This window comes from Bacillus sp. C-3-6 (genome assembly GCF_054509685.1).
In genome coordinates this window covers 4,336,765-4,394,435 of sequence record NZ_CM137247.1, presented here as the reverse complement: position 1 = coordinate 4,394,435, position 57,671 = coordinate 4,336,765, and the positions used below count along the sequence as shown (strand labels likewise).

Annotated in this window: 61 protein-coding genes, 2 pseudogenes and 1 other annotated feature (2 of these 64 only partly in view); of the genes and pseudogenes, 48 read left to right on the top strand and 15 right to left on the bottom strand. The window is 36.2% G+C overall.

Features of this window, described 5'->3' with window-relative positions:
* Positions 1-265: the 3' portion of an acetate kinase gene (gene ackA / locus ACW0JX_RS22575; RefSeq protein WP_459245074.1), read on the top strand. 929 nt of this gene lie to the left of the window's left edge; only the last 265 of its 1,194 coding nucleotides appear in the window; its start codon lies off the left edge, out of view; its stop codon occupies positions 263-265.
* Between the two features lie 23 nt (positions 266-288).
* Here ackA and ACW0JX_RS22570 read toward each other — a convergent pair whose 3' ends face one another.
* Positions 289-723, bottom strand: coding sequence for an NUDIX hydrolase (locus tag ACW0JX_RS22570; protein ID WP_078400669.1), 435 nt, complete (start codon positions 721-723; stop codon positions 289-291).
* Between the two features lie 70 nt (positions 724-793).
* Positions 794-1,429: a DUF1796 family putative cysteine peptidase gene (locus tag ACW0JX_RS22565; protein ID WP_001054296.1), complete on the bottom strand. Its 636-nt coding sequence runs from the start codon at positions 1,427-1,429 to the stop codon at positions 794-796.
* Positions 1,430-1,566: 137 nt separating this feature from the next.
* Between ACW0JX_RS22565 and ACW0JX_RS22560 the strand changes: the two genes are divergently transcribed.
* A complete protein-coding gene (locus ACW0JX_RS22560) occupies positions 1,567-2,400 on the top strand; it encodes an EcsC family protein (protein WP_001256853.1) in 834 nt (277 codons plus the stop codon).
* A gap of 31 nt (positions 2,401-2,431) precedes the next feature.
* On the opposite strand, the gene ACW0JX_RS22555 is transcribed toward ACW0JX_RS22560, so the two are convergent.
* The gene (locus ACW0JX_RS22555) at positions 2,432-3,094 is read right to left on the bottom strand and encodes a YitT family protein (protein WP_001244515.1); all 663 of its coding nucleotides are present in this window, start codon (positions 3,092-3,094) and stop codon (positions 2,432-2,434) included.
* 854 nt (positions 3,095-3,948) lie between these two features.
* Between ACW0JX_RS22555 and ACW0JX_RS22550 the strand changes: the two are divergent.
* Positions 3,949-4,142: pseudogene (locus ACW0JX_RS22550) on the top strand (hypothetical protein).
* A 28-nt stretch (positions 4,143-4,170) separates the two neighbouring features.
* Here ACW0JX_RS22550 and ACW0JX_RS22545 read toward each other — a convergent pair.
* On the bottom strand, positions 4,171-4,488 hold the full coding sequence (locus ACW0JX_RS22545) for a hypothetical protein (protein WP_000417218.1): 318 nt from the start codon (positions 4,486-4,488) through the stop codon (positions 4,171-4,173).
* Between the two features lie 166 nt (positions 4,489-4,654).
* Between ACW0JX_RS22545 and ACW0JX_RS22540 the strand changes: the two genes are divergently transcribed.
* The gene (locus ACW0JX_RS22540) at positions 4,655-5,860 is read left to right on the top strand and encodes an argininosuccinate synthase (RefSeq protein ID WP_423117026.1); all 1,206 of its coding nucleotides are present in this window, start codon (positions 4,655-4,657) and stop codon (positions 5,858-5,860) included.
* Positions 5,857-7,245 (top strand): argininosuccinate lyase, encoded by a 1,389-nt coding sequence (gene argH, locus ACW0JX_RS22535; RefSeq protein ID WP_097821763.1) that lies wholly within the window; start codon positions 5,857-5,859, stop codon positions 7,243-7,245. The genes ACW0JX_RS22540 and argH overlap by 4 nt, the downstream gene beginning before the upstream one ends.
* A gap of 72 nt (positions 7,246-7,317) precedes the next feature.
* Here argH and ACW0JX_RS22530 read toward each other — a convergent pair whose 3' ends face one another.
* Positions 7,318-7,497, bottom strand: a complete 180-nt coding sequence (locus ACW0JX_RS22530) for a hypothetical protein (protein ID WP_000342760.1) — start codon at positions 7,495-7,497, stop codon at positions 7,318-7,320.
* A 95-nt stretch (positions 7,498-7,592) separates the two neighbouring features.
* Here ACW0JX_RS22530 and ACW0JX_RS22525 point away from each other — a divergent pair, with 95 nt between their 5' ends.
* Complete coding sequence (locus ACW0JX_RS22525; RefSeq protein ID WP_089171834.1) at positions 7,593-8,288, top strand: hypothetical protein; 696 nt, start codon at positions 7,593-7,595, stop codon at positions 8,286-8,288.
* Between the two features lie 343 nt (positions 8,289-8,631).
* Positions 8,632-9,054, top strand: coding sequence for a VOC family protein (locus ACW0JX_RS22520; RefSeq protein ID WP_000250791.1), 423 nt, complete (start codon positions 8,632-8,634; stop codon positions 9,052-9,054).
* Between the two features lie 295 nt (positions 9,055-9,349).
* Here ACW0JX_RS22520 and ACW0JX_RS22515 read toward each other — a convergent pair whose 3' ends face one another.
* Positions 9,350-9,808 carry a universal stress protein gene (locus tag ACW0JX_RS22515; protein WP_001066672.1) on the bottom strand — a complete coding sequence of 153 codons (459 nt, stop codon included), beginning with the start codon at positions 9,806-9,808 and terminating at the stop codon, positions 9,350-9,352.
* A 147-nt stretch (positions 9,809-9,955) separates the two neighbouring features.
* Here ACW0JX_RS22515 and ACW0JX_RS22510 point away from each other — a divergent pair, with 147 nt between their 5' ends.
* The 8 genes and pseudogenes from ACW0JX_RS22510 (at position 9,956) to ACW0JX_RS22475 (ending at position 14,807) form a co-directional block, all read left to right on the top strand.
* On the top strand, positions 9,956-10,747 hold the full coding sequence (locus ACW0JX_RS22510; protein ID WP_002024902.1) for an SDR family oxidoreductase: 792 nt from the start codon (positions 9,956-9,958) through the stop codon (positions 10,745-10,747).
* Between the two features lie 214 nt (positions 10,748-10,961).
* The gene (gene ald / locus ACW0JX_RS22505; RefSeq protein WP_001219401.1) at positions 10,962-12,095 is read left to right on the top strand and encodes an alanine dehydrogenase; all 1,134 of its coding nucleotides are present in this window, start codon (positions 10,962-10,964) and stop codon (positions 12,093-12,095) included.
* A 189-nt stretch (positions 12,096-12,284) separates the two neighbouring features.
* A complete protein-coding gene (locus tag ACW0JX_RS22500) occupies positions 12,285-12,659 on the top strand; it encodes a hypothetical protein (RefSeq protein WP_459245793.1) in 375 nt (124 codons plus the stop codon).
* 44 nt (positions 12,660-12,703) lie between these two features.
* Entirely contained in the window at positions 12,704-13,036 is a 333-nt protein-coding gene (locus ACW0JX_RS22495; RefSeq protein WP_000450933.1) for a cupin domain-containing protein, read from the top strand.
* The gene (locus tag ACW0JX_RS22490) at positions 13,033-13,821 is read left to right on the top strand and encodes a GNAT family N-acetyltransferase (RefSeq protein WP_078400665.1); all 789 of its coding nucleotides are present in this window, start codon (positions 13,033-13,035) and stop codon (positions 13,819-13,821) included. The genes ACW0JX_RS22495 and ACW0JX_RS22490 overlap by 4 nt, the downstream gene beginning before the upstream one ends.
* A gap of 2 nt (positions 13,822-13,823) precedes the next feature.
* Entirely contained in the window at positions 13,824-14,168 is a 345-nt protein-coding gene (locus tag ACW0JX_RS22485; protein ID WP_001100204.1) for a DUF6176 family protein, read from the top strand.
* 228 nt (positions 14,169-14,396) lie between these two features.
* Positions 14,397-14,537, top strand: a pseudogene (locus ACW0JX_RS22480) (anti sigma factor C-terminal domain-containing protein); the annotation flags it as partial.
* 63 nt (positions 14,538-14,600) lie between these two features.
* The gene (locus ACW0JX_RS22475) at positions 14,601-14,807 is read left to right on the top strand and encodes a hypothetical protein (protein WP_001248905.1); all 207 of its coding nucleotides are present in this window, start codon (positions 14,601-14,603) and stop codon (positions 14,805-14,807) included.
* 13 nt (positions 14,808-14,820) lie between these two features.
* Here the strand turns inward: ACW0JX_RS22475 and ACW0JX_RS22470 are convergent, their stop codons facing one another.
* The gene (locus tag ACW0JX_RS22470; RefSeq protein ID WP_459245073.1) at positions 14,821-15,648 is read right to left on the bottom strand and encodes a DUF2785 domain-containing protein; all 828 of its coding nucleotides are present in this window, start codon (positions 15,646-15,648) and stop codon (positions 14,821-14,823) included.
* 191 nt (positions 15,649-15,839) lie between these two features.
* Here ACW0JX_RS22470 and ACW0JX_RS22465 point away from each other — a divergent pair, with 191 nt between their 5' ends.
* Both ACW0JX_RS22465 and ACW0JX_RS22460 read left to right on the top strand, forming a co-directional pair.
* Positions 15,840-16,214, top strand: coding sequence for a hypothetical protein (locus ACW0JX_RS22465; protein WP_459245072.1), 375 nt, complete (start codon positions 15,840-15,842; stop codon positions 16,212-16,214).
* A gap of 20 nt (positions 16,215-16,234) precedes the next feature.
* The gene (locus ACW0JX_RS22460; protein ID WP_459245071.1) at positions 16,235-16,600 is read left to right on the top strand and encodes a DUF3221 domain-containing protein; all 366 of its coding nucleotides are present in this window, start codon (positions 16,235-16,237) and stop codon (positions 16,598-16,600) included.
* Between the two features lie 29 nt (positions 16,601-16,629).
* Here the strand turns inward: ACW0JX_RS22460 and pepQ are convergent, their stop codons facing one another.
* On the bottom strand, positions 16,630-17,727 hold the full coding sequence (pepQ, locus tag ACW0JX_RS22455; RefSeq protein WP_459245070.1) for a Xaa-Pro dipeptidase: 1,098 nt from the start codon (positions 17,725-17,727) through the stop codon (positions 16,630-16,632).
* A 149-nt stretch (positions 17,728-17,876) separates the two neighbouring features.
* Here pepQ and ACW0JX_RS22450 point away from each other — a divergent pair, with 149 nt between their 5' ends.
* Positions 17,877-18,560 carry a metal-dependent hydrolase gene (locus tag ACW0JX_RS22450; protein WP_000868922.1) on the top strand — a complete coding sequence of 228 codons (684 nt, stop codon included), beginning with the start codon at positions 17,877-17,879 and terminating at the stop codon, positions 18,558-18,560.
* A 39-nt stretch (positions 18,561-18,599) separates the two neighbouring features.
* Here ACW0JX_RS22450 and ACW0JX_RS22445 read toward each other — a convergent pair whose 3' ends face one another.
* Entirely contained in the window at positions 18,600-18,761 is a 162-nt protein-coding gene (locus ACW0JX_RS22445; RefSeq protein WP_000976017.1) for a hypothetical protein, read from the bottom strand.
* A 244-nt stretch (positions 18,762-19,005) separates the two neighbouring features.
* On the opposite strand from ACW0JX_RS22445, the gene ACW0JX_RS22440 reads away from it, so the two are divergent.
* The gene (locus ACW0JX_RS22440) at positions 19,006-20,319 is read left to right on the top strand and encodes a DRTGG domain-containing protein (RefSeq protein WP_069356286.1); all 1,314 of its coding nucleotides are present in this window, start codon (positions 19,006-19,008) and stop codon (positions 20,317-20,319) included.
* Between the two features lie 209 nt (positions 20,320-20,528).
* Positions 20,529-20,792 (top strand): DUF3949 domain-containing protein, encoded by a 264-nt coding sequence (locus tag ACW0JX_RS22435; protein ID WP_000093046.1) that lies wholly within the window; start codon positions 20,529-20,531, stop codon positions 20,790-20,792.
* A 7-nt stretch (positions 20,793-20,799) separates the two neighbouring features.
* Here the strand turns inward: ACW0JX_RS22435 and ACW0JX_RS22430 are convergent, their stop codons facing one another.
* Entirely contained in the window at positions 20,800-21,105 is a 306-nt protein-coding gene (locus ACW0JX_RS22430) for a YtpI family protein (protein WP_459245069.1), read from the bottom strand.
* Between the two features lie 159 nt (positions 21,106-21,264).
* Here ACW0JX_RS22430 and ACW0JX_RS22425 point away from each other — a divergent pair, with 159 nt between their 5' ends.
* Positions 21,265-22,197 carry a DHH family phosphoesterase gene (locus ACW0JX_RS22425; RefSeq protein ID WP_053563565.1) on the top strand — a complete coding sequence of 311 codons (933 nt, stop codon included), beginning with the start codon at positions 21,265-21,267 and terminating at the stop codon, positions 22,195-22,197.
* A 51-nt stretch (positions 22,198-22,248) separates the two neighbouring features.
* Here ACW0JX_RS22425 and ytrI read toward each other — a convergent pair whose 3' ends face one another.
* Complete coding sequence (gene ytrI / locus ACW0JX_RS22420) at positions 22,249-22,752, bottom strand: sporulation membrane protein YtrI (protein WP_001265736.1); 504 nt, start codon at positions 22,750-22,752, stop codon at positions 22,249-22,251.
* A complete protein-coding gene (locus ACW0JX_RS22415; protein WP_002005839.1) occupies positions 22,749-23,162 on the bottom strand; it encodes a YtrH family sporulation protein in 414 nt (137 codons plus the stop codon). The genes ytrI and ACW0JX_RS22415 overlap by 4 nt, the downstream gene beginning before the upstream one ends.
* Positions 23,163-23,204: 42 nt before the next feature.
* Here ACW0JX_RS22415 and dnaE point away from each other — a divergent pair, with 42 nt between their 5' ends.
* From dnaE to ACW0JX_RS22375, 8 genes are all read left to right on the top strand, one after another.
* Positions 23,205-26,531 (top strand): DNA polymerase III subunit alpha, encoded by a 3,327-nt coding sequence (gene dnaE / locus ACW0JX_RS22410; RefSeq protein WP_088024382.1) that lies wholly within the window; start codon positions 23,205-23,207, stop codon positions 26,529-26,531.
* Between the two features lie 133 nt (positions 26,532-26,664).
* Positions 26,665-27,873: an NAD(P)-dependent malic enzyme gene (locus ACW0JX_RS22405; protein ID WP_459245792.1), complete on the top strand. Its 1,209-nt coding sequence runs from the start codon at positions 26,665-26,667 to the stop codon at positions 27,871-27,873.
* 14 nt (positions 27,874-27,887) lie between these two features.
* Positions 27,888-28,532, top strand: coding sequence for a FadR/GntR family transcriptional regulator (locus ACW0JX_RS22400; RefSeq protein WP_000204444.1), 645 nt, complete (start codon positions 27,888-27,890; stop codon positions 28,530-28,532).
* Between the two features lie 185 nt (positions 28,533-28,717).
* Positions 28,718-29,587: an acetyl-CoA carboxylase, carboxyltransferase subunit beta gene (gene accD / locus ACW0JX_RS22395; protein WP_089171827.1), complete on the top strand. Its 870-nt coding sequence runs from the start codon at positions 28,718-28,720 to the stop codon at positions 29,585-29,587.
* Positions 29,575-30,549 (top strand): acetyl-CoA carboxylase carboxyl transferase subunit alpha, encoded by a 975-nt coding sequence (accA, locus tag ACW0JX_RS22390; RefSeq protein WP_061660088.1) that lies wholly within the window; start codon positions 29,575-29,577, stop codon positions 30,547-30,549. The genes accD and accA overlap by 13 nt, the downstream gene beginning before the upstream one ends.
* 128 nt (positions 30,550-30,677) lie before the next feature.
* Positions 30,678-31,637 (top strand): 6-phosphofructokinase, encoded by a 960-nt coding sequence (gene pfkA / locus ACW0JX_RS22385; protein ID WP_000821157.1) that lies wholly within the window; start codon positions 30,678-30,680, stop codon positions 31,635-31,637.
* 53 nt (positions 31,638-31,690) lie between these two features.
* Entirely contained in the window at positions 31,691-33,448 is a 1,758-nt protein-coding gene (pyk, locus tag ACW0JX_RS22380) for a pyruvate kinase (protein WP_001232667.1), read from the top strand.
* Positions 33,449-33,643: 195 nt separating this feature from the next.
* Positions 33,644-34,033 carry an FxsA family protein gene (locus ACW0JX_RS22375; RefSeq protein WP_088024387.1) on the top strand — a complete coding sequence of 130 codons (390 nt, stop codon included), beginning with the start codon at positions 33,644-33,646 and terminating at the stop codon, positions 34,031-34,033.
* Positions 34,034-34,611: 578 nt separating this feature from the next.
* Here ACW0JX_RS22375 and ytvI read toward each other — a convergent pair.
* On the bottom strand, positions 34,612-35,730 hold the full coding sequence (ytvI, locus tag ACW0JX_RS22370) for a sporulation integral membrane protein YtvI (RefSeq protein WP_006926492.1): 1,119 nt from the start codon (positions 35,728-35,730) through the stop codon (positions 34,612-34,614).
* Between the two features lie 419 nt (positions 35,731-36,149).
* Between ytvI and ACW0JX_RS22365 the strand changes: the two genes are divergently transcribed.
* The 5 genes from ACW0JX_RS22365 (at position 36,150) to ACW0JX_RS22345 (ending at position 41,247) form a co-directional block, all read left to right on the top strand.
* Positions 36,150-36,611 carry a DUF441 domain-containing protein gene (locus ACW0JX_RS22365; RefSeq protein WP_000625507.1) on the top strand — a complete coding sequence of 154 codons (462 nt, stop codon included), beginning with the start codon at positions 36,150-36,152 and terminating at the stop codon, positions 36,609-36,611.
* A 387-nt stretch (positions 36,612-36,998) separates the two neighbouring features.
* The gene (gene citZ / locus ACW0JX_RS22360) at positions 36,999-38,147 is read left to right on the top strand and encodes a citrate synthase (RefSeq protein ID WP_000503651.1); all 1,149 of its coding nucleotides are present in this window, start codon (positions 36,999-37,001) and stop codon (positions 38,145-38,147) included.
* Between the two features lie 160 nt (positions 38,148-38,307).
* Positions 38,308-39,600: an NADP-dependent isocitrate dehydrogenase gene (icd, locus tag ACW0JX_RS22355; protein WP_071731427.1), complete on the top strand. Its 1,293-nt coding sequence runs from the start codon at positions 38,308-38,310 to the stop codon at positions 39,598-39,600.
* A gap of 19 nt (positions 39,601-39,619) precedes the next feature.
* Entirely contained in the window at positions 39,620-40,558 is a 939-nt protein-coding gene (gene mdh, locus ACW0JX_RS22350) for a malate dehydrogenase (protein ID WP_459245068.1), read from the top strand.
* A 215-nt stretch (positions 40,559-40,773) separates the two neighbouring features.
* On the top strand, positions 40,774-41,247 hold the full coding sequence (locus tag ACW0JX_RS22345; RefSeq protein WP_000914180.1) for a MaoC family dehydratase: 474 nt from the start codon (positions 40,774-40,776) through the stop codon (positions 41,245-41,247).
* A gap of 56 nt (positions 41,248-41,303) precedes the next feature.
* On the opposite strand, the gene ACW0JX_RS22340 is transcribed toward ACW0JX_RS22345, so the two are convergent.
* Positions 41,304-41,435, bottom strand: coding sequence for a hypothetical protein (locus ACW0JX_RS22340; protein ID WP_001238014.1), 132 nt, complete (start codon positions 41,433-41,435; stop codon positions 41,304-41,306).
* A gap of 95 nt (positions 41,436-41,530) precedes the next feature.
* Between ACW0JX_RS22340 and ACW0JX_RS22335 the strand changes: the two genes are divergently transcribed.
* The 12 genes from ACW0JX_RS22335 to dnaI all read left to right on the top strand — a co-directional run bounded on the left by ACW0JX_RS22335 (position 41,531) and on the right by dnaI (position 54,717).
* Positions 41,531-41,767, top strand: a complete 237-nt coding sequence (locus tag ACW0JX_RS22335; protein ID WP_053563568.1) for a hypothetical protein — start codon at positions 41,531-41,533, stop codon at positions 41,765-41,767.
* Between the two features lie 162 nt (positions 41,768-41,929).
* Entirely contained in the window at positions 41,930-42,649 is a 720-nt protein-coding gene (gene phoP, locus ACW0JX_RS22330; protein ID WP_001065220.1) for a two-component system response regulator PhoP, read from the top strand.
* Positions 42,642-44,405 (top strand): sensory box histidine kinase PhoR, encoded by a 1,764-nt coding sequence (gene phoR, locus ACW0JX_RS22325; RefSeq protein WP_001032099.1) that lies wholly within the window; start codon positions 42,642-42,644, stop codon positions 44,403-44,405. Before phoP ends, phoR begins: the two co-directional genes overlap by 8 nt.
* A gap of 285 nt (positions 44,406-44,690) precedes the next feature.
* Positions 44,691-47,324, top strand: a complete 2,634-nt coding sequence (polA, locus tag ACW0JX_RS22320; protein WP_459245067.1) for a DNA polymerase I — start codon at positions 44,691-44,693, stop codon at positions 47,322-47,324.
* A 12-nt stretch (positions 47,325-47,336) separates the two neighbouring features.
* Positions 47,337-48,167: a DNA-formamidopyrimidine glycosylase gene (gene mutM, locus ACW0JX_RS22315; protein WP_459245066.1), complete on the top strand. Its 831-nt coding sequence runs from the start codon at positions 47,337-47,339 to the stop codon at positions 48,165-48,167.
* A gap of 72 nt (positions 48,168-48,239) precedes the next feature.
* A complete protein-coding gene (ytaF, locus tag ACW0JX_RS22310; RefSeq protein WP_000281743.1) occupies positions 48,240-48,872 on the top strand; it encodes a sporulation membrane protein YtaF in 633 nt (210 codons plus the stop codon).
* A gap of 51 nt (positions 48,873-48,923) precedes the next feature.
* Positions 48,924-49,526: a dephospho-CoA kinase gene (gene coaE / locus ACW0JX_RS22305; RefSeq protein WP_000219286.1), complete on the top strand. Its 603-nt coding sequence runs from the start codon at positions 48,924-48,926 to the stop codon at positions 49,524-49,526.
* A gap of 109 nt (positions 49,527-49,635) precedes the next feature.
* The gene (locus ACW0JX_RS22300; RefSeq protein WP_000198974.1) at positions 49,636-50,664 is read left to right on the top strand and encodes a glyceraldehyde-3-phosphate dehydrogenase; all 1,029 of its coding nucleotides are present in this window, start codon (positions 49,636-49,638) and stop codon (positions 50,662-50,664) included.
* A 390-nt stretch (positions 50,665-51,054) separates the two neighbouring features.
* On the top strand, positions 51,055-51,438 hold the full coding sequence (gene speD / locus ACW0JX_RS22295; protein WP_002003660.1) for an adenosylmethionine decarboxylase: 384 nt from the start codon (positions 51,055-51,057) through the stop codon (positions 51,436-51,438).
* 283 nt (positions 51,439-51,721) lie between these two features.
* The gene (gene nrdR / locus ACW0JX_RS22290; RefSeq protein ID WP_001203687.1) at positions 51,722-52,183 is read left to right on the top strand and encodes a transcriptional regulator NrdR; all 462 of its coding nucleotides are present in this window, start codon (positions 51,722-51,724) and stop codon (positions 52,181-52,183) included.
* A gap of 152 nt (positions 52,184-52,335) precedes the next feature.
* Positions 52,336-53,745: a replication initiation and membrane attachment family protein gene (locus ACW0JX_RS22285; protein WP_000415025.1), complete on the top strand. Its 1,410-nt coding sequence runs from the start codon at positions 52,336-52,338 to the stop codon at positions 53,743-53,745.
* A 33-nt stretch (positions 53,746-53,778) separates the two neighbouring features.
* On the top strand, positions 53,779-54,717 hold the full coding sequence (dnaI, locus tag ACW0JX_RS22280) for a primosomal protein DnaI (RefSeq protein WP_000400120.1): 939 nt from the start codon (positions 53,779-53,781) through the stop codon (positions 54,715-54,717).
* Between the two features lie 31 nt (positions 54,718-54,748).
* Here the strand turns inward: dnaI and ACW0JX_RS22275 are convergent, their stop codons facing one another.
* A complete protein-coding gene (locus ACW0JX_RS22275; protein ID WP_000464454.1) occupies positions 54,749-54,946 on the bottom strand; it encodes a DUF4177 domain-containing protein in 198 nt (65 codons plus the stop codon).
* A gap of 235 nt (positions 54,947-55,181) precedes the next feature.
* Here ACW0JX_RS22275 and ytxC point away from each other — a divergent pair, with 235 nt between their 5' ends.
* Together ytxC and thrS are read left to right on the top strand one after the other, a co-directional pair.
* Entirely contained in the window at positions 55,182-56,063 is an 882-nt protein-coding gene (gene ytxC, locus ACW0JX_RS22270; RefSeq protein ID WP_000569629.1) for a putative sporulation protein YtxC, read from the top strand.
* A 31-nt stretch (positions 56,064-56,094) separates the two neighbouring features.
* Positions 56,095-56,323: a binding site (T-box leader), on the top strand.
* A gap of 47 nt (positions 56,324-56,370) precedes the next feature.
* On the top strand, positions 56,371-57,671 hold the 5' portion of the coding sequence (gene thrS, locus ACW0JX_RS22265) for a threonine--tRNA ligase (RefSeq protein ID WP_000786077.1). It continues 637 nt past the right edge of the window; the window shows 1,301 of its 1,938 coding nt (coding positions 1-1,301); the start codon lies at positions 56,371-56,373; its stop codon lies off the right edge, out of view.

The following is a 57,671-nucleotide window of genomic DNA, read 5'->3' as shown; positions in this document are numbered from 1 at the left end:
CATCGGTTCTTACACAGCTCGTATGAAAGGTGTAGACGCAATCATCTTTACAGCTGGTGTAGGTGAGAACAGTGCGATTATTCGTGAGCGCGTATTAGAAGGCCTTGAGTACATGGGCGTATACTTCGATGTAAAACGTAATAACGTATTCGGTGAAGAAGCATTCATCAGCTTCCCACACTCTCCAGTAAAAATTATCGTAATTCCAACTGACGAAGAAGTTATGATTGCTCGTGACGTACTACGTCTTGGAGATATTAGTTAATATATGAAAAGAAAGACGAGATCCTATAGGATTTCGTCTTTTTTCTTTTGGATGTATTTTAAAATTCCATCCGGATATAATATTTTTTCTTTCTGAATGAATGCCGTAATAGGAATCCATTTCGCATACGCTACTGTTTGCTCATCTTGTATATTTAATATTTTCATTTCATATAGTGATGTGTCTAATAAACGCAAAGAATATAGTTGAATGATTTCATGACCAATGCCCCCATCTAGATGAAAGACATTTTCTAAACAACCTAAATAATTGATGATTTCTATCTCCGTATGAAGCTCTTCTGTAAACTCCCGAATAACAGTATGTGCTGATTTTTCACCAAGTTCAATGGAACCGCCAAGAGGACGATAATATGTTTCGCCTTCTGTATGATATTCTTGTACGAGAAGGCGATCTTGATGTACAGCAAGACCGAAAGCTTTTGCACGTGGATACATATAGAATCACTCCTTATTTGTTTTGTATAAGGACGATTATAATGTATGGTGTGATAAAAGTATCGTGTATTTAAGTGTGTGGTCTAACTGTAATTCCATCAAATAAGTCTTTCCAAAATGCTTCATTGTATTGGTATACATCCATAATAGGACATTTCATAACGCAAGTACGTTGTAATCCCCAATCTTCTTGGGTGATAGTTGGTATATCGGCAGGAATTAGTAATAGGACAGAGAATGTATGTGTAACGATTTGAGATAAAATTTGTTCTAGGGAACATGCTTCTTCATATGTTCCTCCAGTTCGAATAAACAATATGGATTCTGCCGTTTCAATTGTAGTTAGAAAACGATTAATTCGATGTTCATAGTTTAACTTAATTTCTGTATAAGAAGGCCAATAATTTGGTGTGTTTACATCTGTTTTAAAGTCATGACAGGAGTCAATTTCATAAAGGTTGTCCCTTAATCTTAATTTGGCATCATCATCCCAAAATGAGATGAAGGATAGATTTTCGAAATTTAAAAAACGGTCAAATCGATTTTGTAATAATAAATTTACTTTCGTTAATGAAGGACTTAGCATAAAATCAATAACACCAAAAAATGGTGATAATTCTAATTGATATAATGCCCAAGCAGGCCAACAGTTTTGTCCTAAGCTAAATACTGCGTTATAGTTTTGTTTTAGATTGGATAGATTCATGTGAAGTATCTCATCCTTTTTGCTATTATTTTATGTCACTCATAAAGGGTATGTGAAAAGAGATATACAAGCATATTTGTAAAGAATAAGCAGAAATATGTTACAATAGAAAAAAATCGAACGAGGTGGTTGTTACGATGCGATCGAAGCGAGAACAAGCCATTTTAGACAATATAAAAGAATGGGAAGCGCAATTAGTTGAGCAAGAAGCGACCGATTTTCAAAAAGTGTTTGATAAATGGTTACATACTACAGTTGCGAAATTACCTGAGAAAAAGCGAAAAGAATTCTTCACGAAAGCAGATGGATGGCTCTTTCATTTGCATGCATTTATTCAAAGTTCACAAGCACAGTTAGACGCACGTAATCGGATTTTAGGAACATCGAGATTATTTGATGAATCGATTGAACAGCTTGAAGATTTGAAAGCATTATCTATTGATCAGTTAACATACATAGCAGAGCAGCAAACAGCACGTCATCGTCTATATTCATTTGTGCAAGGCGGGGCGACAGGTGCTGGAGGTTTATTATTATTAACGGCGGATTTTCCGGTTATGATCGCGTTAAATGTGAAGGCAGTCCAACTTATTGCAACATCATTTGGACATGATGTGAACAAGCCGTATGAAATGATGCTTGCGTTAAAGGTGTTTCATGCGTCATTACTACCAGGAAGACTTCAGCAATATGCATGGTACAATTTATTGCAAGAGCTGGAGCAAGAAGATTCGTTCTTTTACGAAGGAGACGAAGCAGTGCTACAAACAGCTTCTACTGAGGTTGTGTTAAAACAAATTTTGAAGACATTTTCGATTTATGCTCTTCGTCGTAAATTATTCCAAGGTATACCGGTAATTGGAATGGCAATTGGATCTACAGTGAATTATCGTTTAACAAGAAACGTTACTGAATTTGCAAATAGATTTTATCAAGTGCGCCATATAGTCGAGAAAGAAAAAAGAGCATAAAAAAAGCGAGAGGCCGAAGCCTTTCGCTTTTTTAATTTGTTGCATGTTTTTTGGACATTGGAACAGATACTGGCTGCTTTTCTGCTGTTTTTTCTGTTTTTGGATAATAAATTAAATCCAATGTTTTTGCCTGTACGGCAATCGAAAGAATAGTAAAAGCAATTTCTGTCCAATTTAAATAATATAATGAAAGCGCAAGAACAATCGCGTCAAAGACGAAGAAAATTTGCCCAATTGTAAAACGAGTTCGTTTACTTAATACAATTGTTAAAATATCGTCTCCACCGGTTGCACCGCCAAATCGCAATATAAAACCGAGTCCAATACCAGCTAACGCACCGCCAACTACTGCAGCTATAAATAAGTTATTTGATAAATCTACCGTAAATGGAGAATAATTTTCCATAAAGGAATAAAATACTCCGAATGAAATTGAACCTAAGAATGAGTAGCCAACCATTTTTCTACCTAAAAATGAAGCACACAGTAAAATAATTGGGATATCCATTAATACAGTTGAAATAGATGGTGAAATATCATAAAAGTTTTGAATGAATAGTGCAATTCCTACAAAGCCACCTTCTGTTAAGTGGTTTTGGAAGTGAATGTGATATAGCGCTGCTGCTAAAATAAATGAACCGATTAAAACCATAAAAATTTCTTTAATAATTTGCCGACTTTGGATGTTCCTCATCGTTATTCCTTCTTTCCGTAGTTAGTAGTCCTTTTTGTGTTGTAAACTAACTACGAGCTCACATGTAGCTTTCAGTTAGTTTACGAAAAAACTAACTACGCTATATGTCGCTGAAGAAATAACGAATAATCCTCTCGTCCATCAATTCTCCCTACCTTCGTTTTAGTTTAAGTCTTAAAACGACTAAACAAAACGTGGAGTAGGATTCGTCATTTAGCAATCCTGCTCTTCTTTGTTTTGTTTAGTTAGTAACAATTAAGTCCTAAACAAAACGCTATGTGTAAGAAGAGTCTTTTTTTTGCCAAATTATCCTTCGGGCAATCATAATTTCCCCACTCTCGTATTTTTTTCGCTAGACTAAAGTATCTGAGCTAAAAAATACGCTACGTGTATGATTCGTCAATACGATGCCACATGCTCCTTCGAGCGATCATGATATCAAAATCCCTTCCTTCAAGATTTATACTATTATATCATACTTTTAAAAAATGTATGCGGATGGAAACCGACAATAAACGGAGGGAATCTACAAAAAATGTTATGTTTAAATATTTTTGTAGAAAAGCCTAAGTTATTTCGGAGGATTGGACAGTTTATAACGGTTTGTCCAATAAGTAAGAAAAAAAGGGTTTTATTCCGTTGTGTTCTTTTCATCACTTTTATCTTTAAAAAACGCATCCCAACTAATCACACTTAAAAAAGTTAAAGCGATAATAACGAAAGCACGCATAAGCTTTAAACCTCCTTTTTTACATAGTATATGAATCATTCGATTCAGAATGTGTCATTTTTTTACAAGTCTTAACTATTATGAGAGTATATTAATATAGATAGATGAAGGGGAGAGTGAAGGTATGCTAAAAGACATGTTCAAAAGAAAAGAATTAATATGCATTTCATGTCAGAAAAAATTCAATATGAAGAAGAGCTTGTTGCTTTTGTAAAGTTGCCGGAAGAAAGAAGTATATTAGTTGGTCCATTCGATGTATGTTTGGCGAAAACAGCACAAGAAATATATTGTAAATCATGTTACGACAAAAAAGCATGACCCAAAGTAATTGAGGGGCATGCTTTTTTCATTGGTGTGCTTTCCCCTCAGATACATTTTGAGTGAGTCGATACCAAAGCCAAAGGTCATTAATGATGGAAGCAAGATCGGCAATTTCTGAATTTAGTTTACAAGAAACTTCGAAGTCTTCTTCGTTATTTAAATAATGTTGTTTTGTATTAATATAGTGCTCAAGTTCTTTTATACGATCAGGAATTTTCCCGCGAACTTGTTCCCATTTTAGTAAAATAGCATGTTGCATTTTTTCGGGGATTTCTTCCCAGTCTTCTTGTAAATGTGGAATTTCAATTCCTAGATGTTCATCGTATAAGAAATACTTTTCCATAAGTTCACCCCCGTTTTCCTGCTTATATTGTACATAAAAACAGAAAGAAGTTCGACGAAATTGTTTGAAAAAATTTGAAAATGACTATTGATACATTTTGTGAAAGGTGGTAAAGTGTGAATTATTATAAAATAAAATGAATATTTATTCTTTAGGGGGATGCAAAATGGAGAAGAAAAAAGTTGTATTAGCATATTCCGGAGGTCTTGATACTTCCGTTGCAATTAAATGGTTACAAGAGAAGAATTATGATATTATCGCGCTTTGTTTAGACTTAGGGGAAGGAAAAGACTTAGCATTTGTAAAAGAAAAGGCACTTTCAGTAGGTGCAATTAAATCATATATGGTGGATGTCCAAGAAGAATTTGCGAATGAATATGCATTGATGGCGATGCAAGCACACACATTATACGAAGGGAAATACCCTCTTGTCTCTGCATTATCTCGTCCGCTTATTGCGAAGAAATTAGTAGAAATCGCAGAACAAGAAGGTGCAACTGCAGTTGCACACGGATGTACAGGGAAAGGAAATGACCAAGTTCGTTTTGAAGTTTCTATCCAAGCATTAAATCCTTACTTAGAAGTGATTGCGCCTGTACGTGAATGGAAATGGTCACGTGAAGAAGAAATTGCATATGCAAAAGAAAACGATGTACCAATTCCGATTAATTTAGATAGCCCGTTTTCAATCGATCAAAACTTATGGGGACGCAGCAACGAATGTGGAATTTTAGAAGATCCATGGGCAGCGCCGCCAGAAGATGCATATGAGATGACATTGGCATTAGAAGATACACCGAATAAACCAGAGTTTGTAGAAATCGGATTTGAAGCAGGAGTACCGACTACTTTAAATGGCACTGCATATTCACTTGCAGAATTAATTAAAACGTTAAATGCGCTTGCTGGAAAACACGGCGTTGGACGTATTGATCACGTAGAAAATCGTCTTGTCGGTATTAAATCTCGTGAAGTATACGAATGCCCAGCAGCAATGACGTTAATCACTGCGCATAAAGAGTTGGAAGATTTAACACACGTAAAAGAAGTAGCACATTTTAAACCAGTGATTGAACAGAAAATAACAGAACTTATTTATAATGGTTTATGGTTCTCGCCTTTAAAACAAGCGCTTCATGCATTTTTACAAGAAACGCAAAAGAATGTAACAGGTACAGTGCGTGTGAAATTATTTAAAGGTCATGCGATTGTAGAAGGACGTAAATCTGAATACTCTTTATACGATGAAAAATTAGCAACATATACTGCTCAAGATGAATTTAATCATGATGCAGCAGTTGGATTCATTTCATTATTCGGTTTACCGACGAAAGTATACAGCCAAGTGAATCAAAAGAAGGTGGAAGCGTGAGCAAACTTTGGGGTGGACGTTTTACAGAAGAAGCGGAAGCGTGGGTTGAAGAGTTCGGAGCATCCATCTCTTTCGATCAACAATTAGTAAATCAAGATATAAAAGGAAGTATTGCACACGTAACGATGCTAGCAAAGCAAGGCATCGTTACGAAAGAAGAGGCAGAGAAAATAAAGATAGGTCTTCAATATTTATTAGAAGAAGCGAAACAAAATAAATTGCATTTTTCGGTTGAAGCTGAAGATATTCATTTAAATATTGAAAAGATGTTAATTGAAAAAATCGGTGAAGTAGGAGGGAAACTTCATACAGGCCGAAGTCGTAACGATCAAGTGGCGACAGATATGCATTTGTATTTAAAAGAAAAGGTAGAACATATTATAAAAGCTACAAAACAATTGCAAACTGTTCTTGTTCATCAAGCAGAAAATAACATTGAGACAATTATGCCTGGCTATACGCATTTACAGCGTGCCCAGCCGATTTCATTTGCTCATCATATTCTTGCTTACTTTTGGATGTTAGAGCGTGATGTGAATCGTTATGAAGATTCATTAAAGCGTATTAATATCTCCCCATTAGGAGCAGGAGCGCTAGCTGGGACGACATTCCCGATCGACCGAGAATATAGTGCGGAACTTCTTGGGTTTAATGGAATCTATGAAAATAGTTTAGATGCAGTAAGTGATCGTGATTTCATACTGGAGTTTTTAAGTAACTCATCTATGCTTATGATGCACTTATCACGCTTTTGTGAAGAACTTATTTTATGGAGTAGCCAAGAGTTTCAATTTATTGAAATGAGCGATCAATACGCGACAGGAAGCAGCATTATGCCGCAAAAGAAAAATCCGGATATGGCGGAACTAATCCGTGGTAAAACAGGCAGAGTATACGGTAATTTATTCAGTTTACTTACAGTAATGAAAGGATTACCACTCGCTTACAATAAAGACTTACAAGAAGATAAAGAAGGAATGTTTGATACAGTCAAAACAGTAGAAGGATGCCTTCATATTATGGCGGGCATGCTTGAAACGATGACTGTAAACAAAGAAAAAATGGGGCAAGCTGTGACGCAAGATTTCTCCAACGCAACAGAAATTGCCGACTACTTAGCAAACAAAGGACTACCATTCCGTCAAGCTCATGAAATTGTTGGGAAGTTAGTGCTACATTGCACACAAAAAGGAATTTATTTATTAGATGTCCCGCTTGAAACATATCAAGAAATGAGCTCTTTATTTGAAGAAGATTTGTATGAAGTTCTTTCACCATATGCGGCTGTAAAGCGTCGTAATAGTGCTGGTGGGACAGGGTTTGAACAAATCAAAAACGCTTTGGAGAAGGCGAAGGGGTTAGTTGGAGAGTTTGTTAGAAGTTGATTGATTTTATAGGGAAGAAGGTACGCTAATCTTGATGGAGAGAAGCTTACCTTCTTTTTTTATAGCCCAAAATTAATCATACTTATGTCGATCTTCTGTAATTCGAATATACTCAATATCCATCAAATCACGAAGCAATGCACCATTACTTAGTTCAACGCCATGTTTCTCTTTAAAATGAGTGCGAATTGTATCTAGCATTTCAATTTCTTTTCCGTTCACGTCTAAAATAATGCGTTCAGAATCATCCATATAGCATCCTCCTTTTTTACACATATATATTTTGTCCGTCTATTTCTAAAAAATGTATGTTAACGTAATGTTAGGAAATAAGAAAGGGATGAAAAATGAGACGTATTTATTTTATAGGGCTAATTTTGTACACGCTAATTGTATTGCATGTTGCATTCCCAAATATCTTTTCATTTGAGGATTTAGAAACAGTACACGTTGCGATATTTATTTTTGCTCTATTTGTAGTAGATTGCTTTATTTCTATATGGCTTTCGAAAAGAAAAGATATACAAGGCAAAAAAGAAATGGAACGGAAAAAGAGAAAACGTTCATTTTGGATGATGACATACTGTTTGTCTGTAGTGCTTACTGCTGCTTTTTTTAGTGAACATATTCCATTAGAAAGAGTAAATATTGGATTTGGAGCATTCGTATTCGCATACTATTTTTTTATGCACTTTCTTCCTTATATGAAAGAAAAGCGAGGCGAAGGGGAAAATCCGCTTGTAGAAGAAGCGAAAGAACAAGAGCATAAGAGAATAGAAGAAGATATAAAGAAACTTGGAGAACAAAAGTGGTATTTAAAATCAAAAATCATATACGTTCTTTGCTTTATTACGCCACCAATTGGTTATTTGTACGTTTTCTTATTTCGTAAAAAAATGACAGAAGGTGCAAGACGAACGTACTTAACGGTTGCGACGATTATGATGGCATTATGGTCTTTGAAGTTTCTTCCGCCCTATGTGTTGGCAATTACCGTTGTTGTCGTAGCATGTCTTGTGTTTATAGTGAAGTTTATAAAATGAAAACACGAAGTCTAATATGTAACACTGAATTTAAAATAGTTAAAAATATATAAGATATACTACACGACGACACATGTTGTTTAACAATGTAGTTTTAAAGTGTAGAAACACTTAGTTTGATACGCTTGTTTTTTATCACTACATTCATCAAAGTAACAATAAAGTCGTTTCTGTAATGATTTAAGAAAGGAATAACCTATTTAATAACTACATGCTACTGAATACAGTCTTTCATGTATTGTTATAAGAAGAAAAACAAGGGCCAGTGTTATTAAACTAACAGATAGATTAAAGTAAGAAATGTTATACTATAATTTGTTTAGTAATAATAGGAGGAATAATAATGGTTCAATCAATAGTTCATATCGCATTAGTAGTAAAAGACTACGATGAGGCAATAGAGTTTTATACAAAGAAACTAAATTTTACATTGGTCCAAGATATATATCAGCCAGAGCAAAATAAAAGATGGGTAGTGGTATCTCCTCCTGGTTCAGTCGGCACGACAATACTACTGGCTAGAGCATCTAAACCTGAGCAAGATTCTTTTATCGGTAACCAATCAGGCGGTAGAGTTTTTCTTTTCTTAAATACTGACGATTTTTGGAGAGATTATAATGAAATGATCTCAAGAGGAATAGAATTTGTGAGAGAACCGCAAGAGCAAGAATATGGAACAGTTGCAGTATTCAAAGATTTATACGGGAATTTATGGGATTTGTTACAATTAAAAGATGACCATCCAATCGCTCAAAGAATTAAGTAGAATACAGTTTAAAGTTTATTAAATAATCAATTGGAAAATGGGGATTTTGAAGTGTTCTTTGATTTTGTGGAGTGGATTGATATTTTAAAATCCATACAAGAGTAGAGAAAAACAGAGAAGATTTATTCCTATGAATAAAAATAAAGGCATGTCGTGAAAAAAGGAGTGGATTTCCCACCCCTTTTTTAGTTTATTATCATTGTTTAACAATATGTGTTTATTGTTCATTCGAGCCTCGAACTTAATTTTCCTTATCCTTCGGTAAAATATGTGGACTTGGTGTTTTATCTATAAATTAAAGATCACCTTGCTCCTCATCACCACGAACAACAAGGACATCGCATTTCGCATAGCGAATAATATGTTCAGAGACGCTACCGATTAGGAAGCGTTCAACAGCATTTAAACCAGTCGCACCACACATAATTAAATCTACTTTATGGTTTGGAGCGATTTCTTTTGAAATTTTAGATTTAGGATTACCAAATTCTAATACAGTTTCAATTTTTTCAAGACCAGCTTCAAGCGCAGTTTTTTTGTAGTCTTCTAATAAGTCTTCTGCAAATAGATTTGCACGTTCAGCAATTGCACGGCTATAAGCCTCTACTGCTGAGTACGCTTTTACATCAACGATATGAGCGATTGTTAATGTTGCATTGTTGCGCTTTGCGACTTGAATTGCTTTTTTAAAGGCTTTTTCTGCTTCTTTAGAACCATCCACCGCGATTAAAATATTTGTATATGTATTATTCATAGTAAATTCCTCCCAATCTGTTTTATAACTGTTTACAACTTAATTATAAAACAAATTTTGGTAACGTGCTTGCCAGAAACGTTACAGAATTTTGAAAACTCTGTTTCAATTCATTTTAGTTGTAATTGGAGCGAGAACTTGTTACATATGAAGTATAGCAATTTAAAAGGGGGCAGTTTTGTGAGACATGCGCTCATTACAGCCGGTACGAAAGGTTTAGGAAAGCAAGTAACAGAAAAGTTATTGGCTAAAGGCTATTCAGTAACAGTAACGTACCATAGCGATATCACGGCTATGGAAACGATGAAAGAAACATATAAAGATGTGGAAGAGCGTCTACAATTCGTGCAAGCAGATGTCACGAAGAAGGAAGATTTACATAAAATAGTAGAAGAAGCGATGAGCCGTTTTGGCAAAATTGACTTTTTAATTAATAATGCTGGTCCATATGTATTTGAACGAAAAAAGTTAGTTGATTATGAAGAAGATGAATGGAATGAAATGATTCAGGGAAATTTAACAGCGGTATTTCATTTATTAAAACTTGTTGTTCCGGTCATGAGAAAACAGAACTTTGGCCGTATTATTAATTACGGATTTCAAGGGGCGGATAGTGCACCGGGATGGATTTATCGTTCAGCTTTTGCCGCAGCGAAAGTAGGACTTGTTTCATTAACGAAAACAGTTGCTTATGAAGAAGCGGAGTATGGTATTACTGCGAACATGGTATGTCCTGGTGATATTATTGGCGATATGAAAGAGGCGACTATTCAAGAAGCACGTCAGCTAAAAGAGCATAACACACCGATTGGTAGATCTGGAACAGGTGAAGATATTGCAAGAACCATTTCGTTTTTATGTGAGGACGATTCCGATATGATTACCGGTACAATTATTGAAGTGACTGGTGCAGTGGATGTTATTCATAGACATCGATAGAATAAAATAAGATGAAGTTTCAAATAATTGGACAGTTTATCCATTGTGCTGAGAGGTGCGGATAATACTGTCTTTTAATATAAAATTAAATCTATCGGAAAACTTGTATTATTTTTTTGTCAAATATTGAGATATTATGTTAAAATATAAGAGCGTAGAAAGCGCTTTAAAAAATGATTCAGGGGTCATTTCATAACTCAAGGGGGAACTAATCATGCGTATCGGTATTCCAACAGAAATTAAAAACAATGAAAACCGTGTGGCAATGACGCCAGCGGGAGCAGTACATTTAGTACAAAATGGTCATGAAGTTTTTGTTCAAAAAGGAGCAGGTTTAGGATCTGGTTTTACGGATGAAGAATACGTACAAGCTGGTGCGAAACTTGTAGAAACTGCTGAAGAAGCATGGAATCAAGATATGGTTATGAAGGTAAAAGAGCCAGTAGCAAGTGAATACGGCTATTTCCGTGAAGGTTTAATTTTATTCACCTACTTACACTTAGCTCCAGAGCCAGAATTAACGAAAGCATTAATCGATAACAAAGTTGCATCAATTGCATACGAAACAGTACAATTAGACAATCGTTCTTTACCATTACTTGCACCTATGAGTGAAGTAGCTGGTCGTATGTCTGCACAAATCGGTGCACAATTCCTTGAGAAAAACAAAGGCGGTAAAGGTATTTTACTTGCAGGCGTTCCAGGGGTAAAACGCGGCAAAGTAACAATCATCGGCGGTGGTCAAGCTGGTACAAATGCAGCTAAGATTGCAGTAGGTTTAGGTGCAGATGTAACAATCATTGACTTAAGTGCAGAACGTCTTCGTCAATTAGATGATATTTTCGGTAACCAAGTAAAAACATTAATGTCTAATCCATACAACATTGCAGAAGCTGTTAAAGAATCTGACCTTGTTATTGGAGCAGTATTAATTCCAGGTGCAAAAGCGCCAAAACTTGTAACTGAAGAAATGATTCAATCAATGGAACCAGGTTCTGTCGTTGTAGATATTGCGATTGACCAAGGTGGTATTTTCGAAACAACTGATCGTATTACAACTCATGACAACCCAACTTACGAAAAACATGGCGTTGTTCATTATGCAGTTGCTAATATGCCAGGTGCGGTTCCGCGTACGTCAACTCTTGCATTAACAAACGTAACAGTACCATATGCAGTACAAATTGCGAACAAAGGCTATAAAGATGCTTGCCTAGGCAACTCTGCATTATTAAAAGGTATTAACACATTAGATGGATATGTAACATTCGAAGCAGTTGCAGAAGCTCACGGCTTACAATACGCTGATGCGAAAGAGCTACTTGAAAAAGCTCCTGCTTTATCATAATAGAAATACATTTGAGGCCTTCCTTTTCATAAGGAGGGTCTTTTTTATATGGGGAAATAACATGTGAATAATTGTTATTTATTGGTGTAAATCGATTTTTATTATGATAATTTAGAATTATATAATAAAAGAGGGGATTCAATGGGGAGTAAAAAAAGGAAGCAAAAGCAAGCTAAAAGACAAAAGTAAATAAAGAAAAAACAGAAACAGAACATACCTTTTTCACAAAAAGTAGTCATTATGATAGAAAAAACATTCCGGTATATTTGTATGGCTCTGTATGTAATTTTGTGTATGTATTCATTTGGAGTGCTTTACAGTTTTGGGATAACTCCCAATATTATTGAGAGCATTCTAGAATTTATACTTGTTGTAATAGAATTAGCCTTATTCGTTATACTCTTTGCTACAGTATGGCCTAGTCATGAAAGTAAAAAAGATAGAAAAAGAAGCAAAAAATCTTTATACGCTTCAAGCTCATCAAGTGGATTCGGTCACTACAGTAGCAGTGATTGTAGTAGCTCAAGTGATGGTGGAGGAGATTGCGGAGGTGGTGGAGATTAAGTTAATTTTTCAGAAGAACGACTAACGAAAGGATGGAATGAAATATGGAAACTGTGAACTTAATAGAATTAACAAAAGACATTCAAGATCAACATAAAAACTTCGTCGTTTCAAATATAAACAGTCATTGTTTACGAATCGCTGTATTTACTGGTGAATATGATTGGCACTATCATTCTAATTCGGATGAATTATTTATTGTGCTAGAGGGAGAATTACTTATTGATTTTGAAGATGGAGAAACAGCGGTTTTAAAGCCAAATGATTCTATTTTAATTCCAGCATGTACGATTCATAGAACGAGAGCATTAAAGAGAACGGTAAATCTTTGTTTTGAACATATAGAGGCTGATACGATTAAAGTGGAGCAATTATGAAAAAATTATCTGTAGCCGATTATAGAAAAGTTCTTCCGGTTTTAGAAGGTAATACAAGAACGACGACGTTTGCTTATGCGGTATGTGATCAAATGATAGATGGCGAGGTTTTTATAAACGGGCAATTAACAGCAGGATTAATTATTACAGCTAACGGTATCTATTATTTATTTGGTGATACGGATGATCAAAATTATAACGAAGAGTTATTTTCATATTTAAAAACGGCTATTGAAAAAACAGAGAAGAGATTTACACTGTTCACTTCGAGTGAAGAGTGGGAAATGATGATAGAAGAGCGTTTTAGTAATGTACTTCGGGACATCCCGCGAATGAAATTTCAAAGCGTAACCTTTGAAGAGAGTCAACGAGATTTTAACAAAAATACATATGAAGTGAAGCGTATTGATAGAAGAGATATAGAGCGCAGCAGTGAATTTAAAGAGGAGTACTACAAAGAGTATTGGGGATCAAAAGAAACGTTTTTGAACAGTGGTTTTGGATTTTGTATAGAACAAGATGGGATAATTGTAGCTGAATGTGTCTCAATATTTAGCGGGAATGGTTTTGCTGAAATAGATATTGCAACACATGAAGCACATCAAGGGAAAGGATTAGCTCAAGCTGTTGCAACAAGGTTCATTGAACATTGCATGCAAAATGACATTATACCGAGCTGGGATTGTTATGTAGACAATATTCCTTCGCGAAAATTAGCTAGTAAATTAAGTTTTTATCATCCAATAGAATATAGTTTGTTTGTACGTAAGAAAACGGGGGAATAAAAATGAATGTAGAATTAACAAGATTTAAAGTTAAGCCTGGTAAGAGTCATCGAGTAGATGAATGGATGCAGCTTCTTAATGACAATTTGAAAGAAGTGCTTTTGACATTAAACGACGAAAAAATGTACGTTGAGACAATTTTCCGGGAAATAAGAGATGGAGAAGAGTACTTATATTGGTATTCTGTGCAAGGAGAAGGTGGTATTTTTGTCGAAAATTCGCATCATGAAATTGATAAAAAGCACTTAGCATTTTGGTATGAATGTATCGATGAAGAAGCACCGTCTATTGATATGAAAACAGAAGTTGTTATGATTCAAGATGTTGTGAAGGAAGCGATGAAATAATAGAATAGTATTTCAGAGAAGCGCATCAAAATGGATGTGCTTTTTATTATGAAACAATTTATAAAAGCTGCATTTGGATGTCTTTAAGTGAAAATAAAGAGGGATACTGAGAATATTTTAGGATAAACTATAAAGTGAAACTTTAATCAGTGTGGGGTTCATCCCCCATCTAACTTCTTGCTTCCGCTGAATTTTGATGTGAGGTCTTACTGCCCGTTAATGCGGGATAAAGAAATAAAAAACACCAAACCAAAAGATCTACCAATATACGGTATAGTCGTAACAGGAAAAACAGAGGATTTACAAAGTTTACAAGGGTCACCGTATATTAAGGCTGCTGTAAGAGGTGTAACAGTTGAGAAATATTGATTACAAGTAATTAATGTGAATAATCAGAAAATTTATGTTATAATATGGGAAAAGGAGGTTTATATGAGGCAAATACATGGAGCAATTTATATTTACATAACAATGTTTTTCGTGGCGATATCCTATGGATTGGGGCACGTGTATTCGCATCCTATACTAACTTTTTTAAGTGGAGCATGTATGGCGTTTGCGCTTCTTGTCCACCTTTTCTCAGTTTGGATCGTGAAATTTCAATTAAATATTAGTGAAATAGAAGAAGGCACTTTTTGAGTGGCCTTCTTTTTTAATAATATTTTGGAAGCTCTTGTAGCAATTTTTCAATTTCGAATTCGGTTTCTTCACATATAGAAAGTGTGCGTAGTCTGAAAAATAAGCTACGTAAGAAAGATTTTGTATTTCCATATAAAAACTCGTACGATTCAATAGGTAGTGCTTGTTTTTGGACCAGTAATTGAGCTACTAAGTCACGAAGGGCTAATATGAGTATTTCTTCTTTTAGGCCATTTTGCAGCATTGCGACAATCGGATAAACGAGACGCTCGTCTTCTTCGTATTTATAGTAAATAGAATGGATAAAAACTTTGTTTAACAAAGTTTTTAATATCTCTTCGTAATGTAAAGTTTCTAGTTTAGGACTATGAACAAGCGCCTCAAATGTATCGGAAGCATGTGCGATACTATGTGCCCAGCCGTGGTCTTGCACATATCCGCGGAAATCATGTTCATTGTTCATATATAAAATTAATTGATCTTTTACAGTTAAAATATCATTCTGTGATAAGAAATTATGAGTTGTATCTGCATCTATAATGAGCGCAATTAATAAGGTCGTAAATGCACGAGTAAATACAGCATCTTCATCATCTGAATGAATCTTATACAATAAATATTTTTCATCGATGCTTTCTAATAATAGTTTCTGTAATTGTGTGTGTGAAAGGTAGCGATTTTTGATGAGATGATAAAAAGTAGAGTAGATGAGTTTGTCCCTTAAGTAGCTATCAGTAACACCGATATGTTCAAGCATACTGGAACTTAAAGAATCAATATGAAGTGTGTTATCTATGATGTAATTATTATTACGAATTTCTTCTAACTGTTGTTGTAACATATAAACCTCCTGTTTTAGAAAATTCTGTATTTTAATAGTATAATAAAAGGAAGGAATAGGCAATGAAGTGAAACTTTAATTAGTGGGGGGGATTCCCCACCTAACTTCTTTGCTTTCACCGAATTTTGATGTGGGGATCTTACTGTCCGTAAATGCGGGATAAATAAGTGCATTTGAATGGAGGGGGCATTATGAAGAGAGCATTATTCTTTTTTATTAGTATTTTCTTTTTAGGAAGCTGTTCCATTTCGTATGTTAATTTTTCTAGCGAGAGCAAAAGTTGGACTGGACAATATAAAGGGCATATTAAGGATGACAGTGAAGATGGAATGTTTACGTTTCAGTACAAGGGCGGAGATGGGAATACAGAATTTAAAAACTTAGAGATTGCTATTAATGGAGCCTTTAGTACAATGACACAAACGTCAGAAGTTCATAAAGGAGCAAGGGTTGAAATAAAATCTTCTTGTGTAAGTTGTGCACCTCTATCTAAAGATGAACCGATAGAAGTTGTAATTAAATGGGATGATAAGTATGAGGAGAAGATGGTGTTAAATTTGAAATAGCCTAAAGTAAGGAGTTAAAAATGAATAGGCATATGAAAATTGTTATGTTTTTAAGTGTATTTCTAGTCATATTATCAGCTTGTACTACAAAACAAGTAGAGCAGGTAACGGTAAAAGAAGTCCCTAAAGAAGGGTATATCATATTAAGAAATGACACGGTATTTTTTGTCGATGATAAAACGTTTAACACAAAAGTAGAGTTACAAAATTATATAGAACAACAAATGAATAAAGAGCATCCATCACATATAGTCTTGAGCTTTAAGGACAAAGACGCATATAAACAGTTAAAAACAGGGGATAAAATAAAAGTATGGTTTTCTCAAATACTTGAAAGCTATCCAGCAAGAATGATTGTAGAGAAATTTGAAATAGTAGAGGAATAAAAAAAGGCAGCATTCACGCTGCCTTTTTATTATTTTACAAATTGTAATTCTTTCGGGAATTTCGTTAAAATTTCTGATCCGTCTTTTGTAATGTAAATATCATCTTCAATACGAACGCCACCTACGTTTGGTACGTAAATACCAGGTTCGATTGTGAAGACCATACCTTCTTTTAATGGAGACTCGTTACCAGCTTTTACATCTGGATATTCGTGTACGCTAATTCCAAGTCCATGACCAAGTCGGTGCGGGAAGAAGTCTCCGTAACCTGCATCTGCGATAACAGAACGAGCAGCGTTATCGATTGCGCCAAGTGTAACACCTGGTTTACATGCTTCAACTGCTTGTAGTTGTCCAGCAAGTACAGTATTGTAAATGCGAGTTTGCTCTTCAGAAATCTCACCGAATGCTACTGTACGTGTAATATCAGAGCAATAACCTTCAATGATTACACCTAAATCAAATAGTACGAAATCACCGCGCTTCATTTTGTTTGCGCCAGGAATACCGTGTGGAAGAGCAGAATTTGCACCCGCTAATACCATCGTATCAAATGACATCTTATGTATGCCTTTTGTTTTTAATTCATGTTCAATAATTGCTAATACTTCTAGCTCGCTACGGTTTTCTTTAATTGCATTTACACCAACTTCAACAGCGTAGTCCGCCATTTTAGCTGCTTCGCGTAAAATAGAAAGTTCTTTTTCATCTTTAATTAAACGAAGTTCGCGAACTTTCTCCTCAGCTGATTTGAAAGTTGCATTTGGGAATAATTTCGTTAATTCTTCGTAGCGCTCTACGTTTAAATGTTCTTTTTCAATTGCAACTGCATTTGCATTGATGCCGCGGTCTTTAATTGCTTTTGCAATCATATCCCATGGTCTGTCAGTATCAGTAAATCCAATAATTTCATGTGCCCAGCCAGCGTTACGTGCTTGACCTTCTTCCATTTTAGGACAAATTAAAATAGGTTCTTTTTCTTGGAATACAAACATACCAAGTAATCTTTCATGCGGTTCACAGTGGAAGTTCGTCATGTAGAAGACGTTCGGTGTAGAAGTTAAGAACGCAGCTTCTACGTTTTTTTCTTTTAGCCATTGCATTAAATTTTCTAATCTAGCATTCATCGATTGGCACCCCCGAGATATTTAATTACAAATATAACTTTAACTCGGAAGAAAGCGTTATGACAAGTAAATAGATGTTAGAAAAGACAGGGAATTGAAAAATCATGTAGAATAAAAAGTGAGAATGTGAATAGGGGAGGAATGTAATAATGAAAGTATCTTATCATGGGCATTCAGTTGTGAAAATTGAGGCGAATGGAAAAGTTATTTTAATTGACCCGTTTTTAACAGGTAATCCGAAAACAGATTTAAAAGCTGAAGATGTAAAAGTGGATGCAATCCTTTTATCGCATGGACACGGTGATCATGTTGGAGATACAGTAGAACTTGCGAAGAAAAATAATGCAGTTGTTGTAGCGCCATTTGAACTAGCAACATTTTTAAGTTGGCAAGGTGTAAATACACATCCGATGCATATTGGTGGTTCACATGAATTTGACTTCGGAAAAGTGAAGTTTACACAAGCATTCCACGGCTCTAGTTATATTGATGAAGCAAATAAGACGATTACATATACAGGTATGCCAGCAGGTATTTTATTTACAGCAGAAGAGAAAACAGTGTACCACGCAGGAGATACTGCACTATTCTCTGATATGAAGTTAATTGGGGAATTAAATAAAGTTGATCTAGCATTTTTACCAATTGGTGATAATTTCACAATGGGACCAGAAGATGCTGTACTAGCGGCAAAATGGATTAATGCGAAAACTGTTGTACCGATGCATTACAATACGTTCCCAGTTATTGAACAAGATCCATATCAATTTGTAGAAAAGCTACAAAATTGTACAGGGAAAGTATTAGAAGCTGGAGAAAGTATTACACTATAGAAAAGAAACCCTTCATTTGAAAAGAAAAGTGAAGGGTTTTTACGTGTGTAGGACAGCTTTTAATGCTTGTATTTGTTTTGGTGATTCTTTTCTTTTTGTACGTGGTTGTTCAGGTGTTTCATTCAATTCCATTGCAACTTTTTTCCCATCTACGAAAGCTAAAAATACAGCACCTACAACCTCTAAAAATTTTTTCATCATGTGTACGCTCCTTTGTTTTATTTCTTGTCTTCATTGTATAGGTAATCAAGTGGGCGAACTATCGAATGAGATGACAATAGCATTACATTGTTGTAATAGAATGACTGGTGGAATGTAAGAGTCATTTTGTTATAAAAAAAATAGTACAGGTATGCAAAGAGAGAGTGTAACAGTTTTGAAAATATAGTATACTGAAAGTACAACACATGAAGAATTTAGGGAAAAGAAAGTATGGTGAAACCATTTGGCTACCAAGCATAACCAAATTTTAGAACATATTAATAGCCTGCCAGTAGGCCATAAAATTTCTGTAAGACAAATTGCGAAAGATTTGAGTGTAAGTGAAGGGACAGCTTACCGTGCAATTAAAGATGCAGAAAATAAAGGGTATGTTAGTACAATTGAACGTGTCGGAACAATTCGAATTGAACAAAAGAAGAAAGAAAATATCGAAAAACTGACATATGCAGAAGTCGTTAACATTGTCGACGGTCAAGTACTTGGGGGCAGAGAAGGACTACATAAAACATTAAATAAATTCGTAATCGGAGCTATGAAATTAGAAGCGATGATGCGCTATACAGAAGCTGGGAATTTACTCATTATTGGTAACCGTACGAATGCACATCAATTAGCGCTAGAAACTGGAGCCGCTGTATTAATTACGGGCGGATTTGATACGGAAGATCATGTGAAGAAATTAGCAGACGAATTAAAGCTGCCGATTATTTCAAGTAGCTACGATACATTTACGGTTGCAACGTTAATTAACCGTGCAATTTATGACCAACTTATTAAGAAAGAAATTGTACTCGTTGAAGATATTTTAACGCCAATTGAAGAAACGTTATATTTGAAGCCAAATGATACTGTACAGCAATGGCATGCATATAACGAAGAGACAATGCACGGAAGATATCCAATTGTTGATGAAAATAAAAAGGTGCTAGGAATCGTAACTTCAAAAGATATGATCGGTGTAGCGAAAGAAACATCAATTGATAAAGTAATGACAAAACACCCAATTACAGTGAACGGTAAAATGTCTGTCGCAGCTGCGGCACGTATGATGGTGTGGGAAGGAATTGAATTACTTCCTGTCGTTGAGGAAGGAAATAAACTGCAAGGTATTATTAGCCGTCAAGATGTACTTCAGGCACTGCAAATGATTCAACGTCAGCCACAAGTTGGAGAAACAATTGATGATATTGTAACGAATCAATTTATGACGCCAAAAGAAGCGAAGAATGAGCATCTATATCAATTTTCGGTGACGCCGCAAATGACGAACTCAATCGGAACGTTATCGTACGGTGTATTTGCAACAATTGTGACAGAAGCGACAAATCGCGTTATTCGTGCGCAAAAGAAAAGCGATTTAATTGTTGAAAACTTAACAATTTATTTCGTAAAGCCGGTTCAAATTGATAATGTTGTATCCGTTCATCCGAAAGTATTAGAAATTGGGCGTAAATTTGGTAAGGTTGATGTAGAGGTGCATCATGAAGGTAATGTCGTTGGAAAAGCATTACTTATGGTTCAGTTAATTGATAAATAAAAAGATGGAACAAATCGTTTTGATTTGTTCCATTTTTTTTGTTGTTTTAAATTTGAAAGGCATGATTTTAGATGAGAGTTTTAGTGAAATATGTATGGGGTGGAGTGGAAAAGTAACGCAAGAAAAGACAGAATAGTAATTCAATTTGGTTGTATATTGTGTTATGATTATATTGTAAGAAAATGGATTTATGGAAGGTGGTATACATTATGTCGTCAGCCGTACTCTTTTTTGGTAGTATCGCACTATTTTACTTTCTTGTAATGATACCGATCCAATATTTATATTTACAAGGTTTACATGAAAAAAAGGAAAAGACAGGATTATCTCAGCGAGAGCTATATGAAAAAATGTCTTTTGGAGAAGAACAATTACATTTTCACGTACAAGGTAACCCATTTAATATACCATCTGCGTTTGTCGCATATATGATTTTAAAAGTTAGAGGACGTAAAAAAGCATCACAATTTTGATGCTTTTTTACGTTGTTTCATAGACTTCTGCTTCTTTAACTGCTAATGGTAAGAAATGTTTGTATTGGCGAAATCCATTAAATGCACTTGCACTACCAAATAGAACGAATAAGATACCAACGATAATACGAGCGGTTGAAAGTTCTAAAAAGAATTGGTTTATCCCGAAGAATAAGACGAATGAACCGAGTGCCATTGCGGATTTTCCAGAGAGCCAACCTTTCTCCATTGGGCGGTTTGTACGAAAGTATTTTGTTTTGTAGAAGAGATACAACATAAATGAGACGATAATACAGAAGACTAATACTGGCATAATGAACACTCCCATCGTTTTATGAAAAAAATAGTGGAGAAAAAAGAAATATCTAAACTTTCTAACTTTTATTATAAAGCAATTGTTCGCATGTATGAAATACTTTCCGTTATAATGAGAGATAAAGTGAAGAAGTTGATTAAAAAGGAGATTATACATATGCATGAGCAAATTTTAGGAGCAATTAAAGAGTTTGATACAATTATTATTCATCGCCACGTGCGTCCGGATCCAGATGCATTAGGTTCACAGGGTGGCCTTGGTACAATTCTAAAAGAATCGTTTCCAGAGAAAAATATTTATACGGTTGGGTACAATGAACCGTCGTTAGCATACTTACGAGTAATGGATGATATTGAAGATAGTATATACGAAAATGCGCTTGTTATTGTTTGTGATACTGCGAATCAAGAACGTGTTGACGATCAACGCTATACAAAAGGGAAGATGTTAATTAAAATTGATCATCACCCAAATGAAGATCCATATGGAGATATTACGTGGGTAGATACGACAGCGAGTTCGACAAGTGAAATGATTTATGAGTTTTATAACTATGGAAAAGATAAAGGATTAAAAATAACAAAAGAAGCAGCCCGCCTTATTTTAGCAGGAATTGTTGGAGATACAGGTCGTTTCTTATTCCCAAATACGACAGCAAAAACACTTCGTTACGTAAGTGAGCTTGTTGACATGGGTGTGAAATTCACAGATTTATACAATGAAATGTATAAGACAAAAGAAAAAATTGCTCGTTTAAACGGTTATATTTTACAAAACTTTACGATGGTAGAAGAAGGAGCAGCTTACATTAAATTAACGAAAGAAGTATTAGAAGAATTTGATGTACTTCCTTCTGAAGCATCTGGTGTTGTTGGAGCGCTTGGCAATATTGATGGATTAAAGGCGTGGGTTCTATTTTTAGAGGAAGACGACGTAATTCGTGTTCGTCTTCGTTCAAAAGGACCAGTTATAAACAAATTGGCAATGCAATATAACGGCGGAGGACATCCGATGGCTTCTGGTGCCAAGGCATCTTCTTGGGAAGAAGCGGATCGTCTTTTTGCTGATTTACGTGAGATTTGTAAATAAGGGACTATATGTTAGAACGAAAAGAAGGAGCGGCGCTAAAGCCCTCCTTCTTTATTTTTCCTTTTCTATAGTAATGCTAATTTCAAGCACTGTATCAAAAGATATTGTATCGACTTTAAAACGGTATAGTCGATCGTAATGTTTGTACGTTTTGTTTTCGATTACCTTTTTGAGTAGGTCTTTATTTTTTGCGATACTTTGAATGTTTTTCGTTAAAAGATGCTGGAGATCATTATGGATAGATGTAGTCATATTTTCGAGTGTAAGATTGTCTAAATCGTATTTTTCTCGATTGATAAGTTTTATTTTAATCTCTTGAATGGTTAAGAGCCGTTTATTTTCAGTGTTCAATTTTTCTTGATCTTCGAGAAGGACGTGGAGTTTTGCTTCTTGTTTTTCTATAATTTCTCTTTGTTCTGCTATTTTACTAGCTTGTTCTTCTTGAAAAACACCGTATATGTACAAAAAAATAAACCAGCTCAACACGCCTCCAACAGCAGCACCAGCTAATACTAAGTACCATCTTTTTGCTGTATTGGCACTTGGTACTCTCATACATGTTCCTGCGTTAGCCATTTAATAATAATGAGACCTGTTTGCATACCACCAGTTGCGAAAAAAATAAGGAGAATTTGTTTTACGATATCTTTCATATCTCCGCCAAAGAAACTTCTTTCAAAGCTATAAAAGGTATCGAATGTTCCACCAATTGCTGCAACGAGTGCCCAAATTCTTAAATTTTGGGCGAATTGATTAATGTAAGTTAGAGCTGGTTTTCCGATAAGAAACGCACCAAATCCACCAATTAATGAACCGCCAAGTATAACCCCAAAGGCAATAAAATAACTAATAATAAGCAGAGAGAAAAAAGTATGTTCTCTTACATCCATCGTCATTCCCCTTTCTTCTTCATATATATGGACAAAGTATAAGAAGTATGTTTTGATTTCCGCTTTCCTCATCACCTATAATAAAAGTAGTCAAATAGGTAAAGAGAGGGTACAACAGTGAAGTTTGTGCATTTACAATGTCAAACCGTTTTTAGTTTATTAAAAAGTGCTTGTAAAATTGATGAGCTTGTAGTCAGGGCGAAAGAACTTGGTTTTTCATCGCTGGCTATTACGGATGAAAATGTTATGTATGGCGTTATTCCGTTTTATAAAGCATGTAAGAAACATGGTATACAGCCTGTTATTGGATTAACCGCTTCTATTTTTAGTGAAGAAGAAGAAAGGTCTTATCCGCTTGTATTACTTGCTGAGAATGAAATAGGCTACCAAAATTTATTAAAGATTTCTAGCAGTATTATGACAAAATCCAAAGAAGGTATTCCTAAGAAGTGGCTTGCGCATTATGCGAAAGGATTAATTGCTATTTCACCAGGTAAAGATGGCGAAATTGAGCAATTATTACTAGAAGACAATGAGAGTCAGGCTGAAGAAGTAGCTCGCACATATCAAAATATGTTCGGCCATTTTTATATGAGTTTGCAGCATCATGCGATTCAAGATGAGTTGCTTTTACAAGAGAAACTACCTGAATTTATTAGTAGGGTTAATATTCCAGTCGTTGCAACAAACGATGTGCGCTATATCAATCAAAGTGACGCACTTGTTCACGAATGTTTACTATCTGTTGAAAGTGGAACGAAAATGACTGATCCAGATAGGCCGAGGCTGAAAACAGATCAATATTATTTAAAGTCATCGGATGAAATGGAAGCACTATTTTCCCATGCGCCGGAAGCAATCCAAAATACAATGAAAATTGCAGAGCGTTGCCAAGTAGAAATACCGTTCCATGTAAATCAACTTCCGAAGTTTCCTGTTTCGTCTAATGAAACGAGTGATATATACTTGCGTCGTGTTTGTGAAGAAGGTTTACGGAAACGATATGGTGCGCCGAAAGAAGTGCATATAAAGCGTTTAAATCATGAATTAAATGTTATTTCTCGTATGGGATTTAGTGATTATTTCCTCATCGTATGGGATTTTATGAAGTATGCACATGAAAATCATATTTTAACAGGACCAGGTCGTGGATCGGCAGCTGGTTCACTCGTCTCATACGTATTAGAAATTACAGATATTGATCCGATTGAATACGATCTATTATTTGAAAGGTTTTTAAATCCTGAACGTGTGACGCTTCCCGATATTGATATTGATTTTCCAGACGTAAGACGTGATGAGATGATTCGCTATGTGAAAGATAAATACGGTCAGCTCCGTGTTGCGCAAATTGTAACGTTTGGTACGCTTGCAGCAAAAGCGGCAATTAGAGACATTGCCCGCGTAATGGGGCTTCCGCCGCGAGATATTGATATATTTTCAAAACTTATCCCATCAAAGCTTGGTATAACGTTAAAAGATGCATATGAAGAATCACAATCACTTCGTGAGTTTATACAAGGGAATCTTCTGCATGAGCGTGTGTTTGAAATCGCAAAACGTGTAGAAGGTTTACCACGTCATACGTCTATTCATGCGGCTGGCGTTATTATGAGTCAAGAACCGCTAACAGGCAGTGTAGCAATTCAAGAAGGACATAACGATGTTTATGTTACGCAATATCCAGCCGATGCGCTAGAAGAACTTGGGTTGCTTAAGATGGACTTTTTAGGATTACGTAATTTAACGTTACTTGAAAATATTATAAAATTTATCGCGAACAAAACAGGGAAAGAAATCGATATAAGAAACTTACCTCTTCAAGATGAAAAGACGTTCCAATTATTAGGGAGAGGGGATACAACAGGTGTATTCCAGCTTGAGTCAGGTGGTATGCGAAATGTACTTCGCGGGTTAAAACCGAATGAGTTTGAAGATATCGTAGCTGTTAACTCATTATACAGACCGGGACCGATGGAACAGATACCGACCTTTATTGAATCGAAACATGGAAAAAGAAAAATTGAATATTTACATCCGGATTTAAAGCCAATTTTAGAAAGAACATACGGCGTCATTGTATACCAAGAACAAATTATGCAAATTGCATCGAAGTTAGCAGGGTTTTCGCTTGGTGAAGCAGATTTACTGCGCCGTGCAGTGAGTAAAAAGAATCGTGATATTTTAGATCAGGAACGTAAGCATTTTGTCCAAGGTTGTTTGCAAAATGGTTACGATGAGACGTCTGCTGAGAAAATTTATGATTTAATTGTAAGATTTGCGAATTACGGTTTTAACCGAAGTCACGCTGTAGCTTACAGTATGATCGGATATCAGCTTGCCTACTTAAAAGCGAACTATACGCTGGAATTTATGACGGCACTATTATCAAGTGCAATTGGAAATGAAGATAAAATTGTACAGTATATACGAGAAACGAAGCGAAAGGGTTTTCATGTTTTGCCGCCGTCTCTTCAAAAAAGTGGTTACAACTTCCAAATAGAGGGGAATGCGATACGTTACAGTTTACTTTCGATTCGAAATATTGGAATGGCTACAGTGACGGCATTATTAGAAGAACGAGAGAAAAAAATGTTCGAAGATTTATTTGAATTTTGTCTCCGTATGCCGTCAAAGTTTGTAACAGAGCGCAATTTAGAAGCTTTCGTCTGGTCGGGATGTTTTGATGGTTTTGGTGTTTCGAGAACAAATTTATGGAAAAGTCTTAAAGGGGCGTTGGAGTACGCAAATCTCGCGCGTGATTTAGGAGATGCTGTTCCAAAATCAAAATACGTACAAGGAGAAGAGCTATCTTTTATTGAACAACTAAATAAAGAGAAAGAAGCACTTGGCTTTTATTTATCAAGTTATCCGACTGCGCAGTATGTAAAGTTAGCAAAAGAATTAGAAATTCCATCTCTCGCTCAGGCGATGCGACACAAGAAAAAAGTACAAAGAGCTATTGTGTATATAACAAGTGTGAGAGTGATTCGTACGAAAAAGTTTCAAAAGATGGCATTTATTACATTTTGTGATCAAAATGATGAAATGGAAGCGGTCCTCTTCCCGGAAACGTATATACATTTCTCGGATAAGTTACAAGAAGGAGCAATTGTTTTAGTTGACGGCATGATTGAGCTAAGAAACCATAAGCTGCAATGGATTGTAAATGGACTATATCCGCTAGAGGAAATGGATGTTTATGAAGAAAAGAAAGACGCATCTGTTTACGTGAAATTGCCGTCTCAGTATGAGAAAAAGCTTTTAAATCAGGTTACGAAAATATTGTTCGACTATTCAGGTTTTGCGAAAGTACTAATTTATTATGAAAAGGAACATAAAATGGTACAATTATCTCGAAGTTTATCGATTCATCCAAGTGAAGAATGTTTAGGAGCACTTCGTGAAATTGTCGGGGAAGAAAATGTAGTTGTGAAAATATAATGGACAATTTCCCTACACTTCGATTATTATAGTAGTAGTGTTCGTGGTCAGACCACTTGGAGAAATTGATATCAGCAAGAATAATTTGAGGAGAGTGGATAGTTTGTCAACACTTCGTGAAGAAGCACTTCACATGCATAAAGTGCATCAAGGAAAATTAGAAACTGTATCAAAAGTAAAAGTAGAAAATGCAAAAGATTTAAGTCTTGCATATTCTCCAGGGGTTGCAGAACCTTGTAAAGAAATTTATGACGATAAAAGTAAGGTATATGAATATACGATGAAGGGAAATATGGTAGCAGTTGTGACAGACGGAACAGCTGTACTTGGTCTTGGTAACATTGGACCTGAAGCATCTCTTCCAGTAATGGAAGGTAAAGCTGTATTATTCAAGAGCTTTGCTGGTGTAGATGCATTCCCGATTGCCTTAAATACAAACGATGTAGATAAAATTGTTGAAACTGTAAAATTAATGGAGCCAACTTTTGGCGGCGTTAACTTAGAAGATATCGCAGCACCAAACTGCTTCATTATTGAAGAGCGTTTGAAAAAAGAAACAAATATTCCTATCTTCCATGATGATCAACACGGAACAGCTATCGTAACAGTAGCAGGTCTTGTAAATGCACTGAAATTAGTTGGAAAGAAAATGTCTGACATTAAAGTTGTCGCAAATGGCGCAGGTGCAGCAGGTATTGCAATTATTAAACTTTTATATCGCTATGGTGTACGCGACATTATTATGTGTGACCGTAAAGGGGCAATCTATGATGGTCGTCCTACAGGTATGAATCCGGTGAAGGATGAAGTTGCAAAATATACAAATAAGAATCGTATAGAAGGTTCTTTAGCTGATGTTGTACAAGGTGCGGACGTATTCATTGGTGTATCTGCAGAAGGTGCATTAACGGAAGAGATGGTTCGTATAATGAATGACAATGCGATTATTTTTGCAATGGCAAATCCAGTTCCAGAAATTATGCCAGAATTGGCAAAAGCAGCGGGCGCAGCTGTTGTTGGAACAGGTCGTTCTGACTTCCCGAACCAAGTAAATAATGTACTGGCGTTCCCTGGTATTTTCCGCGGTGCACTTGACGTACATGCGACACAAATTAACGAAGAAATGAAGATGGCAGCTGTACAGGCTATTGCTGAGCTTGTAGCAGAAGACGAGTTAAATGCAGACTATATCATTCCGGCACCATTTGACGCGCGTGTAGCGCCTCAAGTAGCGGCTTACGTTGCAAAAGCAGCAATGGAGACAGGAGTAGCTCGCCGTCAAGTAGATCCAAATGAGATCGCTGAAAAAACAAAACAATTAGCGCTGATTGGTAAAGAATAAGCGAGGAATTTCCATTGACATCATCAAATACAAAAGTATATCTCGAAATTGTAAAAAAAATTCGTTCCATTATGGAAGAGGATGGATTGGTAGCGGGGGATCGTTTGCCGTCTGAGCGCGAGTTAAGTTCACGTTTAAACGTAGGACGTTCCTCTGTAAGAGAAGCATTGCGTGCTTTAGAACTGGTAGGATTGATTGAAACGAGACGTGGTGAAGGGACGTTTATTCGAAACTTTTATGATAACGGTCTTGTACAATTAATTGCTCCGTTCTTACTGCAAGATGAGAAAACAATTCGTGATTTATTACAAACAAAACGATTGCTTGAGAAAGATATGATTCGAATTGTATGTAATTTACCGAAAGAAACGTTTTCTAAAGTACTAAGTAGATTACACCAAGTACTTGAAGAAAATGAAAGCTCAATCCCAACGCTTCATCAAACGTTCTTTAAAACACTTATTGAACAAGTCGATAATTATTTACTATATCGCATTTGGATGATCGTAAATGATTACGTAGCAACTCTTTCTTGTAAAGTTTCAAGAGATTCTATCGATATGTATAGAAAGCTTTATGCTACTTTGGAAGAAAAACAAGAAAATGATGCACTAAAAATTTACGATGAATTAGTAGAGAATATACAGTTTCACTCGTAATGTATAAAATTTGTCGAAATGACCATGACACGTTATGACAAACATTCTACCGCGTAGCGGTTAAAGTTAAACGTAAAGAGTGAGGTTATTAGACAGATTGAGAAGATAAGGCTAACATCAAACTTTGGTGTTAGCCCCATTTTCTTCTTACGCTAACCTTAGCTCTCAACGAAGGGGGTCAAATTGTGCTAAGAGATTTATTCGTGAAAAAGAAAAAGTACGCTGCAATACCTTCAGAACAAGTACGAAAAGATGTGCCAGATGGCGTTATGACAAAATGTCCGGAATGTAAAAAAATCATGTATACGAAAGAACTTTTAAAAAATTTAAAAGTATGTGTGAATTGTGGATATCATCATCCTATGAATGCATGGGAACGTCTTGATAGTATATTGGACGAAGGGTCATTCCGTGAGTATGACAAAGAAATGGTTTCATTAAATCCACTGGAGTTTCCAGGTTATGAAGAGAAACTCGAGAGCGATCGTAAGAAGACTGAATTGAACGAAGCGGTTGTAACTGGTGAAGGAACAATTGATGACATGCTTGTTGTTGTTGCAGTAATGGATTCTCGTTTTCGAATGGGGAGCATGGGCTCTGTAGTAGGAGAAAAAATCGCCCGTGCGGTTGAAAAGGCGTACGACTTACAAGTTCCATTTATTATCTTTACTGCTTCGGGTGGTGCCCGTATGCAAGAAGGGATATTAAGTTTAATGCAAATGGCAAAAACAAGCGTAGCTTTGAAAAAGCATAGTAATGCAGGAGGGTTATTTATTTCTGTTATGACTCACCCAACGACGGGCGGGGTTTCAGCGAGTTTCGCTTCACTTGGTGATTATAATCTTGCAGAACCAGGTGCACTTATCGGATTTGCTGGTAGACGTGTAATTGAACAAACGGTGCGTGAGAAACTACCGGAAGATTTCCAAACGGCAGAATTCTTACTAGATCATGGTCAATTAGATGCGGTGGTGCATCGTGATAATATGAGAGAATCGCTTCGCAAGATTTTAGAAGTTCATCAAGGAGGGGAAATGGCTGTATGGCAGAGCTAGAATTTGAAAAACCAGTTGTTGAGCTAAGAAATAAGATTCGTGAACTGAAAGACTATACGAAAAACAGCCAGATGGACTTCAGTGAGGAGATTCGTATTTTGGAAGAAAAGCTAGAAAATTTAGAGGAAGATATATACGGCAATCTAAAAGTATGGGACCGTGTTCAAATTGCTCGTCATGCAGAACGACCGACAACGCTCGATTATATTGAGCACTTATTTACTGATTTTTTCGAATGTCATGGAGATCGTCTATTTGGCGATGATGCAGCGATTGTCGGCGGCATTGCGAAATATAAAGGGATGCCTGTAACTGTAATTGGGCATCAGCGCGGAAAAGATACGAAAGAAAATATTCGCCGTAACTTTGGAATGCCTCATCCAGAAGGATATCGAAAAGCACTGCGTCTCATGAAACAAGCGGAAAAGTTTAATCGTCCTATTATTTGTTTCATCGATACGAAGGGAGCTTATCCTGGTAAAGCAGCTGAAGAACGTGGACAAAGTGAAGCTATTGCCCGCAACCTATTTGAGATGGCAGGTTTAACGGTACCAGTTATTTGTATCGTTATCGGTGAAGGCGGTAGTGGTGGTGCGCTAGGTCTTGGAGTAGGAGATTACATTCATATGCTAGAAAATTCCACTTATTCTGTTATTACACCAGAGGGTGCAGCGGCAATTCTTTGGAAAGATGCAGGAAAAGCAAAGGAAGCTGCAGAGGCAATGAAAATTACAGCAGCAGATTTGAAAGAATTAGGTGTAATTGATGAAATTATTCCAGAGACAAAAGGTGGAGCTCACCGTAATATTTTGAAACAGTCAGAAAATATAGACTTAATGATTAGAAAAACTTTTGAACAATTAAACGGAATTTCGAAAGATGAATTAATCGAAAAACGTTATGAAAAATATATGAAAATTGGGCAAGTTTCGTTTTCAAACGCTTCCATTGGGATAAAATAATAAAAGCGTGCGTTCCTCTTCGCGAATGCACGTTTTTATTATGAAAAGACACATCTTCTCCATTGTGTTTTTATATTTTTTCGTGTTATTTTATTATAAGGCAAATAATCTTTATGAGGTGAGTACAAATGAAACGTATTGGTGTATTAACAAGTGGTGGAGATTCACCTGGTATGAATGCTGCCATTCGTGCAGTTGTTCGTAAAGCGATTTTCCATGATATTGAAGTATATGGTATTTACCATGGATACGCTGGATTAATTTCTGGTCACATTGAAAAATTAGAACTTGGTTCTGTTGGCGATATTATCCACCGCGGTGGTACGAAATTATATACAGCAAGATGTCCTGAGTTTAAAGACCCAGAAGTACGACTAAAAGGTATCGAGCAATTAAAGAAACATGGTATCGAAGGACTTGTTGTTATTGGTGGAGATGGTTCTTACCAAGGCGCTAAAAAATTAACTGAACAAGGATTCCCATGTGTTGGTGTACCAGGTACAATCGACAATGATATCCCTGGAACAGACTTCACAATTGGTTTCGATACAGCTTTAAACACTGTTATTGATGCAATTGATAAAATCCGTGACACAGCTACATCTCATGAACGTACATATGTTATCGAAGTAATGGGACGTCACGCTGGTGATATCGCATTATGGGCTGGTTTAGCTGATGGTGCAGAAACAATCTTAATTCCAGAAGAAGAGTATGACATGGATGATGTTATCGCTCGTCTGAAGCGTGGTAGTGAACGTGGTAAAAAACACAGTATTATCGTTGTAGCTGAAGGTGTTGGAAGTGCAATTGACATCGGTAAGCACATTGAAGAAGCAACAAACTTTGATACTCGTGTAACTGTATTAGGTCACGTACAACGTGGTGGATCACCAAGTGCACAAGACCGTGTATTAGCAAGTCGTCTTGGCGCAAGAGCAGTTGAATTGTTAATTGCTGGTAAAGGTGGACGTTGTGTAGGTATTCAAGATAACAAACTTGTTGATCATGATATTATCGAAGCGTTAGCTCAAAAGCATACAATCGATAAAGATATGTATCAATTATCTAAAGAATTATCCATCTAATCGGCGTAATGTCAGATATTTGGGAACGGTTTCATAATTTTCGGAGGTGCAATATGCGTAAAACTAAAATTGTATGTACTATAGGTCCTGCTAGTGAAAGTATTGAAAAATTAGAGCAATTAATCGAAGCAGGTATGAACGTTGCTCGTTTAAACTTCTCTCATGGTAGCCATGAAGAGCACGGAGCTCGTATCAAAAACATTCGTGAAGCTTCAAAGAAAACTGGTAAAACAGTTGGTATCTTACTTGATACAAAAGGTCCAGAAATCCGTACTCACGACTTCGTAGACGGACAAGCTGAGCTTGTAACAGGTGCAGAAGTAGTTCTTTCTACTGAGCAAGTATTAGGCACTGCAGAGAAGTTCTCTGTATCTTATGCTGGTCTTTATGACGATGTAGACCCAGGTTCTCGCATTCTAATCGATGACGGTCTTATCGAACTAGAAGTAATCGAAAAAGCTGATGGAAACATCCGTACAAAAGTTCTTAACAGCGGAACTGTAAAAAATAAAAAAGGTGTTAACGTACCAAACGTAAGCATTAAGCTTCCTGGTATCACTGAAAAAGACGTAAAAGATATCATCTTCGGTATCGAGCAAAAAGTTGATTTCATCGCAGCTTCATTCGTACGTAAAGCGTCTGACGTATTAGAAATCCGTGAATTATTAGAAGAGCATGGCGCTCAATACATCCAAATCGTACCGAAAATCGAAAACCAAGAAGGTATCGACAACATCGATTCAATCTTAGAAGTTTCTGACGGTTTAATGGTAGCTCGTGGTGATATGGGTGTAGAAATTCCACCAGAAGAAGTACCATTAGTACAAAAACGTCTAATCAAAAAATGTAACGTGTTAGGTAAACCAGTTATTACTGCGACACAAATGTTAGACTCTATGCAACGTAACCCACGTCCAACTCGTGCGGAAGCAAGTGACGTAGCTAACGCAATCTTCGATGGTACAGATGCAATCATGCTTTCAGGTGAAACAGCTGCTGGTCAATATCCGGTAGAAGCAGTAACAATGATGGCTAACATTGCAGTACGTGTTGAAAAATCATTACAATACGAAGATATGTTCAAAAAACGTATTAAAGAGTTCACTCCAACAATTACAGATGCAATTAGCCAATCTGTTGCGCATACAGCACTTGCTCTTGATGTAGCTGCAATCGTAGCTCCAACAGAAAGTGGACATACTGCGAAAATGATCTCTAAATACCGTCCAAAATCTCCAATCGTAGCTGTAACATCTGACGAGCAAGTAGGACGTCGTCTTGCACTTGTTTGGGGTGTACAAGCATTTATGGCTGAGAAGCGCGCAGCTTCAACTGACGAAATGCTAGATACAGCAATTCAAACAGGTATGGATGCAGGTCTAATCGGCCTTGGAGATACTGTAGTAATTACTGCTGGTGTTCCAGTTGCTGAAACTGGTACAACAAACTTAATGAAAATCCACGTTGTTGGTGAAGAAGTTGCTAAAGGACAAGGGATCGGTCGTAAAGCTGCAAAAGGTAAAGTAGTTGTAGCAAAAACAGCTGCTGAAGCTGTAGCGAACGTAAACGAAGGTGATATCCTTGTTACAACAAGCACTGATAAAGATATGATTCCTGCAATCGAAAAAGCTGCTGCTTTAGTGGTAGAAGAAGGTGGCTTAACAAGCCATGCAGCTGTTGTAGGCGTATCAATCGGTATTCCTGTTATCGTTGGTGTAAACGGCGTAACAGCAACTTTAAAAAATGGCCAAGAAGTAACAGTTGATGCAGCACGCGGAATTGTTTATAATGGACATGCGGAAGTGCTATAAGTAATACGGAGAGAAGGATCGGAGTCCTTCTCTTTTTTTTACACAAAAACGAGATGGAATTAGCTTAAAACGCCTAGAATTGCTTTTAAAAGCTGTTTGTTATGGGTTTTAATATGAAAGGGTATTTATATTGCATATGATGTATATAGGCGTTGTGAGGGCGTTAAAAGTGAGTTGAGAGAGAGGTGTAGAACTATGAAGTGGTTACTATTCTTGTTTATTTTAATACCGGCGATTGAGATTACGGTCTTAATTGGATCAAGTCATGTAATAGGTTTATGGTCTACGTTCGCTATGATTGTATTTACAGGTGTTGTAGGTGTGTATTTGGCGAAAAGACAAGGATTTAAAGTGCTTGGAGAGATTCAATCTAAGTTGAATAGAGGGGAAATGCCAGGTGAGGCAGTACTAGATGGCATTTTTGTATTTGTAGGAGGTATTCTCTTGGTGCTTCCTGGGTATGTGACGGATGTGCTAGGGTTTATCTGCGTGATCCCTATTACGAGAGCTTTATTGAAGCCACTTATTATGAAGTGGATGGAATGGAAATTTAGAAAGAATTCTACTATTATCATTCAGAAGTAGCACTTAGATTATAACGATCTAAGTGCTATTTTTTTGTCTTGTAAGAGGAGGGGAGCTTTCTGATTGAGGCTTTGCTTTACCGCGCTATTTGTGGGGGGCGAATGATGAGTGGGGATGAACAAAACGTCCGCTTATTATATTTGCTATATAATTTTCGTTTGAACTCTTGTTGTGCTTCGATTAAACGTGTGATTTTTTAGTGCTATTAATTTGGATGAATAAGATGGTGCGAAATGCAGCCAAATTAAAGTTTTGCTTTTGCATATAAAGGAGCGATTGGTGTAAAGAATTCATATAAAAGGTGGTGATTGTTACTTGAAGCCTTATTTTATGCTATTTTGTATATTTATTCATTTACATAAAAAGTAATAAATGTAAGTAATAATTATAGATAAAATGGAATAAAAATGTATTTTTAGCTAGAATATATGTTTTTTTATGCAAAAAAACAAGAGGATTATCCTGTTTCTGGGTAATGCTCTTGTTGCGTGTGAGTAGTGTGAAAAATAGGTAAAAGGAATAATCAGTGGGAATTTCCCACTGATTATAGCTTGATTTTTTGTATGAATTAGAAACTGTTATTTTGAAGGTGAACCTTTAATATATTTCCACAAGTCATGGAAGACATTAGCTTTGTGTAATGTATTAAGTAGTACTAAGGTGACTGGACCGATGATTAATCCTAAAAAGCCAAAAAGTTTAAAGCCGACAAATAGAGCGACGAGTGTTGCTAGTGGATCGAGACCGATGTTAGATGAAAGTACTTTCGGTTCCATAATTTGTCTTTGGACAATCACGACGATGTATAAAATGAGAAGACCAATGGCGAATGCGGTATCGCCAGTGAAAAATACGTATATAACCCATGGAACGAAGACTGCGCCTGTTCCTAAATATGGTAGTAAATCTACAACTCCTGTAATAATCGCAATAGTAATGGCGTATGGTACGCGTAATATTAAAAGTCCGATTAGTACAATAACGGTTGTCATAGATACGAGTGTAAGTTGTGCTTTCACAAAACCGAATAAAGCTTTTTTTAAGTCGACAAAAATAGTTTTTCCGTAGCCATGTACACGATTTGGTAGTAATTTTCTTGCTTTTTGAGCAAGACGGTGCCAATCGTAACTAATGAAGAAAGTGGCTAATAAAATGAATACAAGGACAGTTAAAGTTGTTGGCAGTGCACTAATGAAATTCGTTAACCCGCTTATAATGGCGGTTAAAAGTTCTTTCATTTGTGTTGTTGCCTCTGTTCCTAAGTTTTGAATGTTTTGTGTAATTGTATAGCGCTGTGGTTCTCCAAGATGATTAAATTTAGAGATTAAATCATCGTAGAGAGGCATAATATGATTAAGTGCAAATTGCTGAGCGAATGTAACGATATCTGGAAACTTTACTGTAACAAGTTGTAGTAAGTATGTTGTGGCAGATATTGCTTCAGTCACAAGATATGTAACAAGTCCAACGATAGCTCCAAATACGAGAATTAAGCTAACGAGTACTGCTAGTGCGCGAGGAAATTGTAGTTTTTGATTAAGGAAATTGACGACAGGATTAATCAAATAAGCAAATGCAAAAGCGATAATAAAAGGATAGATAAGCCCTGACATGTATAGTAATACATAGAACCCAGCTACCGTTGCTACAATGACAAATATGAGTCGCAATATCATATATAGTAAGTTTCGGTTCAAAGATGTATACCTCCCATTCCAATTTGGATTATCCTAATTCGTTCAACTTATAACGAGTGTGCCCCACTGATTAAAGTTTCACTTTATGTTATAGTGGAATGATGGATTTTTCCTGCTTTTTCAGTATGTGAGTGACTGTGAAAGCTTGGTGTTGATGCTTCTACTATATGGTAAAAACTTCATTTTCTCTTCTTTTTATTTTACCTGTTTCTAATTAGAAAAGAAAGAAGAGACGCCTGTTTTTTAAAATGTATACATGCTTAAATTTTTATGGTGAAAGTCTCAATTTATCATTTTAAAATACATAAAAAATGAAGTGATTCATGTTGAATAGGCATCGATATATCATGTATAACGATAGGTTTAAAGGTATTTTTGTTTGGAAATGAGTTCATTATTTTCAGAAAGGAAGTGCAAACATGATTAGTCAGTCAACGTTATTTTTATTCATACTACTTATTATAGGACTTATTGCGAAAAACCAATCGCTTACTGTGGCTATTGGTGTGTTATTTTTATTGAAGTTTACGTTTTTAGGAGATAAGGTCTTTCCTTATCTACAAACGAAAGGAATTAACCTAGGTGTAACGGTCATTACAATAGCGGTGCTCGTACCGATTGCGACGGGGGAAATAGGTTTTAAACAACTTGGAGAAGCGGCAAAATCTTATTATGCGTGGATTGCTTTAGCTTCAGGTGTAGCGGTCGCTTTGTTAGCGAAAGGCGGCGTACAATTGTTGACAACGGATCCTCACATTACAACTGCGCTTGTTTTTGGGACAATTATAGCGGTTGCGCTATTTAATGGGGTTGCTGTTGGTCCGTTAATTGGGGCTGGAATTGCCTATGCGGTTATGAGTATTATACAAATGTTTAAATAAGGAATTTTATAGTAATATAAAATTTTTGAATTCTTTCTGTTCACAAAAGTCAGATAATTGTTTATAATAGGATTAGAAACTTTGAAAAGTTACATAACAGCAGAGACTTTACACCAGATAAAATAAAAACAACATAAAACAATTTTATAATGATATTGTTTTATGTTGTTTTTATCATAAAACTCTTCGGAATGTATTTTCCTCACTAACTTGTTGTTTTGAGCGTGAGGATTCGGGGAGACATTCACGCTCATGCTTTCCATGTAAACAATGGACAATAAGAGGGGAACATCGCAACAAATTTGCATGATCGTGCATTTTGCTTGCCTAAAGAGTGAACGGGCGTTCATAATTCATAAGGGGAGCAAATAGATATAAGGAGCAAGGTTGGGAGAATTTTCAGGAAAAGGAGAGAATGTCATGACTGTTATTCGAGGTTTAGAAGGGGTAGTAGCAACAACATCATCTGTGAGCTCTATTATTGATGATACATTAACTTATGTTGGGTATAATATTGATGATTTAGCTGAGAATGCTACGTTTGAAGAAGTAGTGTACTTATTATGGCACCGCAAGCTTCCTAATGAAAAAGAACTAGCGGAATTTAATGAAATTGTATCTGAATACTATAAAGTTCCAGGTGAGATTTTAACATATTTGAAACAAGTAGATTTAAAAATTGCACATCCGATGTCTGTTTTACGAACTGCAATTTCCATGCTATCATTATACGATGAGAGCGCTGAAATTATGGATGAAAAGTCCAATTATTTGAAAGCGGTTAAATTACAGGCTCAAGTGGGAACTTTAGTTGCTGCTTACGCGAGAATCCGTAAAGGTTTAGATATTGTTGAGCCAAGAAAAGATTTATCATTAGCTGCAAACTTCTTGTACATGTTAAATGATCGCGAGCCAAATGAAGTTGAAATTGAAGCTTTTGATAAGGCACTTGTACTTCATGCAGATCATGAGTTAAACGCTTCTACATTTACTGCACGTGTTTGCGTAGCTACACTGTCAGATGTATATTCTGGTATTACAGCAGCAATCGGTGCATTAAAAGGTCCTCTTCACGGTGGGGCAAATGAAAATGTAATGAAGATGTTAACTGAAATTGGCGAAGAAGAAAATGTAGAGTCATATATTCATAATGCTCTTCAAAATAAAGTGAAAATCATGGGCTTTGGCCACCGTGTGTATGAGCAAGGTGATCCACGTGCAAAACACTTACGTGAAATGTCTAAGAGATTATGCGTGCTTTTAGGAGAAGACAAATGGTATAATATGTCTATCAAAATTGAAGACATTGTAACAAAAGAAAAAGGTCTTCCACCAAATGTCGATTTCTATTCAGCTTCTGTATACCATTGTTTAGGAATTGACCATGACTTATTTACACCTATTTTTGCAATTAGCCGTATGTCAGGCTGGTTAGCTCATATTCTAGAACAATATGAAAACAACCGTTTAATCCGTCCGCGTGCTGATTATAATGGACCAACGCATCAAGTGTATGTTCCAATCGCACAAAGATAAGCGAAAAACACTATTTCGATAGTGAAAATACGCTTTCAAAAGTCTGATTTTTTCGGAAAGATGTAATGATTAGAATATTTTAATTTGACTAACGGTTTGAACTGAGGGGTTATTCCCTCAGTTTCATACATATGAAATTTCAAACATGGGGGTTATCACATTGACGACAGGTGAAAAAATTACTGTAACTAATGGTGTTATGAATGTACCAAACAATCCGATTATTCCATTTATTGAAGGAGATGGAATTGGTCCTGATATTTGGGCAGCTGCATCTCGCGTAATAGAAGCAGCAGTTGAAAAAGCTTATGATGGTGAGAAGAAAATCGTTTGGAAAGAAGTGCTTGCAGGGGAAAAAGCATTCAACCAAACAGGCGAGTGGTTACCAGAAGAAACTTTAAATTTAATTCGCGAATATTTAATCGCAATTAAAGGTCCACTTACAACTCCAGTTGGCGGTGGTATTCGTTCTCTAAACGTAGCACTTCGTCAAGAATTAGATCTATATGTATGTCTACGTCCAGTTCGTTATTTTGAAGGTGTTCCTTCACCTGTAAAACGTCCGGAAGATACTGATATGGTTATTTTCCGTGAAAATACAGAAGACATTTATGCTGGAATTGAATATGCACAAGGATCTCCAGAAGCAGAAAAAGTTCTTACTTTCTTAAAAGAAGCAATGGGTGTTAATAAAATCCGCTTCCCAGAAACATCTGGTATTGGTATTAAACCAATCTCAGAAGAAGGGACAAAGCGTCTTGTTCGTGCTGCAATTCAATATGCAATTAATGAAAAACGCTCTTCTGTTACATTAGTTCATAAAGGAAACATTATGAAATTTACAGAAGGTGCTTTCAAAAACTGGGGTTACGAAGTAGCGGAACAAGAATTCGGCGACAAAGTATTTACTTGGGCTGAATATGATCGCATTGTTGAAAAAGATGGTAAAGATGCAGCAAATAAAGCGATGGCAGACGCTGAAGTGGCTGGAAAAATCATCGTAAAAGATTCTATTGCAGACATCTTCTTACAACAAATTTTAACTCGTCCACGTGAGTTCGATGTTGTTGCAACAATGAACTTAAATGGTGACTATATCTCTGATGCACTTGCTGCACAAGTAGGTGGAATTGGTATTGCACCTGGTGCAAACATTAACTATGTGACTGGACATGCTATCTTTGAAGCTACACACGGTACAGCTCCAAAATATGCAGGTTTAGATAAAGTAAACCCATCTTCAGTTCTTCTTTCAGGTGTATTATTATTAGAACACTTAGGATGGAATGAAGCAGCGAAATTAGTAACAGATTCAGTTGAGAAAACAATTGCATCAAAAGTAGTAACATATGACTTCGCTCGCCTAATGGAAGGCGCAACAGAAGTGAAGTGTTCTGAGTTTGCTAATGAGCTTATTAAAAACATGGATGTAGCGATAATCAAAAACGCATAATTAAAGCGGGGGGTAAATTATGACAATCAAACGCAAGAAAGTTTCAGTCATCGGTGCAGGATTTACAGGAGCAACAACGGCATTCTTATTAGCACAAAAAGAACTTGCAGATGTTGTATTAGTGGACATTCCACAACTGGAAAATCCAACAAAAGGGAAAGCGTTAGATATGTTAGAAGCGAGCCCAGTACAAGGTTTTGATGCTAACATTATTGGAACATCTGATTACGCAGATACTGCTGATTCTGACGTTGTCGTTATTACAGCAGGTATTGCACGTAAGCCTGGTATGAGCCGTGATGACTTAGTAGCAACGAACTCTAAAATTATGAAAAGTATTACGCGCGACATTGCAAAACATTCACCAAATGCAATTATTGTTGTGTTAACAAATCCAGTTGATGCAATGACATATTCTGTATTTAAAGAAGCAGGATTCCCGAAAGAGCGTGTAATTGGCCAATCGGGCGTATTAGATACAGCTCGTTTCCGTACATTCATCGCACAAGAATTAAATCTTTCTGTGAAAGACATTACAGGATTTGTTCTTGGTGGACACGGTGACGACATGATACCTCTTGTGCGTTATTCTTATGCAGGCGGTATTCCGTTAGAAACGTTAATTCCGAAAGAGCGTTTAGAAGCAATCGTAGAACGTACACGTAAAGGTGGCGGTGAGATTGTAGGCTTATTAGGAAACGGTAGTGCATATTACGCACCAGCAGCTTCTTTAGTTGAAATGACAGAAGCAATCTTAAAAGATCAACGCCGTGTATTACCAGCTATTGCGTACCTTGAAGGTGAGTATGGTTATAGTGACCTTTACTTAGGGGTACCAGTAATTCTAGGTGGTAACGGAATTGAAAAAATTATTGAATTAGAACTTCTTGCAGATGAAAAAGAAGCGTTAGATCGCTCTGTAGAATCTGTACGTAACGTAATGAAAGTTCTTGTTTAATAATTGAATAGTAGTGAAAAAGATTCGGGATTCCGAATCTTTTTCTACTATTTACCGAATTGTTTTTTTGAAATAATATGAAAACGCTATCATTTGTAATATCCTATAATGAAACTATAGATTTATACTATACATTGCCCTCATCATAGTAAATTTCGGATAAGGTATCGCTTTTAGTAGGATAATAAGGTGAAAAAATCGGAGGGGGTTGTAACATGTTAAAGAAAAAAGTTCAAATTGGTCGTAAAATGGATGAAATTACAGTAGGAGAGAAATTATCTATCACTGAAAAAATTGAGGATAAAGATTTGTTATTGTACTTAGGGTTAACGAATGATGCCAATCCATTATATATTCAGCATGATTACGCATCCCAAACTCCGTATGAAAAGCCGATTGTACCAAGCATTATGCTAACGGGAATGATTACAACGGCAGTTACGAAATATTTACCGGGTCCAGGAAGTCATATTACTAGGAAGGACCTTACGTTCGTGAAGCATGTTCACCATTATGAAACGTTACAAATCCACTTTGAAGTTGTGGCTGTTTCTGAGGAGGAACATACAATTGATATGCTTGTATCTGCTCATGATGAAAAAGGAGAAACTGTTGTAAAAGGTTCATTAACAGTCACGCCGCCTTTTAAATCTGTTTCCATTATGGAAAAAGCATTAGATAATTTTTAAAAGATGAAAATATGAATAGCGCTAGCATACCTTGAATAAGGATGCTAGCGCTATTTTTAGTTGAAAAATCCTTCTTTGAACCCTTCAGCAAATTCTGAGCACCCCGTTTTAATCGTATCCCAGCTCGGTACGTTAAAAGTAAGGAAACATGTTACTACTAAAGTTAAAATAGGTAGTAATAGTCGCATAATAGACCCCTTTTTATATTCGGATTATTGGATTAACAATATTTACTATATTATAATTTGATAATTTAAGTCAATGGAAGGAGTGATTCTTTAAGATGAGGTGGAAAGGAGAAAACGTTATCTTTGAAACGGTAAGAGAAGCTGAAGTGTGGGCAGACGGGGTTGCGAATGAAATGTACGGGAGAGTATTTGATGGATATGAAACACCGGATTATAAAATAGCGTATGCTCTTTCGTTTTTCCTAGCACAAAATCAAGATTTTATAGTTCATACGGAAGTGAGCTTTAAAGAAGAGAGAGTAATCTATAAAGTTTGGCAAAATCCTGTGTAGTTGCAGGTGAATCGTAATTACTTCTATTTTCTCAATTCTACACAAACGATCTCCATGAATAGACAATTATATTGAGAGGGACCTTGTTTTCTAGTATGATGAGAATAACGGGGAAAATACTAGGATGAAGAAGGTTTCAAGTCTATAACTTGGAGGAAAAGAATGAACAATCGTATTTTAGTAGTTGATGATGAGGAATTTATCTTAACTTTAATCGAATTTAATTTACAACAAGCTGGGTTTGAAGTTATAACAGCGATGGATGGAGAAATGGCGCTTCAAAAAGCGACAACAGAACGCCCAGATTTAATTATATTAGATTTAATGCTTCCGAAAATGGATGGTATGGAAGTGTGTAAAGAATTACGATTGCAGCGCGTTATGACGCCGATTTTAATGTTAACGGCAAAAGATGATGAGTTTGATAAGGTGCTAGGCCTTGAACTTGGGGCAGATGATTATATGACGAAGCCATTTAGTCCAAGGGAAGTTGTTGCTCGTGTGAAGGCGATTTTGCGCCGCACGAAATTACAACAAGAAGAACAAGTTGCAGAAGCGCCAGATGAAGATAGCATCACAATTGCAGAACTTAAAATTTTACCGGAGTTTTATGAGGCTTATTTCCAAGGAAGAAAGCTTGAATTAACACCAAAAGAATTTGAACTACTTGTGTATCTTGCGAAAAATAAAAGTCGCGTGTTGACGCGTGATCAATTATTAAGTGCTGTATGGAATTACGATTTTGCTGGTGATACACGAATTGTTGATGTTCATATTAGCCATTTGCGCGATAAAATTGAACAAAATACGAAAAAACCGACGTACATTAAAACGATACGTGGTTTAGGATATAAATTAGAGGAGCCAAAAGGGAATGAATAAATTTCGTTCCAGGCTTCTTTTTACATTTGTTTCTCTTATTGTATTTATTTTAGTTGGACTAGGTTTATTGCTAGAAACTGTGTTTGAAAACTACTATATAGATCATGCTAAAGAGAGAATGGTAAAAGAGACGGAGTATGTTGCGGCGTTAGCAGAAGAGCAAGGTTTTGATAATGTCTTAAAAAATCCATACGTATTTGAAAAGTTAGAAGAAAAAATACCAGCTTCTATCGTATTTGTGGATGAAAAAAAGAAAGTTCAATATAGAAAAGGACAAGAATTGGCATTTAGTCCAGAGACGATTAAAGAACTTACTTCGGAATTGGCAAAACAACGAAGTAAAGTGATTACGAAAGAGACAGATCGAAAGAATGAATTTTATCATGCGGTGTTCGTTCAAGATGTAGAAGGAAAACAAGGATACGTTTTGGTGAAAAGTACAATCGATCCTTTAAAAGACGTACATCAAAAAACGTGGGGATTATTAATTATCGGATTTGTTATTGCTTGTCTCGTAGTTGTATTTTTAGGTATGAAAATTACAGGGCAATATATTAGGCCGATTGAATCGGTTACAAAAGTTGCAATTGAATTGGCAAAGGGTAATTATAAAGCACGTGCATACGAAAGTCATTCGGATGAAACAGGAATGCTGAGTAAAGCGATTAATATTTTAGCTCGTAACTTACAAGAGATGACACTTGAACAAGAAATGCAGCAAGATCGTCTGCATACGTTAATTGAAAATATGGGAAGCGGAATGATTTTAATTGATAGCCGCGGGTATATAAACCTTGTAAACCGCTCTTATAAGGAAACTTTCCACGTAACAGATGAAGAATATTTAGATCGCTTATATTATGAATCGTTTCATCATACAGAAATTATTGAGCTTGTAGAAGAAATCTTTATGACAGAAGTGAAAGTGCGTAAACAAATGTTATTGCCACTTGGAATTGAGCGGAAGCATTTCGAAGTATATGGAGCGCCGATTATCGGGACAAACCATGAATGGAAAGGGATTGTTCTCGTATTCCATGACATAACAGAGTTAAAGAAATTAGAACAAATGAGAAAAGACTTTTTAGCGAATGTTTCTCATGAATTAAAGACACCGATTACTTCTATTAAAGGTTTTTCAGAAACACTCTTAGACGGAGCGATGGATAATAAAAAATTCTGCGAACATTTCTTGCACATTATTTTAAAAGAAAGTGAGCGCATGCAAGGATTAATTGAAGATTTATTAGATTTGTCAAAGATCGAACAACAAGGATTTAAATTAAATATGGGAACCGTTGACATGAAGGGGCTGCTTGAAGATATTCATATGGTGCTTGATAATAAAGCAGGAGAAAAAGAAATCTCTTTACAAGTGAATGTATTAAAACGTGCTTCTGTTATTGGAGATCCAAGTCGTTTGAAACAAATCTTTATTAATTTAATAAATAACGCGATCGTATATACACCGGCTGGAGGCGTTGTTTCAGTAGAGTTAGCGGAAGATAAGTATAATGCTTATATAAAAGTATCGGATACTGGAATTGGTATTAGTAAAGAGGAAATTCCACGTATTTTTGAACGCTTTTACCGAGTGGATAAAGCGAGAAGTAGAAATACTGGTGGTACAGGCCTTGGATTATCAATTGTAAAGCATTTAGTAGAGGCGCATCACGGTACAATTACAGTGGATAGTGAAGTTGGGGAAGGGACAACATTTACAGTTGTTTTACCAAAATCAGCAACTGAAAAATAGGATGAAGGATGTTTACAATATATTAACAATGGCTTAATTAAATATTAATAAAGCTCTGTTAATATAATACATGAAAACCCCTTCATCCAAGGAGTAATTTTGGACGAGAATAGTTAAGCTGTTCTCGTCACTTCCCTTTATGCCAATATAAGTCTGTTTTATATATGAAAGAAAATAACCGTTATTTTTCTTCTCTCTATTAGTCATGTTAATATAGAGAGAGGAAAGGAACGGTTTTTTTCTGTGAAAAAAATCATTTCAAATTTGTATGGGGAGGTTTCAATTTTGGAAAAAAAGGTCGTATTAGTAGATGGTAATAATATCGCGTATCGTGCTTTCTTTGCACTACCGCTTTTAAATAACGACAAAGGTATACATACGAACGCAATTTACGGTTTTACAATGATGTTAATGAGAATATTAGAGGAAGAAAAGCCAACTCATATGTTAGTGGCGTTTGATGCAGGCAAAACAACCTTCCGTCATAAAACGTATAGTGAGTATAAAGGAGGACGTCAAAAGACTCCACCTGAATTATCAGAGCAGTTCCCGTTTATTCGTGAGATGCTGGATGCGTTCAATGTACCGCGTTATGAATTAGAAAATTATGAAGCGGATGATATTATGGGAACGCTAGCAAAAGAAGCGAGTGAACAAGGAGCAAGTGTAAAAGTTATTTCAGGAGATAAAGATTTACTTCAACTTGTTTCTGATAACACGCTTGTATGTATTCCGCGAAAAGGGATTACGGAAGTAGATGAATATACGAAAGAATCTTTATTTGAAAAATATAGCTTATCACCAAAGCAAATTATCGATATGAAAGGTTTAATGGGAGACCAATCAGATAATATTCCGGGTGTACCAGGAGTTGGTGAAAAAACGGCGATTAAATTGTTAACACAGTTTGGAACGGTTGAAGAAGTGTATGAAAATCTAGATCGAGTAAGCGGGAAGAAATTAAAAGAAAAACTGGAAGAAAATAAAGAACAAGCTCTTATGAGTAAAGATCTAGCGACTATTATTACAGATGCGCCGATTACAGTTCATGTGGATGATATGGCGTATAAAGGATATGAAGCAAGTGATGTGATTCCAATGTTCGAGAGTTTAGGATTTACATCTCTTTTAAATAAATTAGGCGTTACGCCAGAAGAAACAGCTCCAGCTGAATTAGATGATATTACATTTGATATTGTGGAAGAAGTTACAGAAGAAATGCTTCAGCAAGATAGTGCGCTTATCGTAGAAGTGCAAGAAGATAATTATCATAAGGCGGACATTCAAGGCTTTGGTATTCAAAATGAAAATGGTTGCTACTTTATTCAGAAGGATATTGCTCTTGCGTCGGATGCATTTAAAGCATGGCTTGCAAATGGAGAAATGAGAAAGCATACATTTGATGCGAAGCGAGCAATCGTTGCACTGAAATGGAATGGGATAGATATGCAAGGGATTGACTTTGATCTATTAATCGCTGCTTATTTACTTGACCCGGCTGATACAGATAAAGATTTCCGTACTGTAGCGAAAATGAAAGAAACGCATGCTGTGAAATCAGATGAAGAAGTTTACGGAAAAGGTGCGAAGCGTGCTGTTCCAGAGTTAGAAGTAGTAGCGGAGCATGTGGCTCGTAAAGTGCATGTATTATATGATGTAAAGCAAACATTCGTTGAAGAGTTAAAGAAGAATGAGCAATATGAACTGTTTACAGAGTTAGAATTGCCACTTGCGCGTGTATTAGCTGATATGGAAGTAAAAGGTGTAAAAGTTGATACGGAGCGTCTTCGTAATATGGGAGAAGAACTTGCAGGTAGATTAAAGGAAATGGAACAGGAAATTTATAAGCTTGCGGGAACAGAATTTAATATTAATTCACCGAAGCAGCTTGGTGTAATTCTGTTTGAGAACTTAAACTTACCGGTTATCAAAAAGACGAAAACAGGTTATTCTACGTCAGCTGATGTATTAGACAAGCTTATGGATCGCCATGAAATTATTCCAAATATTTTACATTATCGTCAATTAGGGAAACTAAATTCAACTTATATTGAAGGTTTACTGAAAGTTGTACATGAAGATTCATCTAAAATCCATACTCGTTTCAATCAAGTGTTAACGCAAACAGGTCGATTAAGTTCAACGGATCCGAACTTGCAAAATATCCCGATTCGATTAGAAGAAGGAAGAAAGATTCGTCAGGCATTTGTTCCATCAGAAGAAGGTTGGATTATGTATGCGGCTGATTATTCACAAATCGAACTGCGTGTATTAGCTCATATTGCAAATGATAAAGGGCTAGTTGAAGCATTCCAGCATGACATGGATATTCATACGAAAACAGCTATGGATGTATTTGGCGTTGAAAAAGATGAAGTAACTTCAAATATGAGACGACAAGCGAAAGCTGTTAACTTCGGAATTGTGTATGGTATTAGTGATTATGGTCTTTCACAAAACTTAGGAATTACAAGAAAAGCAGCAGCGGAATTTATTGAAAAGTATTTAGAAAGTTTCCCTGGTGTACAAGAATACATGGAGGACATCGTAAAAGATGCGAAACAAAAAGGATATGTGGCTACATTATTAAATCGTCGTCGTTATATTCCAGAAATTACGAGTCGTAATTTCAATTTACGTAGCTTTGCTGAGCGTACAGCGATGAATACACCAATTCAAGGTACTGCAGCAGATATTATTAAAAAAGCGATGATTATTATGGCAGATCGTTTAGAAGAAGAAGGATTACAAGCGCGTCTTCTTCTGCAAGTACACGATGAATTAATATTTGAAGCACCAAAAGAAGAAATTGAAAAATTAGAGCAGCTTGTACCTGAAGTAATGGAGCATGCGATTGAACTCGCAGTTCCGCTGAAAGTTGATTATTCTTACGGTCCAACTTGGTACGACGCAAAATAAGGAAGTGATGAAATGCCTGAATTACCAGAGGTTGAAAACGTCAGACGGACACTTGAAAATCTTGTAACAGGAAAAACGATTGAAGATGTTATTGTTACTTATCCAAAAATAGTGAAACGACCAGATGATGCAGAAATCTTTAAAGAAATGCTAAAAGGCGAGAAGATTGAAAATATAAAGCGAAGAGGAAAGTTTTTGCTTCTATATGTAACAAATTATGTTATTGTTTCACATTTGCGTATGGAAGGTAAGTTTTTACTACATCAAGAGGATGAGCCTATTGATAAACATACGCACGTCCGTTTCTTATTTACAGATGGAACTGAATTACATTATAAAGATGTGAGAAAGTTTGGTACGATGCATCTCTTTAAGAAAGGTGAAGAGATGAACAAAATGCCTCTTGCTGACTTAGGGCCGGAGCCGTTTGATGCTGAATTGACACCACAGTATTTACAAGAAAGATTGCAAAAGACAAATCGTAAAATAAAAGTTGTGCTATTGGATCAGCGTCTTTTAGTAGGGCTTGGAAATATATATGTGGATGAAGTTTTATTCCGTTCTCAAATTCATCCGGAACGAGAAGCGTCGTCTTTGACAAAAGAAGAAATTGAGCGAATTTATGAGGCTACGGTTACAACGCTAGGAGAAGCAGTGAAGCGTGGCGGAAGTACAATTCGAACGTATATCAACTCACAAGGGCAAATTGGTTCGTTCCAAGAACTCCTAAATGTATACGGAAAAAAAGGAGAACCGTGTGTAACTTGCGGTACGATATTAGAAAAAACAGTTGTTGGCGGGCGAGGAACGCATTACTGCCCAATTTGTCAGCCAAGAATATAGAAAAGAGATAACATCGGATAGGCATTTGTCATATACATACAGCAGAGCTATGTATAAGGGAGGAGCTTACCGATGTACCTTTATTTATCTCTTATTTTATTAGCTTTTACATTAAGCTTAGATAGCTGTAGTGTAGGGCTAACATATGGTTTAAGAAGCGTAAGAATTCCACTAAGATCAATTATAATTATCGGAATGTGTTCAGCGGCTGTTATGCTTGTTTCAATGGGAATTGGACATATGATCGCGAAAGTATTTTCACCTGTTATCGCAACGCGTATCGGTGGGCTTGTTCTTATTGGAATAGGGATTTGGGTATTGTATCAATTTTTTCGAAGTGAAAAAAAAGAAGAACCGAAGCAAGAGGAGAAGGTCTGGAAATTAGAGATTGCCTCGCTAGGGCTAGTGATTCAAATTTTACGGAAACCGACTGTAGCAGATTTTGATAAATCAGGCACCATTTCTGCAGGAGAGGCATTGCTTCTTGGTATCGCTCTTTCTGTAGACTCATTTGGTGCCGGAATTGGTGCATCTTTATTAGGGTATGCACCCGCTATGATGGCGATATTAGTTGCAATTATGAGTTCTTTGTTTTTATTTATTGGAATGAAACTTGGAACGGTTTTATCGAATATGAAGTGGTTACAAAAATTTACATTCCTGCCTGGGGTATTACTGATTATAATTGGAATTTGGAAAATGTAAGTATGGGCGTGGAACATTGGTTTCGCGCCTTTTATTATGAGGAGGATTATTATGACAGTAGTAATTGGATTAACGGGAGGCATTGCAAGCGGAAAAAGTACGGTATCAGAAATGTTTCGTGAGCTAAGTATACCAGTTATTGATGCAGATGTTATTGCAAGAGAAGTTGTAGAACAAGGAAAACCAGCATATAACAAAATAGTAGAAGTGTTTGGAGCGGAAGTGTTACAACAAGATGGGGAACTAGATCGTCCAAGATTGGGAAGCATCGTTTTCTATAATGAAGAAAAACGATTGCAGTTAAATAAAATTGTGCATCCTGCAGTGCGTGAGGAAATGAATAGGAAAAAGGAAATGTACATAAAAGAAGGTATGCAAGCGGTTGTGTTAGATATTCCTCTCTTATTTGAAAGCAAATTAACAAGTCTCGTTGACCGCATTTTAGTTGTAGCGGTTAAGCCGCATACGCAATTAGAACGTTTAATGAAACGAAATAACTTTTCAGAAGAAGAAGCAACAGCTCGTATTCAATCTCAAATGCCGTTAGAAGAAAAAGTGAAAAATGCAGATGAAGTGATAAATAATGATGGCACAATTATGGGAACGAAAACACAATTGCAGGTAATTTTAAAGAAGTGGAACATTATTGACTAAAAAATTGTGAAATTAATGAAAATGCTTAGTGACATATCTCCTTTTTGTGTTATACTATTATTGGGATTGGAGATAAATAGTATAACGCATTCAAGGGGGATAACATATTATGACTCGTGTGGCAATTAATGGATTTGGACGTATTGGGAGAATGGTATTTCGTCAAGCAATAAAAGAAAGCGCATTCGAAATTGTAGCAATCAATGCAAGCTATCCATCTGAAACGTTAGCACACTTAATTAAATATGATACAGTTCATGGCAAGTTTGACGGAACAGTAGAAGCATTTGAAGATCACTTATTAGTTGATGGAAAAATGATTCGCCTTTTAAACAACCGCGATCCAAAGGAATTGCCTTGGACAGATTTAGGTGTTGAAGTTGTAATTGAAGCAACTGGTAAATTTAATTCAAAAGAAAAAGCAATTCTTCACGTTGAAGCTGGAGCGAAAAAAGTAATTTTAACAGCGCCTGGTAAAAATGAAGATGTAACAATTGTAGTTGGTGTGAACGAAGACCAATTAGATATTACAAAACATACTGTTATTTCAAATGCATCTTGTACAACAAACTGTTTAGCGCCTGTTGTGAAGGTGTTAGATGAGCAGTTTGGAATTGAAAACGGTTTAATGACGACAGTTCACGCTTATACAAATGACCAAAAAAATATTGATAACCCACATAAAGATTTAAGAAGAGCACGTGCTTGCGGACAATCAATCATTCCGACAACGACAGGTGCTGCGAAAGCGCTAGCAAAAGTTCTTCCGCACTTAAACGGAAAACTTCATGGTATGGCACTTCGTGTACCAACACCAAACGTGTCTCTTGTTGACTTAGTAGTAGATGTAAAACGCGATGTGACAGTTGAAGCTATTAATGATGCATTCAAAACTGTTGCAAACGGTGCGTTAAAAGGTATTGTAGAATTCAGCGAAGAGCCTTTAGTATCTATCGACTTTAATACAAATACACATTCAGCTATTATCGATGGTTTATCTACAATGGTAATGGGTGATCGTAAAGTGAAAGTACTTGCTTGGTATGATAACGAGTGGGGCTACTCTCGTCGTGTTGTAGATCTTGTAACGTTAGTTGTTGAAGAGTTAGCGAAACAAGAAAATGTACAACACATTTAAGTGAATAAGGGAGGAGAGGGCAAGGCAATATTTGCCCTCTTTTTTTATTTTTTTCTGAAAAGGAAAAAAATTATATAAGTATATTTTAAAAAGTGGACATACCACGAAACGTTGTGATTACTGAATTTGTGAATCGTTTATTTTTTTTAGGGAAAAGTAAAGAGGAAAATATGACAGAAAATCGAAAAAACTGTTGTTGCAAAATGAAAATAAACAAAGTATACTAACACTCGTAAACTTAAGAGCTGAGGTACGTAGTCACTACTTAAAGGGTTAGGACCTCTCTGGACTAACTTTCCCCCGTGGTAGTGGAGCAAGCCAAATTGCAAATTAGTTTTCAATTCGAACAGTTAGAATAAATTTACAAGGGGGAACTGTAGAATGGATACTATGGATACGATGGGTCGTCACGTGATCGCTGAACTTTGGGATTGCGATTTCGACAAGCTTAATGACATGCCGTATATTGAACAATTATTTGTGGATGCAGCACTAAGAGCTGGTGCTGAAGTGCGTGAGGTTGCTTTCCATAAATTTGCACCACAAGGTGTAAGTGGAGTAGTAATTATCTCAGAATCACATTTAACAATTCATAGCTTTCCGGAGCACGGTTACGCAAGTATTGATGTTTATACTTGTGGGGATCGTATTGATCCAAATGTTGCTGCAGAATATATTGCAGAAGGTTTAAACGCGAAAACGCGTGAGAGCATCGAGCTTCCTCGAGGCACTGGTAGCTTCGAAATTAAGCAGAGAGAAACAAAAGCTCTTTAAAAAAGAACATAATTGATTTAAAATGTAAAGAGGTGTATAATGCACCTCTTTTTTAGTTTATAAAAAAGGAAAAATATAACGTACTCGTTAGTTGAATACATTGGACTCTTGCAAATGAGGTAGTGCCCTATATACCATCTTATTTTTAAGTATGAGATGATAAAGTGATGCGCTGAAACTTAAAGTGGTAAGAGAGTTAGAATGAGTTATATAATATTGTATATATATTTTAGGTGAATTGAGTAGAGAAAAATAAAGAGTATAGTGTAAAGGAGTGAATGAATTGCGTTGTCCATCCTGTTCTCATAATGGTACAAGAGTGTTAGATTCGCGTCCGGTAGACGAGGGGCGCTCTATTCGAAGAAGAAGAGAGTGTGAAAGTTGTTTAAGTCGCTTTACGACCTTTGAAAGGGTAGAAGAGTCACCTCTTATCGTTGTTAAAAAAGAAGGCACACGAGAAGAGTTTAATAAAGAAAAGATTTTACGCGGTTTAATTAAAGCGTGTGAAAAAAGACCAGTATCTTTAAGACAATTAGAAGAAGTAACACAAAGCGTGGAACGTGAACTGCGTAATTTAGGTATATCAGAAGTGAAAAGTGATATGATTGGTGAAATTGTTATGGAAGAACTTCGCGATATTGATGATGTTGCTTATGTACGTTTTGCTTCTGTATATCGTCAATTTAAAGATTTAAATGTATTTATTGAAGAATTAAAAGATATACTGCAAAAAGAAAGAGAGTAGAAGTTGTATTTTATTCTCTTTACATACCGTAAGTAATAGGATAAGAGAGCTAGAAGCGAAAGCTAATAGCTCTTTTTCACTAAGAATTTATATAATGAAGATAGAAGGAATGAAGTAGAGGATAGATTGGATGAGAGAAAGGAAAAGCAAGAATGGAAAAACAGTCATGGATGGAGCTATTGCCGATTGATCGTTATAAAGTAAGTGCGAAAGGGCTACTGCATAATTACGACCGAAAAGTATTAACGATGTTGTATCAGCCGTTAATAGGTAGTAGAGCTTTTAGCTTATACATGACACTATGGGGGGAGCTAGAGCAAGATCGTGTATTTGGAAAAGAGAATACACATCATTCCCTTATGGTGACTATGCAAATGCAACTTCCTGAAATATATGAGGAACGAGTAAAGTTAGAGGCAATTGGGCTTTTGAAGGTATATATTAAGAAAGAAAAAGATATTCGAATGTTCATATATGAGTTGCAACCACCTTTATCTCCGAAGCAGTTTTTTGATGATATTGTTTTAAGTATCTTTTTATACAATCGATTGAGTCGGACAAAATATAATCAAGTAAAGCAATATTTCTTAGAAGAAGAATTTGATTTTGCTTCTTATGAAAATGTTACGCGCTCTTTCAATGATGTGTTTGGTTCGTTTAATCCAGGACAGCTTGAGCATGCGCAAGAAGACCTTCGTATTCCAAAAACGACAACTATGCCAAGTAACGAGAAGGGAGACGCTCCGAAAGTTTGGAATGATTTCTTTGATTTCTCTTTATTTGTAGATGGATTGTCCGCTCTTGTTCCTAAAAAGGCGATTACAGATCAAGTAAGAGACTGCGTTATAACACTTGCTTACGTGTATGGTGTAGATGTGTTATCGATGCAAAATATCGTTCTTGGTGCGGTGACAGAGATGCAAACAATTGATATGGAAAGGCTTAGAAAAGGAGCGCGCGATTGGTATCAATTTGAAAATGGTCAAGCATTACCGGTACTAAGTGAAAGAGTACAGCCTCATGCTGCACGTACGATGAAAGAGAAAGAGCCTTCATCACAAGAGGAGATGTTAATAAAGCAGCTAGAGGAAATCTCGCCAAAACAACTATTGAAAGAGATTTCTGGTGGTGCAGAGGCAACGAAAGCGGACTTGCAAATCGTTGAAGATGTCATGATTAATCAAAAATTGACACCAGGAGTTGTGAATGTACTTATTTATTACGTTATGCTACGCTCAGATATGAAACTTGCGAAAACGTATGTCGAGAAGATTGCTGGGCATTGGGCACGTAAAAAGGTCGGTACAGTAGCGGACGCGATGGCGTTAGCGAAAGAAGAGAACCGTCAATATCAAGAGTGGGCTGAGACGAAGAAAAAAGGCCGTACGGCGAAGAAAACGGTACGAAAAGAAATGGTGCCAGATTGGCTTAAGGAAGAAGAGCCGAAAGAACAAGAGAAAGAAACGGCGAAGAAAGATGTAAGTGTAGAAAAAGATGCAAGTACGCTAGAAGATGAACGAAAACGATTAGAAGAAGTGTTAAAAAAATATAAGCGTGATTAATAGAAGAGAATGAACGCTCTTTGAGGTGAGAAAATGGAGCATATTCAAAATTCATTTACAAAATTAATGGAAAATGAAAACTTTAAAAATAGATATGAAGTATTAAAGGCAGAAGTAATGGCGCACCCGCGTGTAAAAGAATTTATAGACGAACATAAAGGTGAAGTAACGACTTCTATGATTGAGCGCAGTCTTGTGAAGTTATATGAATATATTGGACAAAGTGTAGGTTGCGTGGATTGTCCGGATTTAGGTGCATGTAAAAATATGCTGCAAGGATACGAGCCAAAGCTTGTTATTCAAGGGAAGATGATTGATATTCAATACGATCGTTGCGTTAGAAAAGTAGCATATGACGAGAGAAAGAAATATGAAAAACTCGTTCAAAGTGTATATATGCCAACGGATATTTTACAGGCAACTATGGAAAACTTAGACCCTTCTGACTTAAATGCACGTATCGATGCAATTGGCGCAGCGAATGAATTTTTAAGTACATATGAACCAGGTAAAAAAGCACAAGGTTTATATTTGTACGGTAAATTTGGTGTAGGAAAAACGTACCTTTTAGGAGCAATTGCGAACGAGCTTGCTCGAAAGAAAATAAGTTCGATGCTCGTATACTTCCCGGAATTTTTACGTGAAATTAAAAGTTCGATTCAAGATAATTCGATTGGCGAAAAGATTGATGCGGTTAAACGCGTGCAAGTTTTAATGTTAGATGATATCGGGGCAGAAGCGATGTCGAGCTTTGTGCGTGACGATGTGCTTGGTGCAATCTTGCAATTCCGTATGTTAGAAAACTTACCGACGTTCTTTACGTCTAATTTTGATTTTAAACAATTGGAACATCATTTAACGTATACACAACGTGGTGAGGCTGAAGAAATGAAGGCAGCACGTATTATGGAACGAATTAAATATTTAGCGAAACCAATTCCAATTGGTGGGAAAAACCGTCGTCATAAGTAAAAGAGCAAGCTGAGAAGCTTGCTCTTTTGTATTATAGTGATATTTTCTTTTCAAATATGAGATCGAAATATTCAGGTTGTCCAGAACTGCCAATCGTAGGGGCAACAATCTGTACGAACCTCCAGTCATCTCTAGCATGTTCTTGAATAATTTCTTGGTAGTCTTCAGCTAGTTTTGAGCGAGTGAGCCCCCAATGAAATTCGACTTTTACGAATTTATATTCAAACATTCAGATACCTCCCTTTAGTAATAAGTAAAGTATACAATAAAAAAATTCATAGTAGCTTGTATCATTTTTTTCTCCCTCCCTTAATATATATAAAATTAGCAAGCCATATTGAGTGGATTTTCTAACGATAGGAAATGTAATTCTACTAAGAGTGAACTTCCACGGGACGGACTCTTATAGGATTTGTAACGTATAGATACAGTCCTTTAGAGCAGGGATAAAAGGGGGGACAAAAGTGATTGAAATTTGCTTCGAAGAAAAAAATGATGCTATGCACGTATATAGACAATTGCTGAAAAGAGCGGAAGTATTATATAAGGAAACGAGTGTGTATTTACAGGAACAAAAAGTGGTGATTCACATACCAGTACGTGAATCAAATTATATTGAAAAGATCTTATTGCCGGTAATGGTGTATTTTATTGTGAATGTGAAACAAAATGAGTGGATTTATACGATCTTAAAAGAAAAGTTTTTTTATGAAGAACAAGAAGAGTGTCATCAAATATTGCACATGGCACATGAGATTTTAAAGGGAAGAAGAAAAGGTGTAGCTCAGGATTTAACGCGTAACGCATTTGAGTCATATATTAAGTCTTCTTTAAATAATTGGCTTTGTGATCCGCTCTCATTCTCGTTTTCATCATATATCCGTTTTCGTCTTCGTACATATAGGGAAATGGTGGCTAAACTTGCGGAAGTGGCAATTGATGAATATAAGATGGAGCAAGAATACCAAATGTTCATTGAGACGCTTCGGCAACAAGTAAGTAGCCGTAAATCACGCTTGTCCTGCGTGCATCTTATTTTTGATGAAAGCTTTATCTTTTATGATGATAAAGGAAGACGTTTAAAACAGGAGAAGTTGGTCCAATATATAGATGAGGAATTATTAAAGCAAAATGATGTATATATTGATACGAAAGTAATTGCGCCGCTTCTTTCTATTTCGCCCAAAAAGATTTATTTATATACGAAAGAACAAGACCATAATATGATTATTACTTTGCGAAATGTGTTTCAAGAACGGGTCCAATTACATGGATTACATGATTTTGAGCGCAATGTGAAAAATTTAAAAAATAAAGGTAACGCCCTTGATTTTCTAAGTTTTTGAGCATATAATTACCTACATAAATGAAATATATCGAAATGTCATGATGAGGACATGAGTAGTTTTCTACGATTTTCAGAGAGGGAAGCCTTAGGGTGTGAGCTTCCTAGTACGGGATTATTACTTACCACCTCTAAACTTTAGCAGTGAACGGTTTTTCTAGTAATTGCTAACGGACAACACCGTTATGTTGAACTTGAGCAATTAACAATTATGTTAATTGGAACAAGGGTGGAACCACGAATTCAACACTCGTCCCTTTTTACGGGATGAGTGTTTTTTATTTTGAGAAAAAGAGGAGTGACCAGTGATGGCAGATGTAGTTAAAATTACTTTCCCTGATGGAGCTGTGAAGGAGTTTCCAAAAGGCGTAACAACTGAAGAAATCGCAGCTTCTATTAGCCCAGGCTTAAAGAAAAAAGCTGTAGCTGGAAAATTAAACGATGAGATGATCGATCTTGTTACACCAATCGAAGAAGATGGTGCAGTTTCTATTATTACATTAGATTCTGAAGATGGCTTATATATTTTACGCCATTCAACAGCCCACCTTTTAGCACAAGCGTTAAAACGTTTATATAAAGATGTTAAGCTTGAGCTTGGCATTGGTCCAGTAATTGAAAATGGCTTCTATTACGATATCGATATGGAAGAAGCAATTACAGTTGAAGACTTCAAGAAAATCGAAAAAGAAATGCAAAAAATCGTGAACGAAAACTTAGAAATCGTTCGTCATGAAGTACCACGTGCAGAAGCACTTCGTCGCTTTGAAGAAATTGGTGATGAGTTAAAATTAGATTTAATTAACGATCTTCCAGAGGATGCAGTTATTTCAATCTATGAGCAAGGCGAATTCTTCGACCTTTGCCGTGGTGTTCACCTTCCATCTACAGGGAAAATTAAAGTGTTTAAATTATTAAGCGTTGCAGGTGCTTACTGGCGCGGCGATAGCAATAATAAAATGTTACAACGTATTTACGGTACTGCATTCGTTAAGAAAGCAGAATTAGATGAGCACTTACGTATGCTTGAAGAAGCGAAAGAGCGCGATCACCGTAAATTAGGTAAAGAATTAAAACTATTTACTAATAGCCAAAAAGTAGGACAAGGTTTACCACTTTGGTTACCAAAGGGTGCAACAATTCGTCGTATTATCGAGCGTTACATCGTTGATAAAGAAGCAAGCTTAGGCTATGATCACGTATACACTCCAGTATTAGGAAGTAGAGAGTTATATGAAACTTCTGGTCACTGGAATCACTACCGTGATGGCATGTTCCCATCAATGGAAATGGATAATGAAGAATTAGTTCTTCGTCCAATGAACTGTCCTCACCATATGATGGTTTATAAAAATGATATTCACAGCTACCGTGAATTACCAATCCGTATTGCGGAACTTGGAACAATGCACCGTTATGAAATGTCAGGTGCGTTATCTGGATTACAACGTGTACGCGGAATGACTTTAAACGATGCGCACATTTTCGTTCGTCCAGATCAAATTAAAGAAGAGTTAAAACGTGTTGTAAACTTAACTCTAGAAGTGTACAAAGATTTCGGTTTAGAGAACTACTCATTCCGTCTATCTTATCGTGATCCAGCAGATAC

Bases quoted from the DNA above. Each gene is read 5' to 3' on its own strand.
- ACW0JX_RS22570 (WP_078400669.1), bottom strand. From the start codon at position 723: ATGTATCCACGTGCAAAAGCTTTCGGTCTTGCTGTACATCAAGATCGC.
- ACW0JX_RS22565 (WP_001054296.1), bottom strand. From the start codon at position 1,429: ATGAATCTATCCAATCTAAAACAAAACTATAACGCAGTATTTAGCTTA.
- ACW0JX_RS22560 (WP_001256853.1), top strand. From the start codon at position 1,567: ATGCGATCGAAGCGAGAACAAGCCATTTTAGACAATATAAAAGAATGG.
- ACW0JX_RS22555 (WP_001244515.1), bottom strand. From the start codon at position 3,094: ATGAGGAACATCCAAAGTCGGCAAATTATTAAAGAAATTTTTATGGTT.
- ACW0JX_RS22545 (WP_000417218.1), bottom strand. From the start codon at position 4,488: ATGGAAAAGTATTTCTTATACGATGAACATCTAGGAATTGAAATTCCA.
- ACW0JX_RS22540 (WP_423117026.1), top strand. From the start codon at position 4,655: ATGGAGAAGAAAAAAGTTGTATTAGCATATTCCGGAGGTCTTGATACT.
- ACW0JX_RS22530 (WP_000342760.1), bottom strand. From the start codon at position 7,497: ATGGATGATTCTGAACGCATTATTTTAGACGTGAACGGAAAAGAAATT.
- ACW0JX_RS22525 (WP_089171834.1), top strand. From the start codon at position 7,593: ATGAGACGTATTTATTTTATAGGGCTAATTTTGTACACGCTAATTGTA.
- ACW0JX_RS22520 (WP_000250791.1), top strand. From the start codon at position 8,632: ATGGTTCAATCAATAGTTCATATCGCATTAGTAGTAAAAGACTACGAT.
- ACW0JX_RS22515 (WP_001066672.1), bottom strand. From the start codon at position 9,808: ATGAATAATACATATACAAATATTTTAATCGCGGTGGATGGTTCTAAA.
- ACW0JX_RS22510 (WP_002024902.1), top strand. From the start codon at position 9,956: ATGAAGTATAGCAATTTAAAAGGGGGCAGTTTTGTGAGACATGCGCTC.
- ald (WP_001219401.1), top strand. From the start codon at position 10,962: ATGCGTATCGGTATTCCAACAGAAATTAAAAACAATGAAAACCGTGTG.
- ACW0JX_RS22495 (WP_000450933.1), top strand. From the start codon at position 12,704: ATGGAAACTGTGAACTTAATAGAATTAACAAAAGACATTCAAGATCAA.
- ACW0JX_RS22490 (WP_078400665.1), top strand. From the start codon at position 13,033: ATGAAAAAATTATCTGTAGCCGATTATAGAAAAGTTCTTCCGGTTTTA.
- ACW0JX_RS22485 (WP_001100204.1), top strand. From the start codon at position 13,824: ATGAATGTAGAATTAACAAGATTTAAAGTTAAGCCTGGTAAGAGTCAT.
- ACW0JX_RS22475 (WP_001248905.1), top strand. From the start codon at position 14,601: ATGAGGCAAATACATGGAGCAATTTATATTTACATAACAATGTTTTTC.
- ACW0JX_RS22470 (WP_459245073.1), bottom strand. From the start codon at position 15,648: ATGTTACAACAACAGTTAGAAGAAATTCGTAATAATAATTACATCATA.
- ACW0JX_RS22465 (WP_459245072.1), top strand. From the start codon at position 15,840: ATGAAGAGAGCATTATTCTTTTTTATTAGTATTTTCTTTTTAGGAAGC.
- ACW0JX_RS22460 (WP_459245071.1), top strand. From the start codon at position 16,235: ATGAATAGGCATATGAAAATTGTTATGTTTTTAAGTGTATTTCTAGTC.
- pepQ (WP_459245070.1), bottom strand. From the start codon at position 17,727: ATGAATGCTAGATTAGAAAATTTAATGCAATGGCTAAAAGAAAAAAAC.
- ACW0JX_RS22450 (WP_000868922.1), top strand. From the start codon at position 17,877: ATGAAAGTATCTTATCATGGGCATTCAGTTGTGAAAATTGAGGCGAAT.
- ACW0JX_RS22445 (WP_000976017.1), bottom strand. From the start codon at position 18,761: ATGATGAAAAAATTTTTAGAGGTTGTAGGTGCTGTATTTTTAGCTTTC.
- ACW0JX_RS22435 (WP_000093046.1), top strand. From the start codon at position 20,529: ATGTCGTCAGCCGTACTCTTTTTTGGTAGTATCGCACTATTTTACTTT.
- ACW0JX_RS22430 (WP_459245069.1), bottom strand. From the start codon at position 21,105: ATGCCAGTATTAGTCTTCTGTATTATCGTCTCATTTATGTTGTATCTC.
- ACW0JX_RS22425 (WP_053563565.1), top strand. From the start codon at position 21,265: ATGCATGAGCAAATTTTAGGAGCAATTAAAGAGTTTGATACAATTATT.
- ytrI (WP_001265736.1), bottom strand. From the start codon at position 22,752: ATGAGAGTACCAAGTGCCAATACAGCAAAAAGATGGTACTTAGTATTA.
- ACW0JX_RS22405 (WP_459245792.1), top strand. From the start codon at position 26,665: ATGCATAAAGTGCATCAAGGAAAATTAGAAACTGTATCAAAAGTAAAA.
- accA (WP_061660088.1), top strand. From the start codon at position 29,575: ATGGCAGAGCTAGAATTTGAAAAACCAGTTGTTGAGCTAAGAAATAAG.
- pfkA (WP_000821157.1), top strand. From the start codon at position 30,678: ATGAAACGTATTGGTGTATTAACAAGTGGTGGAGATTCACCTGGTATG.
- pyk (WP_001232667.1), top strand. From the start codon at position 31,691: ATGCGTAAAACTAAAATTGTATGTACTATAGGTCCTGCTAGTGAAAGT.
- ACW0JX_RS22375 (WP_088024387.1), top strand. From the start codon at position 33,644: ATGAAGTGGTTACTATTCTTGTTTATTTTAATACCGGCGATTGAGATT.
- ACW0JX_RS22365 (WP_000625507.1), top strand. From the start codon at position 36,150: ATGATTAGTCAGTCAACGTTATTTTTATTCATACTACTTATTATAGGA.
- mdh (WP_459245068.1), top strand. From the start codon at position 39,620: ATGACAATCAAACGCAAGAAAGTTTCAGTCATCGGTGCAGGATTTACA.
- ACW0JX_RS22345 (WP_000914180.1), top strand. From the start codon at position 40,774: ATGTTAAAGAAAAAAGTTCAAATTGGTCGTAAAATGGATGAAATTACA.
- ACW0JX_RS22340 (WP_001238014.1), bottom strand. From the start codon at position 41,435: ATGCGACTATTACTACCTATTTTAACTTTAGTAGTAACATGTTTCCTT.
- ACW0JX_RS22335 (WP_053563568.1), top strand. From the start codon at position 41,531: ATGAGGTGGAAAGGAGAAAACGTTATCTTTGAAACGGTAAGAGAAGCT.
- phoP (WP_001065220.1), top strand. From the start codon at position 41,930: ATGAACAATCGTATTTTAGTAGTTGATGATGAGGAATTTATCTTAACT.
- phoR (WP_001032099.1), top strand. From the start codon at position 42,642: ATGAATAAATTTCGTTCCAGGCTTCTTTTTACATTTGTTTCTCTTATT.
- mutM (WP_459245066.1), top strand. From the start codon at position 47,337: ATGCCTGAATTACCAGAGGTTGAAAACGTCAGACGGACACTTGAAAAT.
- ytaF (WP_000281743.1), top strand. From the start codon at position 48,240: ATGTACCTTTATTTATCTCTTATTTTATTAGCTTTTACATTAAGCTTA.
- coaE (WP_000219286.1), top strand. From the start codon at position 48,924: ATGACAGTAGTAATTGGATTAACGGGAGGCATTGCAAGCGGAAAAAGT.
- ACW0JX_RS22300 (WP_000198974.1), top strand. From the start codon at position 49,636: ATGACTCGTGTGGCAATTAATGGATTTGGACGTATTGGGAGAATGGTA.
- speD (WP_002003660.1), top strand. From the start codon at position 51,055: ATGGATACGATGGGTCGTCACGTGATCGCTGAACTTTGGGATTGCGAT.
- ACW0JX_RS22285 (WP_000415025.1), top strand. From the start codon at position 52,336: ATGGAAAAACAGTCATGGATGGAGCTATTGCCGATTGATCGTTATAAA.
- dnaI (WP_000400120.1), top strand. From the start codon at position 53,779: ATGGAGCATATTCAAAATTCATTTACAAAATTAATGGAAAATGAAAAC.
- ACW0JX_RS22275 (WP_000464454.1), bottom strand. From the start codon at position 54,946: ATGTTTGAATATAAATTCGTAAAAGTCGAATTTCATTGGGGGCTCACT.